The following is a 46,038-nucleotide window of genomic DNA, read 5'->3' on the forward strand; positions in this document are numbered from 1 at the left end:
GCCGTTTCCAAGCTGATGCGGAACCAGGATCTCATCCTGGTTGCCCGCAAATGCCGGGTCGTCACGCGCTTTCGCGACACGATCGGCCTGCCCGGCACGATGGCCGTGCGCCTCCAGCCGAACCATCCGACCGACGATGCCGCCGGCATCCTCGCCTCGACGATCGACGGGCTGCTCTATGGCTGTGGCGATGCCGTGATCGGCATCAACCCGGCGTCCGATTCCCTGCCGGTGCTCGGTGATCTCGTCCGCCTGCTCGACGAGTTGATCCACCGCTTCGACATTCCCACGCAAAGCTGCGTGCTGACCCATGTCACCAGTGCGATCGCGCTGATCGGGCAGGGCGCGCCGGTCGATCTCGTCTTCCAATCCGTCGCCGGCACGCAGAAGGCCAATGAATCCTTCGGTATTTCGCTGTCTGTGCTCCAGGAAGGCCTGGAGGCCGGGCGTTCGCTGAAGCGCGGCACAATCGGCGACAACGTGATGTATTTCGAGACCGGACAGGGCTCCGCGCTCTCGGCCGACGCCCATCACGGCGTCGACCAGCAGACGCTGGAAGCGCGGGCCTATGCCGTCTGCCGGCCCTTCGAGCCGCTGCTGGTGAACACGGTCGTCGGCTTCATCGGCCCGGAATATCTCTATGACGGCAAGCAGATCATCCGTGCCGGGCTGGAGGATCATTTCTGCGGCAAGCTGATGGGCGTGCCGCTCGGATGCGACGTCTGCTACACCAACCATGCCGAGGCCGATCAGGACGACATGGACACGCTTCTGACCCTGCTCGGCACGGCCGGGGTCAATTTCGTCATGGGCGTGCCCGGCGCCGACGACGTCATGCTGAATTACCAGTCCACCTCCTTCCACGACCAACTCTATGTCCGCGAGGTGCTCGGGCTGCGACGCGCACCCGAGTTCGAGGCCTGGCTGCGACGCATGGACATCACGGATGAGGCCGGGCGGTTGAGCAGCGGGCGGGGTGGGCAGGCCTTGCTGGCGGCCATGCAGGGGCAGGCGGCGTGAGCGGCGACGACATGCTCCCGGCCGACGAGCGCTGGGCGGCGCTGACGCGGCTGACGCCGGCCCGCATTGCGCTCGGCCGCGCGGGTGCTTCCTTGCCGACGCGCGAGGTCCTGCGCTTCGGCCTCGCCCATGCGCAGGCACGCGACGCGGTTCATATCCCGTTCCGCCCCGAAGAGGTCGCGGCCGAACTCGCAGCGCTATCGCTGGAGACGGTGCAGGTTGAGAGCGCCGCCCCCTCGCGCGATCTCTATCTGCGGCGACCCGATCTCGGGCGGCGTCTCTCTCCCGAGGCGCAGGCGATGCTGCAGGCCCGACGCGGTGCGTTCGATTTCGCCTTCGTCGTCGCCGATGGCCTGTCCTCGACGGCAGTCCAGCAGAATGCGGCGCCGCTCATCGCCGCGATGCTGCCGTTACTGCAGCGCCAGGGGCTGACACTCGCGCCGGTCGTGATTGCGAGCCAGGCACGCGTCGCGCTGGGCGACGAGGCGGCCGAGGCACTGGGCGCCCGCCTCGTCGCGGTGCTGATCGGCGAGCGACCCGGCCTGTCCTCACCGGACTCGCTTGGCGTCTATCTCACCTTCGCGCCGCGGCGCGGCCTGAGCGATGCCACGCGCAATTGCGTCTCGAACATCCGCCCGGGCGGGCTCTCCTTCGAACACGCGGCCGTCAAGCTCGCCTGGCTTACACGGGAAGCGCTCAGGCGTTCGCTGACAGGCGTCGAACTCAAGGACGAGAGCGAGCCTGCATTGGAGGCGGGTCAGGCAGCGACCAGGCCTTCAATCACGACGGGATGAATCCGTCTTGATGTCGACCTCATCGCGACTCTGCCGCAACCTCGAGCCGGCCCCCTGCATGCCCCAGCCAGGCTGACCGCAGGTTCCTGCGCCGCGGGGTCGTCAACGTCGTCGGGCATCGTCCCGGATCATCTGGGCACCCTTTTCAGCAATCATCATCGTCGGGGCGGCCGTATTGCCCGAGGTGATGCGCGGCATCGCGGAAGCGTCGATGACGCGCAGGCCCTCGACACCGCGCAGGCGCAGGCGTTCGTCGAGCACGGCGCCGGCATCGTCGTCTCGTCCCATCCTGGCGGTTCCGGCCGGGTGGAAGATCGTCGTGCCGAGCCGGCCTGCCGCCTCCAGAAGCTCCGCATCCGACGTCACCGAGGGACCAGGCACATGTTCCTGGGGCTTGAATCGTGCGAGCGGCTGCTGCGCGACGATCCGGCGCGCGAGCTTCAGCGCATCGACCGCGACCTGCCTGTCCTCATCCGTTGCGAGATAGTTCGGCGAGATAGCGGGAGCGTCGCTCGCGTCGGGGCTCTTCAGATGCACGCTGCCACGGCTCGAAGGTCTCAGGTTGCAGACACTGGCGGTGAAGGCGCCGAACGGGTGCAGCCCGTCGCCCCATTTGTCGAGCGAAAGCGGCTGGAAATGGAATTCGAGATTGGCCGTGGCGTAATCCGGCGAGGATTTGGCGAAGGCTCCGACCTGCGAGGGCGCCATGGTCAGCGGCCCGGTGCGCAGCGCCGCATATTCCAGCGCCATCAGCGGCCTGCGCCAGAGTTTCGCATAGTCGCTGTTGAGGGTGCGCACGCCCTCCACCTTGTAGACGGGCCTGATCTGCAAATGGTCCTGAAGGTTCTCGCCGACGCCCGGCAGATGGCGCCGCGTCTCGATGCCCAGAGCCTGGAGCCGTTCGCCGTCGCCGATGCCTGATCGCTCGAGAATGGCAGGTGAGCCGACTGCGCCGGCGCTCAGCACGACCTCGCCACTCACGTCCACCCGCAGATTCTCACCCTGATGGATGAATTCGACCGCGCGAGCGCGGCCCTCCTCGATGATGATGCGCTCGACCAGCACATGGGTTTCCAGCCGGATATTGGAGCGGCCAAGCGCCGGAACCAGGAAGGCGCGATAGGAACTCACCCGCCGGCCGCGCTTCTGGTTGACCTGAAAATAGGCCGACCCTTCATTGTCGCCGGTGTTGAAGTCGTCGATCTTGGCGATTCCCGCCGCTTGTGCCGCATCCCGGACGGCATCGAGAATCGCCCAGCGCACGCGCGGGTTCTCGACGCGCCATTCGCCGCCGGAGCGATGCAATCCGCCGGGCGGCGGCGCGATATGGTCTTCGTGCTTCAGGAAATAGGGCAGTACGTCGTCCCAGCTCCAGCCCTGCAGGCCGAGTTGCCGCCAGCCGTCATAATCGGCCGCCTGGCCGCGCATGTAGATCATCGCATTGATCGCCGAACAGCCGCCGACGACCTTGCCGCGCGGATAGGCGAGCGCCCGGCCGCCCAGCCCCGCCTGCGGCTCGGTCTGGAACCGCCAATCGGCACGCGGATTGCCGATCGCGTAGAGATAGCCGACCGGGACGTGGAACCAGATCCAGTCGTCCATGCCACCGGCTTCCAGCACGAGCACGCGCTTGGATGGATCGGCCGAGAGCCGGTTCGCGAGCAGGCAGCCCGCCGACCCCGCACCGATCACGACATAGTCGAAGGTGCCGATATTCCTGCGATCAGACATGGCATCCTGCTGGCAAAGGAGAGGCGTGGGCTTTGCCACCTTTCGGGAGCGGCGCCCGAACCATCAGGAAGACCGAAGGAAAAGCCAAGCCCCGGGGCAAGGGCGCGCATGCGTCTTTAGTTCTGATTGCGCCAGTCCTGTGCTGCCTGGCTCAGATGGGCCGAGAGCAGGGCGACGGCACGCGGCCGATCCCCCGCGGCCAAAGCGTCGAGGATGGCGAGATGGTCCTCGCAGGACTGTTTGATCTGGTCAGGCGTCAATTGCGGGAAGTCGACGAACTGATGCATGCGCCGCAGGGCATTCTGGCGCTTGACCGCCTGCAGGAAGAAGCGGTTGCGTGACCATGAGGCGAGCGTCTCATGGAATTCCGCATTCACCTGGAACCACATGTCCGGCGCGATCTCGGAGGCGGGCTTGCGCATCAGCGCCTCATGCGCGTTGCGCATCTTTTCCAGAGCGGCGCCATCGATGCGGTAGTCGGGTTGGCTGAGCGCCGCGGTCTCGACCGCCTCGCGGAAGGCATAGCTCTCGAGGATAGCCTGCGGGTTATCGAGGCTTTCCGAGAACTGCCAGCCATGGCCGCGCTGGCGCTGGACGATTCCTTCCGCGGAGAGGCGCAACAAAGCGCGCCGCATTTCGCCGCGCGACGCGCCGAAATGCACAAGCAACGCGTTCTCCGTCACCGATAGCGGGATCAGGCCCGAGGCGCGGTCGTTCAGGATCTTCCGGTAGAGCTCCGCGCCGCCGTCAGCGTCATTGCTGCATTCCGCGATGACCGCGGCATCGATCGGGCGGTTGAGCTTGAAGCCCGAGCCGAGCTCCCGCCGCAGAATGCCGCGTTCGCTGAGATCGATCAGGGCGCGGCGCACAGGCGTTCGTGAAACACCGAGGCGCGCGGCCAGTGGCTTTTCTCCGACCGCGGCATCGACCGCCCATCCTTCGTCCCGACCGAGCCGCAGGATGTCACCAATGATTTCGCGATGCAGTCCGCTCGACACGTGGGCGTCTCCGAAGCTTCCCTTTCTTGCCATTGACAATAAGGTTTGGCGATGGTCCAGTGTATATAACTGCAATAAAAAACACAGAGCCTGTGGATGATTGCACCATTTCCCTTCGTCTCGGTATCTGGGTCGCCTTACGAGCGAGGGCGGCAACATGGTGCGGCGGTGACAGATCGCGTGCATCGCAGCGCACGGTTCTACGCAGGCCAGCTCGACAGGCTCGGATCGAAGCCAGGTGAACGTGAAGCGTTGATCGCCGAGTTCAGCCGGGGAATTGCTGCCTTCGACGAGGCCTATCTCGAGGAAATGCGCGGCATTGCCGATGGGGCCGGCCTCGACCTCTCGGCGATCATCATGATCAATGCACGGACCGAGATCGTCGCCAAGGCGCGCCTCCTTGCCTCCCGCCCCATCGATGAGGACGATGAGGAGGAGGAGGAGGAGAAGATGGCCGATGGCTGCACCGGCGCCATCATCCTGCCGGAGCGAAGCTGGAGCGGGAGCATCATCCAGGGGCAGAACTGGGACTGGCAGCCGGAATGCGCGGAAACCGCGATCGTGTTGCGCGTGCACCGGCAGGATGGGCCCGATCTGCTCACTTTCGTCGAGGCGGGCGGCCTTGGCCGTCACGGCATGAACGAAGCCGGCATCTGCGTGACCGGCAATTATCTGCGCAGTGATCGCGACTACCGCCAGGAAGGCGTTCCGCTCGCCTTGGTGCGCCGCAAGGCACTGGAGCAGGAGCACCTGGCACTGGCGATGAAGGTGATGGCGACCACGCCGAAGGCCTGTTCGACCAATATGATGCTGAGCCAGGACCGGGGCTTTGCCATCGACCTCGAATGCGCCCCGGACGAGGCCTTTCCGGTCTACCCGGAAGATGGGCTCATCGTGCACGCGAATCACTGGATCAGTCCGGTCGCGCTTGCCAAGCTACGCGATACCGGCTTCGGCTCACCCGACAGTCACTACCGCGACTGGCGTGTCAGGCGATTGCTGACCGAGCCGCAGCGTTTCCTGACGCGGGAGGACCTGAAGGCCGCGCTCTTCGACGATTTCCTGTCGCCCTATGCCGTCTGTCGCCCGCCACGAGCCGGAGCGACCGGCGATTTGACGGCGAGCGTCGCGATGATCGTGATGGAGCCCGGGCTCGGCATCATGGAGGTGGCGCCGCTGCCCGCGCTCAACCGACACTTCACCCGCTACAGCCTTTCCGGCGATCCGGTCGCCGTCGCGGCTGCGGCCTGACACGGGGATTGGGAGGTCCTTGCTCATGAGACGTGCTTCACGAACGCGCATTGCGACGATGGCGCTGCTCGCGGCACTGTCGAGTGCTCCGGTGGCAGCGCAAACCCTGACCATCGCTCTCAGGGCCGATATTCGCGGCACGAATCCGGGCGTCAATCGCGACGACGACAGCGACGCGGTGACCCTCCACATGGTCGAAGGGCTGGTCGCCTATCGCGAAGGCGGCACCGTCGGGCCCATGCTGGCGGAGAAGGTCGAGACCTCACCGGATGGGTTGAGCTACACCTTCGAACTGCGCAAGGGACTGACCTTCCACAACGGTGCGCCGCTGACCGCCGCGGACGTCGTCTGGAGTTGGCAGCGATATATGGACCCGAAAACGGAATGGCGTTGCCTTGCCGATTTCGACGGCCGCAGCGGGCTCAAGGTCGAAGCGGTCGAAGCCGTGTCGCCAACCACCGTGCGAATGCGCATCAACGAGCCCAACGCGCTCTTTCTGTTCTCGCTGGCGCGCACCGATTGCGGCAGCGCCGCAGTAATCCATAAGGATTCGTTGAATCCTGACGGGTCGTGGAAAGCACCGGTCGGGACCGGCCCGTTCAAGTTCGGCGAGTGGCGGCGGGGCCAGCAGATCAGCCTGATGCGCTTCGCTGGCTACCAGTCGCTGCCCGGCGGCCTCGACGGCTTTGCCGGCAGCAAGCGGCCGCTCGTTCCGGAGGTCAGGTTCCTGGTCGTCCCGGATGCAGCCTCGGTGAAGGCCGGCCTGATCGCAGGCCAGATCGACATCGCCGAAGTGCTGGGCTCTGATGTCTCCGAGCTGAAGAAGGCTCCCGGTATAACGGTCCAGACCGCGACCACGGCAGCGCGCCATGCACTGCTCTTCCAGACCAATGACCCGATCTTCAGGACGCCGGCGATGCGCCAGGCGCTTGCGGCGGCCATCGATTTCAGCCAGCTCGTCGCGATCGTCTCCGATCTCGGCGTGCAGCCGAACAACTCCACGATCCACGCCAAGTCGGCCTATCACAGCGACGTGCAGAACCTCTCGTACGGCTACGATCCGGCGCGTGCGAAGAAGCTTCTCACCGAGGCCGGCTACAAGGGCGAGCGGCTGAAGATCACCACCAATAACCGTAAATCGGCGCCAAGCTTCAACATCGCAGTCGTGCTGCAGTCGATGTTCCAGGCCGTCGGCGTCAACTCGGACATCGATGTCGTGGAGTGGGCGACCCATATGGATCGCTTCCTCAAGGGCAATTACCAGCTGATGGTGCATTCCTACTCGGCGCGGCTCGACCCGGCGCTGAGCTTCGAGCATTTCACCGGGCCGAAGGCGGACCAGCCCCGCAAGGTCTGGGATGACCCCGCTGTGATTGCGCTGCTCGACAAGGCCTCGAAGATCGAGAGCCCGGCCGAGCGTCAGAAGATCTTCGACGAACTGCACAAGCGGATGATCGACGACGTGCCGCTGGTGATGCTGTTCAACTCGATCGAAGCCTGGGCCTCGACGGCGCGCGTCTCCGGCTTCGTGCCGTGGGAGTCGCGCGTGCGGGCCTGGGAGGTTGCTATCAAGTCCTGAAGAGCCGATGCATCAATCGATGCTGCGCAGGGCAGTTGCGATGGTCGCGAAAACCAGGTCGATCTCGCCTTCCGAGACGATGAGCGGCGGCGACAGCACGATCGTGTCGCCCGACCCGCGCACCAGCACACCTGCCTCATAGCAGGCCTTGGCGCAGGCCGCTCCGCGCGCGCCGGGCTGCCCTGGCCGCGGTGTCAGCTCCACGGCGCCGAGCAGGCCGATGCTGCGGATGTCGGCAACATGCGGGGAGCCTTTGAGCGCCAGCGCACGCTCCTGCCAATGCGTGCTTGCCGCCTTTGCGCGCGCCACGATGCCCTGTTCGGCAAAGACATCGAGCGTGGCGAGCCCAGCGGCACAAGCGAGCGGGTGAGCCGAATAGGTATAGCCGTGGAACAGCTCGATCACCTCGGGCGGGCCGGCCATGAAGGCATCATAGACCGTATTCGAGACGATGACGCCGCCCATCGGCACCGCCCCATTGGTCATGCCCTTGGCGCAGGTGATGAGATCGGGCGTCACGCCGAATGCCTGCGCCGCGAATGGGGTGCCGAGGCGTCCAAAGCCCGTGATGACCTCGTCGAAGATCAGGAGCACGCCATGCTTGTCGCAGATCGCGCGCAGGCGCTCGAGATAACCCTTCGGCGGCGCGTAGACGCCGCCCGAGCCGGTCACCGGCTCGACGATGACGGCCGCGACGCTGGCGGGGTCGTTCATCTCGAGCACGCGCTCGAGTTCCTCGGCATAGGCCGCGCCGGTGTCCGGCTGGCCGCGCGAGAACGCCATGCCGGCATCATAGGGTAGGGCGAGATGGGCGACTTCCGGCAGCAGCGGGCCAAAGCCGCGCTTGTGCCGGCCGAGGCCTGCCACGGAAAGCCCGCCAAAACCCATGCCGTGATAGCCCTTGGCCCGGCCGATCAGCTTGGTGCGGCGCGCGTCGCCGCGCGCATGGTGATAGGCGCGTGCGATCTTGAGCGCGGTATCGACCGCCTCGGAGCCGGAATTGACGAAGAAGACGTGATCGAGCCCCTCGGGCGCGAAATCGCACAGCCGTGCCGCATAGGTCTGCGCGGCAGGATGGCTCATCTTGAACGAAGAGACGAAATCGAGGCGCCCAGCCGCCTCACGGATCGCCTCGACGATGCGCTGCTGGCCGTGGCCGGCATTGACGCACCAGAGGCCTGCCATCGCGTCGAGGACCTGGCGCCCTTCGGGAGTGAAGTAGTGCATGCCCTCGGCGCGCTCGAACAGCATCGGCTCCTGCTTGAAGCCGCGCATCGGCGTGAACGGCATCCAGAAGGCGTCCGGAGCGTTGCTGCGGTCGGTTTCGCTGCGAAGGGCGGTGGCTGGCATGAAGCGATCCTCGGGCGGGGCGATCCCATCACGGGCGCGCCATTGGCGAGAGGCGATACTGTCTTTATTCCGTACGAAAGACAATATCACTTCACATGCCTTGCTAGCCGGGCGTGGGCGGCGGTTGCCGGACTCTCCGCTTGAGTTCGCTGGCGCGCTGCAAATGCCGGCGCATCAGGACCGAGGCGATTTCCCGGTCTCCGGCTTGCAGGCGTTCGAGGATCTCGATGTGCTCGGTGCAGCTGACCTGGACCCGTTCGGTGCCGGAGCCCCAATCATAGTTGGAGAGCCGTCGCATCTGGTTTTCCCGGCGGATGGCGGAGTGGATGAAGCGATTGCCCGATGCGGCCGCGAGACCTTCGTGAAAGGCCGCGTTCATCTCGTAGAAGGCGACGCTGGAGGACTCGCGCCAGGGCTGGGTCAGGGTGTGGCGGTGCCGCCTCAGCATCTCCGCCGCCCAGTGCTCGTCGAGGCGAAAGCCAGGTTCGAGAAAACCCATGGGTTCGAGCAGCATGCGGAAGCGATAGCGCTCCATTCGCAGCGACGAATCCGAGGATTCATGCAGGAAGCGCCAGCCATAGCCCGGCTTGCGCTCCACCATCTCCAGCTCGGCCAGGCGTTTCAGGGTGCGCTGGATTTCCGGTCGCGCCATCTCGTATCGGCGCATCAGCTCCAGCTCGGAAACGTCATCGCCAAGCGCGCCGCTCTCGCGGTCGCGTGCGATCCTGACCAGAGCGAGGTCGGTCTCGTCGGGCGAGCCGCCACTGTCTGCCGGAAGCGGAAGCGCGCTGACCAGCTCGACGCCCTTGTTGGGGTGACGAAGCACGATTCCCTGGCCTTCGAGGTGGCTGAGCGCCGCCCGCACCGGGGTCCGCGAGACATTCAGGCGCTTGGCCAGATTGTTCTCGTTGAGCCATGCGCCCGCCGCGAGGCCATCCTCGCGCGCCAGTTGGATGATGCGCTCGGCCAGATCCTGCTGGAGCCGCGTCGGTTCGGCCATGAATTTCCTCTTGATTGTCTTACTGCGTGATGAAATACATTAACTGTTAGCCGGGCGCCAGAGCCGGCGCGGAGATTTGGTCCATGGTTGAGCCCTTTCCATTCATCGATGTTTCGGGATCGCCCTATGAGCGCGGCCGGCAGCATGGCGCAGCGGTCCCCACGCGCGTCAAGCGCAGCATCGAGCTCTATGGCGGCCAGCTCACCGATCTCGGCTACGATGCCGTTGCCAAGTCGCGATTGATCGCCGAATTCGCCCGCGAGATCGAGGCTTTCGGCGCCCACTATGTCGAGGAGATGCGCGGCATAGCCGACGGTGCCGGCGTCACGCTCGAAGATATCGTGATGGTCAATGCCCGCACCGAAGTCATGGCCAAGGCACGGCTCGAGAAGGCCAAGCCGGTCGAGGCCGGCGAGGAGCTCGACGATGGTTGCACGGGCGCGGTCATTCTGCCCGAGCGCAGCGTGACGGGCGAACTCATCCACGGCCAGAACTGGGACTGGAAGGCGGAATGCGCCGAGACCGCCATCGTGCTGCGCGTGCGCCGCGATGACGGCCCGGACTTCCTGACCTTTGTCGAGGCGGGCGGTCTTGCTCGCTGTGGCATGAACGCCGCCGGCGTTTCGATCACCGCCAACTATCTGGAATCCGAGCGCGACTTCACCCAGGCTGGCGTGCCGCTGGCGCTGATCCGGCGCAAGGTGCTGGAGCAGGAGCATTTCGCCATGGCGATGAAGGCCGTGGCGACGACGCCGAAGGCCTGCTCGAACAACATGATGCTCTCGACGGTCGCAGGCTTCGCCATCGACTTCGAATGCGCCCCTGATGAGGCCTTCCCGATCTACCCGGCCGATGGCCTGATCGTTCATGCCAACCATTGGGTCGGCTCGATCGCGCTCACCAAGATCAAGGACACCGGCATTCCGCGGGTGCCGGAGAGTTTCTATCGCGACTGGCGCGTCCGCAAGCTGCTCGACGATGCCGGCCGCAAGCTCAGCGTCGCCGATCTCAAGAATGCGTTCTTCGACGACTTCCTGTCGCCCTATGCCGTCTGCCGCCCGCCGCGTCCCAACGAGACCGGCAATCTCTCGGCCACGGTGTCGATGGTGATCATGCAGCCGGCGAAGGGCATCATGGAAGTGGCCCCGCTGCCGGCCCTGAACCGGCAGTTCACGCGCTACAGCCTGACTGACGATCCGGTGACGCTGGCCGAAGCCGCCGAGTGAGTTCTTTGCATGCGTCGGAGCCGTAGAGGGCGGCCCGACGCCATTCGCTAACAAAAAATCAGGAGGGGATCGAACATGGCTTTCAAACCGATTGCGGCAGCAGCGCTTGCCAGTGCGGCAATGACCTCGCTGCTGGCAGGTCTCGGCCCGTCGCTCGCGGCGCCAACGAGCATTCGCGCGCATCTCAATGCCGATATCCGCAGCATCAATCCGGGCGTGAACCGGGACGACAATACCGACGCCGTCGTGCTGCATATGGTCGAGGGCCTCGTCGCCTATGGCGATGATGCCGAGGTCAAGCCGCTCCTTGCCGAGAAGGTCGCGCTGTCCGAGGACGGGCTGAGCTACACCTTCACACTGCGCAAGGGGGTGAAGTTCCACAATGGCGCGCCGCTGACGGCTGCCGACGTCGTCTGGAGCTGGAACCGCTACATGGACCCGAAGACCGAATGGCGCTGCCTTTCGGAATTCGACGGGCGAGGGCGGGTCAAGGTCGAATCCGTAACGGCGCCGGATGCTTCGACGGTGGTGTTCAAGCTCGACAAGCCGAGCTCTCTCTTCCTTGCCAGCATCGCCCGCACCGATTGCGCCATGACCGGGATCATGCACAAGGATTCGGTGAAGGCGGATGGCAGTTTCGACAAGCCGATCGGCACGGGGCCATTCAGCTTCGGCGAATGGCGCCGCGGCGAATATATCCGGCTCGTGCGCAATGCCGACTACGCCAGCCTTCCCGGCAAGATCGATGGCTATACCGGCAGCAAGCGTCCGCTGGTGGATGAAGTCCGCTTCCTGATCGTGCCTGACAGCTCCACCGCCAAGGCCGCATTGCTGCGTGGCGACATCGACGTCATCCCCGACGTCGCCAACGCTGAAGTCGGCGAGCTGCGCAAGAACCCCAAGGTCGAGGTCTCGCTCGTCTCGAACATGGGATTGGTCGGCCTCCTGCTGCAGACCCGCGATCCGTTGCTGCAGAACCAGAAGCTGCGCCAGGCGATTGCCGCGGCGCTCGACGTCAACGAGATCGTCTCCGCCGTCACGGACGGCCTGGGCAAGCCGAACAATTCGATCGTCCCTGCGATGTCGTCCTATTACGGGCCGGTGCAGAAGCAGGGCTACAAGCACGATGTCGCGGCTGCCAAGAAGCTGCTTCAGGAAGCCGGCTACAAGGGCGAGCCGATCGTGATGCTCGCCAACAAGCGCTATCCGCAGAGCTTCGATTCCGCGGTGATCGCGCAGCAGATGCTGCAGGGCGCCGGCATCAATGTCTCGATCGAAGTGCTGGAATGGGCGACGCAGCTCGACCGCTACAGCAAGGGCAACTACCAGATGCAGGCTTTCCCCTATTCGGCCCGCCTCGACCCCGCACTGAGCTTCGAGTCGATCGCCGGTCCGAAAGCGACCCAGCCGCGCAAGGTCTGGGACGATCCGGACTCGCTCGCGCTGCTCGACAAGTCGATGGTGGTTTCGGACAAGGCCGAGCGCCAGAAGCTGTTCGACGAACTGCACACGCGCTTCATCGCCCAGGTGCCAATGGTCATGCTCTATAATGGGCTCGATGCCGGCGTCTATGCGAAGCGCGTGAAGGGCTACCAGTCCTCGATCCTGTCCAAGCCCAGGCTCTGGGAAGTCAGCGTCACCGACTAAAGGTCCCCCGGCTCTCTCTCGGGTGCATCCTTGAGAATATGAGCTGCAATCAACTGCGAGAGGCGCGCAATGTCGCGCTTCTCGATGGCTTCGATCATGGCGTGATGGTCACGGTCGCTGCGCAGCAGCGAGTCGTGGGAGGCCCATACCGTGACGTTCGACCCGCGCCCGCGATCACGCAGGTTCCAGATCAGCTCCTCCAGCACGGGGTTGCCGCTGAGATGATACATCACTTCGTGAAATTCCGCGTTGACCCGGCTCTGGTCGGCGCGCGTGCCCTCGCGCACCGCCACGCCGAACTCCTCGGCGAGGCCACGAAGCGTCGAGAGGGTTGCCGGCGTCATCCGGCCAACGATCGCGGTCGCGACGGAGGTCTCGATCACGATCCTGACGGACCGGATATGGCGCAGGGTCTCTCGATCGATCTCGGCCACGCGGTAGCCCCGGTTGGGGACATGTTCGATCGCCTTGCGCACGACGAGTTCGTCGAGCGCGGTGCGAACATCAAAGCGCGTCGCGGCGAATTTCTGCTCGATGTCGATCTGGCGGAGCCATTCGCCGGACCGGAAGTGGCCGAGCTTGATCGCCTCGGCGATCTCTCCAGCCAGGGCGTGTTTCGATTTCGGCTTACGCTTCACGGTCGTCATCGTCATCCCCTAGCTCATCTCGCCGCGATTTCGCTACCGGGCGAAGCGACCGATCCAAGCTTGCCAGCCTGAATGCAACGTGCAACATAATTGGCGCCAATTTAAAAGCCAATAAAGGATATCCGATGGCTGCGATGACTGCGACGCGTGAAGCGCCCGAAGCCGGGAAGGCCGACAAGGCTGCCGCGCTCTACGACATGGACCGGACCACGGTCTTCGCCAGCCGACACGATCCCCGCTTTGCCTATTGCCTCTACGTGCCGCCGTCAGTGGGGCAGGGCGGCGAGCCGCCGGCGCTGGTCGTCGCCATGCATGGCACCGGCCGCAGTTTCATCACCTATCGCGATGCCTTCACCGAGTTCGCGCGCTGGAACAACTGCATCGTGCTCGCGCCGCTCTTCCCGGTCGGGGTGCGGGGCGACGGCTATCGTGACGGCTTCAAGTACATGCGCGAAGCCGACATCCGCTACGATCACGAACTGCTTGCCATCGTCGATGAGGTCGGCGAGCGCTACAATCTCGACTTCAAGCGCTTTGCCCTGTTCGGGTATTCCGGCGGCGGGCACTTCGCACATCGCTTCATGCTTCTGCATCCCGACCGCCTCTGGGCTGCCTGCATCGGAGCACCGGGTTCGGTCACGCTGCTCGATCCGACGCGCGACTGGTGGGTCGGCACGCGGAATTTCGCGGCGCTGTTCGGGCAGGAGATCGACTTGGCCGCCCTCGCCAAAGTGCCGGTCCAGATGATCGTCGGGGCTGCCGATCTGGAAACCTGGGAAATCACCCACAAGGAAGGCGGCCGCAACTGGATGCCGGATGCCAACCATGCCGGCAAGACCCGCCCTGAGCGGCTCGCCAGCCTGCAGCGCTCCTTCGAAGCCGAAGGCGTGAAGGTGCGCTTCGATCTGGTGCCGAACATGCCGCATGACGGCGTCAAGGCTGTGCCGCGCGTCGAGGAATTCCTGGCGGAAACGCTGACCCGCCTGCGTGCAGATGCTGCGCCTCTCACCGTGCTGAAGGGGAAATGAAGTGAACCTGACGTCGTCCCTGGCTATTGCTTTGACCCTTGTTGCTGCGCCGGTTCTGGCCCAGCAATCGACGATCAATGTCGCGCTCAATGCGGACATCCGTTCGACCAACCCGGGCGTCAACCGGGACGACAATACCGATGCCGTCGTGCTGCACATGGTCGAGGGCCTGGTCGGCTACCGCGAGAACGGCGCGGTCGCGCCGTTGCTGGCGGAGTCGATCGCGGTCTCGCCCGACGGGCTCACTTACACCTTCACGCTGCGCAAGGGCGTGAAGTTCCACAATGGCGCGGTCATGACCTCGGCCGACGTGCTGTGGAACTGGAACCGCTACATGGACGCGAAGACCGACTGGCGCTGCCGGGCGGAATTCGACGGCCGGACCGGCATGAAGGTCACCAGTGTCGACGCACCTGATCCGTCGACCTTCGTCATGAAGCTGGAAAAGCCCAGTGCGATGTTCCTCGACACCATGGCGCGCACCGATTGCGCCATGGTCGCGATCATCCACAAGGACTCGGTGAAGGCCGACGGCAGCTGGGACCGGCCGATCGGCACCGGCCCCTTCACGCTCGGCGAATGGCGCCGCGGCGAATTCGTCTCGCTGAAGCGCTTCGACGGTTACGTCTCGCCCCCGGGCGAGCAGCGCGACGGCTATGTCGGCCGCAAGCGTGCCCTGGTGCCGGAGGTGAAATTCCTCTCCATCGCCGATGGCGCCACGATCAAGGCCGGCTTGATGTCGGGCGCATTGCATGTGGCAGACGTCCCTGATTCCGACGTGCCGGAAATGAAGAAGATCCCCAATCTCGAGGTGATGAGCGCCCCGAGCGCGACGAAGCACGCCTTCCTGTTCCAGACGCGCGACGCCCTGCTCGGCGATGTCCGGATGCGCCAGGCGATCGCGGCCGCGCTCGATCTCGACCAGATCGTCGCGCACACCTCGAACGAGCTCGGCAAGACCAACAACTCGGCGATCTATGTCACGTCGCCCTATTACAGCGAGGTGCAGCGCCAGCGTTACACCCAGGACCTCGCCAAGGTGAAGAAGCTGCTCGCCGAGGCCGGCTACAAGGGCCAGCCGATCAAGCTGATCGCCAATAAGCGCTCGACGGTGCCGAGCTTCCCGGCCGCGGTCGTGGCCCAGGCCATGCTGCAGGCCGCCGGCATCAACAGCGAGATCGAGGTGCTGGAATGGGCGACCCAGCTCGACCGCTATTCCAAGGGCAACTTCCAGATGATGTCCTTCAGCTATTCCGCCCGCATCGATCCTGCCCAGAGCTACAACCAGTTCAGCGGACCCAAGGACGCATTCCCGTCCAAGGCCTGGGACAGCCGGCGTGCCGACGAGCTGATCGAGAAGGCGACTCTCGTCGGCGATCCGGCCGAGCGCCAGAAGCTGTTCGACGAGCTCCACAAGCTGATGCTCGCCGAAGCTCCGCTGATCTTCCTCTACAATCAGGTCGACACGGCCGGTGTCTCCAGGAAGCTGCGCGGCTTTGCCCCCTGGGTCGCTGGGAAGCCGCGGCTCTGGGAGGTCAGCTTCGCCAATTGAGGCGTTGCTCCTGGCCCGCGCCGGACCCGGGCCAGCTCATCTCAAAACCAAGAAGAACGACGACAACAGGAACATCGACATGAACCGCATCTATGCCTCGGCCTTCGCACTGGCGACCTCAGCGCTCGTCGCTGGTCCGGCCGCCGCCCAGTCCGTCACGGTCGCGGTCGCTGCCGATATCCGCAGCTCCAATCCCGGCGTGAACCGCGACGACAACACGGATGATTTCGTCCTGCAGCTCGTCGAGGGCCTGGTCGGTTATGCCGAGGATGGCACGGTCGGGCCGCTTCTCGCCGAGAAGGTCGAGATGTCGGCCGACGGCAAGGCCTACACTTTCACGCTGCGCAAGGGCGTGAAGTTCCACAATGGCGCGGAGCTGACCTCGGCCGACGTCGTCTGGAGCTGGAACCGCTACATGGATCCGAAGACGGAGTGGCGTTGCCTGTCCGAATTCGACGGTCGCAATGGCCTGAAGGTCGAGGCGATCGAGGCTCCCGACGCCAACACCGTCGTGATGCGCATCAACTCGCCCAGCGCGCTCTTCCTCGACGCGCTGGCACGCACCGACTGCGCCATGGCCGCCGTCATCCACAAGGACTCGCTGAAGGCGGACGGTTCCTGGGACAAGCCGGTCGGCACCGGGCCGTTCAAGATCGGCGATTGGAAGCGCGGCGAGTATTTCACCATGACCGCCTTCGACGGCTATGTGTCGCCGAAGAGCGACAAGCGCGACGGCTATATCGGCCTGAAGAAGCCGCTCATCAAGGACGTGAAGTTCCTTGTCGTGCGCGATCCCGCGACGGTGAAGGCCGGCCTGATCTCAGGCGCCATCGACATGGCCGAAATCCTGCCGAGCGATGTCGAGGAACTGCGCAAGAATCCCAAGCTCGACGTGAAGGTCGCCCCGAACGCCGTGCGCCACACCTTCCTGTTCCAGACGAACGACGCGCTGATCAAGAACGTCAAGCTGCGCCAGGCCATCGCCGCCTCGCTCGACATGACCGAGCTGGTCGCAGCCGCCTCCAGCAATCTCGGCACGCCGAACAATTCGGCGATCTATCCGAGCTCGGCCTATTTCGGACCGGTCGAGAAGCAGGGCTTCAGCTATGACCCGGCCAAGGTGAAGAAGCTGCTCCAGGAGGCCGGCTACAAGGGCGAGAAGATCTCGATCATCGCCAACAAGCGCCCGACCGTGCCGAGTTTCCCGGCCGCCGTCGTGGCTCAGGCGATGATGCAGGCCGCCGGCATCAATGCCGAGATCGAGGTCCTGGACTGGGCAACCCAGCTCGATCGCTACAACAAGGGCAATTACCAGATGCAGTCCTTCTCCTATTCGGCACGCTTCGACCCCGCACTCGGGTTCGAGCAGTTCGCCGGGCCGAAGGACAAGCAGCCGCGCAAGGTCTGGGACAATGCCGAGGCGCAGGCACTGATCGACAAGTCGATGGTCGTTTCGGACAAGGCCGAGCGCCAGAAGCTCTTCGACGACCTGCACAAGCGCATGATCGAAGAGGTGCCGCTGATCATCTACTTCAACGGCCTCGACGTGATCGCGCATTCCAAGCGCGTGCGCGATTTCCAGCCGTGGCAGTCGAAGATGCGGATGTGGGGCGTCAACCTCGCCAATTGAGGCGCAGGTCTGACGGGGAGGGGAAGCACCAATGCTGCGTTTCGCGCTCACGCGCATCCTGATGGCGTTGCCGACACTGTTCATCGTGGCAGTCTCGGTTTTCGTCCTGATCCGGTTGATCCCGGGTGATCCGGCCCAGCTCATGCTGGGCGACCTCGCCGATCCGGCGAGCCTGGCCGATCTCCGGGCACGCCTGGGCCTCGATCGCAGCCTGCCGATGCAGTTCGCGATCTGGTTCGGCAATCTGCTGCAAGGCGATCTCGGCCAGTCGATCAATTCGCAACAGGCGGTCCTGCCGCTCATCGCCCAGCGCTTCTTCATCAGCGCGCAGGTGGTGCTGGTTGCGGTGCTGTTCGCCTGCCTGGTCGCCGTACCGGCCGGCGTGATTGCCGCCTGGCGCCAGAACAGCTCGCTCGATCTCACCCTGGTGGGGCTGGCGACGCTGCTGCTCTCGATCCCGACCTTCTGGCTCGGCCTGCTCCTGCTGCTGTTCTTCGGGCTGAAGCTCGAATGGCTTCCGGTCGTCGGCTATGTCTCGATCGGCGAGGACACGACACGCGGCATCCTCTACCTCGTCATGCCGATCCTGACGCTGTTCCTGCACGAGATCGGCGTGATCCTGCGCATGGCGCGCGCCTCGACGCTGGAGGTGCTGCGGCTCGACTACATCACCCATGCCCGCGCCAAGGGCCTCTCGGAAGGCGCCGTGCTCTGGCGCCACGCCTTCAAGAACGCCTTCGGGCCGACCTGGACGCTGATCGGGCTCGTGCTCGGCAACCTGCTCGGCGGCATCGCCGTGGTCGAGACCGTCTTCACCATTCCCGGCCTTGGCCGTCTGCTGGTCGATTCGATCTTCGCGCGCGATTACCCGGTGATCCAGGGCTGCCTGCTCTTCGTCGCCTTCACCTATGTCCTCGTCAATCTGGTGATCGACCTGTGCTATCCCATCTTCGACCCGCGGGTGACAGCCGAATGAAGCTCCCCGCACCCAACGCCCTGCTGGGCGGTCTGCTCATCGGTGTCCTGCTCGTCGTCGCCCTGACCGGCGCGGTCTGGACCCCCTACGATCCCCTGCAGCTCTCGTTCCGCGCCAAGCTCGCGGCGCCGAGCGCCATGCACTGGCTCGGCACCGATGAGTTCGGCCGCGACGTGCTCTCCCGCCTGATGGCGGGCGCTGCGACCAGCGTCTGGATCAGCCTGCTGACCGTCACGCTCGCCGTGACGCTGGGCACCGTGATCGGCGTCTTCAGTGGCTATCTCCGCGGCTGGTTCGACCGCATCGTCATGGCCTTCAACGATGCGCTGCTCGCCTTTCCCGGAATCCTGCTGGCGCTCGGCCTGCTCGCGGTGGTGGGTGCCAACAAATACGGCATCATCGTCGCGCTCGGCATCGCCTATGCGCCCTCGGTCGCCCGCATCGTGCGCGGCACGGTGCTTTCGCTGCGCGAGCGCGAATACATCGCCGCCTCCCGCGTGATGGGCAATTCCGAGGGCTTCACCATGGCCCGCCACATCCTGCCGAACTGCATCGCGCCGCTGACCGTGCTGGCGACCTCGATGTTCGGCTATGTGCTGCTGGCGGAGAGCGCGCTCTCCTTCCTCGGCCTCGGCGTGCCGCCACCGGCCCCGACCTGGGGCAACATGCTCGCCGGTTCGCGGCCCTATATCGGCCAGGCCGTCTGGCTCGGCATCTTCCCCGGCCTGTGCATTTCGCTGACGCTGCTCGGGATCAATCTTCTCGGCGATGCGGTGCGCGACAAGCTCGACCCGCGCATGAGGGGAATGTGATGGCCTCGTCCGAAACACTTCTGCGCGTCGACGACCTCACGCTCGAGATCGGCAGCACCGGCAAGCGCGTCGTCAACGGCGTCAGCTTTTCCGTCTCGCCAGGCGAGATCGTCGGCATCGTCGGCGAGTCCGGCTCCGGCAAGACCCTGGCTGCGCGCGCCCTGATGGGCTTCATCCCGCCCGCAGTCAGGCGCGTCGCCGGGTCGATCAAGTTCGAGGGCCAGGAGGTCACGACCATGGAACCGAAGCAGCTGCGCGCCATGCGCGGTTCGCGTGTCGGCATGGTCTTCCAGGAGCCGATGACCTCGCTGAACCCGTCGATGCTGATCGGCCGGCAGCTCGACGAGGGCCTGGCGCTGCATCGCAAGCTCAGCACCAGCGAGCGCAAGGAGCTGATCCTCGACATGCTCCGGCGTGTCGGCATCCGCGATCCCGAGGGCGCGTTGACCTCCTATCCGCATCAGTTCTCCGGCGGCATGCGCCAGCGCATCATGCTGGCCTCGGTGATGTTGCTGAAGCCGGCGCTGCTGATCGCCGACGAGCCGACGACGGCACTCGACGCTGTCGTGCAGCGCGACGTGCTGGAGCTGATGGTCGACCTGACCAAGGCCAACAACACCGCCGTGCTGATGATCAGCCACGACCTCGGCATGATCGCGCGCTATTCCGACCGCGCCATCGTGATGTGCCAGGGCGATGTCGTCGAGCAGGGCCGGACCGAGGAGCTGCTGGCGCGGCCGAAGCACCCCTATACGCGCAAGCTGCTGGCCGCGATGCCGCATCGCGGTCCGGCGCGCGCGCTGCCGGAAGCCGGAACGCCGATCGTCTCGGTGCGTGATCTCGTGATCGACTATGGCGGACGCCAGGGCTTCTTCCGCAAGGAGGCGCCGAAGCGCGCACTGCATGGCATCAGCCTGGATGTCGCGCCGGGCCAAGTCGTCGCCGTCGTCGGCGGCTCGGGCTCGGGCAAGACCACGCTCGGCCATGCGATCGCCGGCCTGATCAAGCCGACCAGCGGCGAGATCCGCTTCGAGGGCAAGCCGATCGACAAGAGCGAGACGGCCTATTGGGATTACCGGCTGAACTGCCAGATGGTCTTCCAGGATCCCTATTCCTCGCTCGATCCGCGCATGACCATCGGCGATCTCGTGGCCGAGCCGCTCCGGCTGGTGCCCGGCATGACGGCGGCCCTGAAGGCGGCGCGGCTGCAGGAGGTGCTGGCGGAGGTCGGCCTCGCCGACGGCTTCGCGTCACGCTATCCGCACGAGCTCTCGGGCGGCCAGCGCCAGCGCATCGCGATCGCACGCGCCGTGGTGCGCCGTCCGAAATTCGTGATCGCCGACGAGCCGGTCTCGGCCCTCGACGTGACGGTGCGGGCGCAGGTGCTGGAGCTCTTCGCCGAGCTGCAGCGCAAGCACGGCTTCTCCTGCCTGTTCATCAGCCATGATCTCGGCGTGGTCGAGCAGGTCGCCGACCGTGTCGTGGTGATGAACGAGGGCCGGATCGTCGAGGACGGGACCCGCGACGAGATCTTCGACCGGCCGCAGCATGCCTATACCCGCAAGCTGCTCTCTGCCGTGCCCGGCCTCGAAACCGCGCCGGACGGAGGCGTGCGCCTGTTCTGGCGGCTGGTCGACGAAACCGAAGCCGCGCTCGCCTGATCCCCAGCTTCCGGCGGCGGGCGCTACGCGCCCGCTCGCTCTCCTGCTATGAGGCAGGCCCCTGGCAGGGAGCGACGGATCAAGGCGATGCAGGTGAGGGTGATGTCCGGCAGGCGTAGCGGCGACGGGAGTATTCGCCGGTGAGCATGGTTCTCGCCTGCGATCTCGGCGGCACCAGTTTTCGCGCAGCTCTCGTCGACGAGGCGGGGCAGCTTCGGGCCCGCCATAGCATCGTCATGCGGGTGCCGATCGAGCAGGGCGGCGCCGCCGAGATCGATCCCGACCACTGGTGGAGCGCGCTCCGCGAGAGCGCAGCCGTGCTCCTGGCTTCCCATCCCACGCTCTTCGGGCAGATCGAGGCATTGGCGATCTCGGCGCTGACGCGCACGCAGGTCTTCGTCGATCGCGACGGCCAGGTGCTCCGTCCCGCCATGCTATGGCGCGATACGCGCGCCGACACGACGCTGCCCTCGCTTCTGGCCACGTGCCCGAAGGAGCATCCGGAGACAGCGGGCCTCAATGCCTTCCACCCGCTCGCGCGGCTTTGGTGGCTGAAACAGTCCGAGCCGGGCATCCTCGCGGCCACGGCGCATGTTCTCGATCCCAAGGACTATCTGAATCTGCGCCTGACCGGGGTCGTGGCGAGCGATACCGTTTCGCTCGCGCGGCTGGAGGCGGCCGCAGCGGCCGCGCCCGCCGGCGGTTCGCTGTTCGACGCTGCCGCCCTGCCGGTGACGCTTCTTCCGCCGCTGCGCCAGCCGGTTTCGATCATGGGCCATGTCCAGCCGGGGCTGGAAGGCGCACTTGGCCATCTTGCCGGCCGGCCCGTGATCGCCATGGCGAACGACACCTGGGCGAGCGTGGTCGGATTGGGCGCCATGCGTCCGGGTTTTGGCTACAACCTGTCCGGGACGACGGAGGTGCTGGGTCTCGTCAATGCACGGGCTGCCTGGGCCGAAGGGCTGATGACGGTAGACTGGGGCGCCGGCCTCACCCAGCTCGGCGGCCCCAGCCAGACAGGGGCCGACACGCTGATCTGGCTGCTCGAGCTGCTCGGTCGCTTCCAGGGCGAACCGGCGCAAGCCGGTCGCGAGCTTGGCCGCGTCCTTGCGGAACCGCGCGATGCCGCCCCGGTGATCTTCCTGCCCTATCTCCAGGGCGAACGCGTGCCGTACTGGGACCCGTCACTGCGCGGGGCTCTCGTCGGGCTCAATCGCCGCCACCGCGCGGTTGACCTCGCCTGGGCGGTGATGGAGGGCGTCGGTTTCCTCAATCGTGTCGTGCTGGAGCGTGCCGAGGCAGCGTCAGGCCGGCCGATCGCGGAACTTCGCTTCGGCGGAGGCGGCGCTGCCAATCGCCATTGGTGTCAGATCAAGGCGGATATCCTCGGCCGTCCGGTCGGCGTCGTCGAAGGCGAGGAGCATGGTCTGCTCGGTGCTGCCATCGTCGCCTGGACCGCTCTCGGACGCTTTCCGGATCTCGCCGCAGCGCAGGAAGCGCTTGTCAGACTGGCGCGGGTCTACCAGCCGAACCCGGCCTCACGCGAACCCTATGATCGGCTGTTTGGCCTCTTCCGACAGGCAGAGCAGGCTCTGGCTCCAATCGGGCGTCAGCTCGCCGGTTGGCGCGAGTGAGGGGCCGCACGTGCAGCATGGGCCTGACGTTGCGCAATTGGACGTGGAGAATTCGCTCTCAACCCGTTGCGCCGGCTCGCATTCGCGTTGGCCCCGCACTAGGGTTGAGTTGTTCCATTCGGTACGGCTTCGGCCGGTTCGGATGGAATGCCCGCTCGCCCGCTGTCATGACATGATGCCCCGACACTCGATCCCGTCTCCCCATCAGCCCTTTGCGACGCCCGGAGGCCGCATGGCGCTTCCGTTGCGGGGAACGCACTGAATGCGCACGCTTGTCGAACGGCATGGCACTGCATTGGCGGGGCTCGCCCTGATCGGGTTCTTCGTCGCGTTTGCGCCGAATTTCGCAAGCCCGGGCAATCTCCTGAACATCGCCAAGGACACGAGCTTCCTCGCCATCCTTGCACTCGGCTTTGCGCTCGCCCTGACCATCGCCGAGCTCGATCTGTCGATCGCCGAGGTCGCGAGCCTGGCTGCAGTCGCCGCTGGCTGGTTCATCCAGGCGGGCTATGACCCCGCGATCGCGGTCCTGGCCGCTCTTGCGGTGGGCGCCGGGCTGGGGGCCTTCAACGGTTTCGGCGTCACGGTGCTGAAGGTTCCTTCGCTGATCGTGACGCTCGGCACGGCCGCCATCGCCAAGGGGCTCGCCTTCATGATCACGCAGGGCGTCGCCTTCGTCGGGCGCTGGCCGGCCGGATTCACCGGCCTGGCACGCGGCACGACGCTCGGCCTGCCCAATCTGATCTGGTTCCTGCTTGCGGCGACCGGCATCTCCTATGTGCTGCTGAAATGGACCCGGACCGGCGCCCATATGGCGGCAACCGGCGAGGCTGATGAGGCGGCGCGGCTCGCAGGCATCGCGACCATGCGGATGAAGCGGCTTGGCCTGCTGCTGGCCGGCGTTTTCGCCTCGATCACCGCCGTGCTGCTCGCCGCGAGCCTCTCCTCCGCCGCTCCGAACATGGCCGGCGACTATTTTCTCTACGCCATTGCCGCCGTGCTGCTCGGCATGACGATGTTCGAGCCCGGCAAGCCCAATGTGGCCGGGACGGTCTTTGCCGCGCTTGTGCTCAAGGTTCTTGGCAACGGGCTCGTGCTGATGGGCGCAGCCTATTACGTGCAGGATATCGTGCTTGGCATCATCATCATCGGCTCGGTCGCATTCTCGGCCAGCGTGGTGCGGAAGGCAGCCGTCAAGGTTTGAACGCAACAACGCCGCGCAGCCATCCGCGCGGTCCGGAGGGGGTAGTCATGAAGTTCGTGAAGATGGTTGCAGCCAGCTGTCTGGCGCTGGCCTGGGGCGTCGGCAGCGCCTCCGCATTCGAGCTCGGCGTCATCGGCTTCCAGTTCACCTCGGAGACGCATGCGCGCGTTGCAAATGCGGCTGCGGCTGCGGCCAAGGCCAAGGGCTGGAACGTCACCCTGCTGAATTCCGAAGGCGCGCTGCCGAAGCACGCCGAGCAGTTCGAGGCGCTGATCGCCAAGAAGGTCGACGCCATCATCGTCGCCATGGGCAAGCCGGTCGAGGCGGAAGCCCAGTTCAAGGCCGCGAAGGACAAGGGCATCCCGGTCATCACAGTCCAGTCCGGCGCCGGGCCGTACTCGCTGTTCGACATCCAGACCAATGAATACAAGGTCGGTGCGGACGCAGCCCTCTATCTGCTCGGGCAGATGGGCTACACCGGCAACCTGATGTCGGTGCGTTTCGACGGCAATATCGCCTCACGCATTCGCGGCAAGGTGCTCGACGTCGTCCTGTCCGAGAACACCGCGGTCAAGGAAGTCGGAAAGCACGGCATGGCGCGCACCCAAAGCTGGCGCGACGATGTTCGCAGCGGCGTGCAGGCGCTGCTCCTGCGCAATCAGGGCAAGATCAACGGTATCTGGGCCTCCTTTGACGGTCAGGCCTACATCATCGACGATCTGCTCAAGGCCCAGGGCGTCAAGAAGGGCGAAATTCCGCTCGTTTCCGTCGATGGCGGCGCCGAAACCTATCGTCGCATTGCCGACCCGGACAGCACCTTCCTCGCGACCGTCACCGTTCCCTTCGAGGAAATGGGCGTGAAGGCTGTCGAGGCTGTCGAGGCCATCGCCGTGAAGAAGCAGCCGGTGAGCGCCATCACGACCGGCCCCTATCTCTTCATGGACGCGGTCGTCGTCGACAAGAACAACGTCAAGGACTTCCTGAAATAGGGCGCCCCTCGTCCGGGCCGGCCTTTGCAGCCGGCCCGTTTGCGCGCCCTCCGGAGAGCATGCGGATGACAGAAAAGGCGGCCTCGGAGCCCATCTTCGCGATGCGCTCGGTCGGCAAGAATTACGGCGCCGTCCAGGCACTGAGCGGCATCGATCTCGACGTCCATGCCGGCGAGGTCCTGGCGATCTGCGGCGACAACGGCGCCGGCAAATCGACGCTGATCAAGATCATGTCGGGCGCCGAGGCGCCGACCGCCGGCACCATTCGCCTGCGTGGCCGCGAGGTGCATTTCCGCTCGCCGCATGACGCGCTCGAGCAGGGCGTGGCGACGATCTACCAGGAGCTTGCCCTCGCGCCGCGCCTGTCGATCGCCGCAAATGTCTTCATGGGGGCCGAGCTGACGCGCCCGCTCGTGCTGCCTTTCCTGCGCGTGCTCGACAAGGCGCGGATGGCGGACGAGGCGAGAGGCTACCTGCGCCGGCTGTCGGTGCAGATCGAGGACATGACGCGCCCGGTCGAGCGGCTCTCCGGCGGACAGCGTCAGGCCGTGGCGATCTCGCGGGCGCTTCGCTGGAACGCCGAGGTCATCATCATGGATGAGCCGACGGCTGCGCTCGGCGTCAAAGAAACCGCGCAAGTGCTTGATCTTGTACGCCATCTCAAGGCGGAGGGGCGCACTGTCCTGCTGATCAGCCACAACATGCGCGACGTGGTCGCGCTGGCGAGCCGGGTCGTGATCCTGCGCAGCGGCCGCAAGCTGCATGACCTGCCGATCGGCGATCTCACCCCCGACGATCTCAGCCATCTGATCATGTCCGCCCCGGCGCTGGCGGCCTGAGATGGCACGGCCGATCATCATCGACACCGATCCCGGGCAGGATGACGCTGTTGCCCTGCTGCTCGCCTTTGCGCAGCCTGACGAACTCGACATTCGGCTGGTCAGCACGGTCGCGGGCAATGTCGGGATCGACCTGACCACCGCCAACGCGCTGCGCGTCCGCGATCTGGCGGCGCGCCCCGATGTGCCCGTACAAGCGGGCATGGCGCGGCCGATGCTGGAGCCGCTCGAGACGGCGGAATTCGTCTCCGGACCCGACGGCCTGAGCGGCGCCGGGCTGCCGGCCGCCGCCTCGTCGGCGGCTCCCGGCCATGCCGTCCAGGGGATCGTCGAGGTCCTGCGCGCAGCCACAGACGGCAGCATCACGATCTGCGCGCTCGGGCCGCTGACCAATGTCGCGATGGCCTTGCGGCTTGCCCCGGAACTTGCGCCCAAACTGCGCGAGATCGTGGTGATGGGCGGGGCCATGGGCCTCGGCAACATGACGCCGGCAGCCGAGTTCAATTTCTATGTCGATCCGCATGCCGCGGCGGTCGTCCTCGGGGCGGGCGTTCCTGTCACGCTGTTTGGCCTGCATGCGACGCATCAGGCCATCGCCTCGTCGGCGGCCATGGCGCGGTTGGACGGGCTCGGCACCCGCACCGGGCGAGCGGTCCACGGCATGCTGACGCGTCCGCGCCCAGGGGGCCTGGGCACGGCGGCCCACCCCATGCACGACCCCTGCGTCATCGCCTGGCTGCTCTGGCCCGAGCTGTTCAAGGGCCGTGATTGCCATGTCGAGATCGAGCTCGCCGGCAATGTCCGGGGCCGCTCGACCATCGACTGGAACGGCCGGACGAAGCGCCCGGCAAACGCCTTCGTCGTCAACGAGGTCGATGCCGACCGCCTGTTCGAGCGCATGATCGATGCGCTCGCCCGCCTGCCTTGAGGATTGCTGGATCATGACCCATCCGGTCGACGAGTGTCTCGCCGAGGCCGAGGCCGCGATTGCGCGCATGAAGGAGGCCGCGATCGCCGCGCGTCACCAGCACGCGCGTGCCGAGCTGATGCGCCATATGCGGACCACGGCCCGCAAGGTCGTCTCGCGCCCGCTCGATGAGGCGGTCGCACTCGTCTCGCATGAATGGATGAAAGCCTGGAGCCTCGATGCAAGCGCCTATCCCGAACTGGCCCATGACATCACTGCCTTCACCGCTGCCTTCTGCGCCGATGCGCGCGAGAGCACGGAGCAGACGCAGGCTGCGATCCGGGATGCCGTTGCCGCGCTGGAAACAGGCTTCCGGGCCATCGGCACGAGCCTGAGCGACCAGATGGCGTTCCGCTCCGAATGCGCCCATGGCTGGTGGCAAAGCGTCGTGGCGCTGCCGGCCGAATTGCGGGCCACTGAGCGCCGCAGCATTCCGCGCGCCGGCGAGGATGCGCCCTTCTGGAGCGCCGGCGCCCAGCCGCATTGCGGCTGAGGCCTCACTCTCCCCGCGTCGGGGACGGCAGTCGCGCCCGGCTGCCTGCCTCGGCGAAAGGTTCTTCTCTTCATTTTGTGAAATAAGAAAAACCACACTACCTCAAGTGAATTGCCCCGGTGGGCGTTCGGGTATAGCTGAATTGTTCGATTTACAGAACAATACAGGCGGCCAAGACCATGGCCAGAGACCCCATCGATACGGGCCTTTCCGCCCAACAAGGCGCACCGGCTGAGGCAATTGACTTGCCCGAGCGCGCTGCTGACCTCGTTCGCGCGTTCGGCAAGTCGGATGCGCGCGACCGTCTCATCGGACTGCGTCAGGCGGTTTCGGGACGGATCGTCTTTACCACCAGCTTCGGCCTTGAGGATCAGGTCCTCATCCATCTGATCGCTCGTGCCGGGCTTCCCATCGAGATCGTCACCCTCGACACCGGCAGGCTCTTTCCGGAGGTCTACAGCCTCTGGCAGGAGACTGAGCGTCACTATGGCGTGGTGATCCGCCCCTTCTACCCGCGCCATGACGCGATCGAACTTTTTGTCCGCCAAAACGGCATCAACGGCTTTTATGCTTCCCGCGACGCCCGCAAATCCTGCTGCGACATCCGCAAGGTCGAGCCACTGGGCCGGGCCCTGGACGGGGCGGAGATCTGGATCACCGGCTTGCGCTCCGACCAGTCGGCCGCGCGCGGCGGCGTCGCGCTCGCGGAGGCCGAAACGGAGCGCGGCCTGATCAAGTTCAACCCCTTGCTCGACTGGTCGCGCGAGGTCGCGCTGAGTTTCTCCAAGGCTGAAGGAATCCCGCTCAATCCTTTGCATGACAAAGGCTTTATCTCGATCGGCTGCCAGCCCTGCACCCGTGCGATCGCACCGGGCGAGCCGGAGCGGGCCGGGCGCTGGTGGTGGGAAGACGACGCGGCCAAGGAATGCGGCCTGCATGTCGGGCCGGACGGGAATCTGGTCCGGGCCAAGGCTGCCACTGCGGCGGAGGCGCGACCATGATCCAGCTCAGCCATCTGCAGAAGCTCGAAGCCGAGGCGATCTTCATCATTCGCGAGGTTGTGGCGACCTGCGACAAGCCGGTGCTGCTCTATTCGATCGGCAAGGATTCCGCCGTTCTGCTGCATCTCGCCCTGAAGGCGTTCTATCCGGCGAAGCCGCCATTCCCGTTGCTCCATGTCGATACGACCTGGAAGTTCCGTGAGATGATCTCCTTCCGGAACGAGACGGCGGAGCGGCTCGGGCTCGATCTGATCGTCCATGTCAACCAGGACGGGGTCAGGGCCGGCATCGGGCCCTTCGCCTCAGGCTCGCGCGTCCATACCGACGTGATGAAGACGCAAGGGCTGAAGCAGGCACTCGACCTGCACAAGTTCGATGTCGCCTTCGGCGGCGCGCGGCGCGACGAGGAGAAGAGCCGCGCCAAGGAGAGGATCTTCTCGCTGCGCAGCGCCGAGCATCGCTGGGATCCGAAGAACCAGCGCCCGGAGCCCTGGCAGCTCTTCAACACCCGCAAGCACAAGGGCGAGAGCTTTCGCGTCTTCCCGCTCTCCAATTGGACCGAGCGCGATGTCTGGGACTACATCGCACTCGAGAACATACCGGTCGTACCGCTCTACTTCGCTGCCCCGCGTCCGGTCGTGCACCGCGACGGAGCCTGGATCATGCGCGACGACGACCGCATGGAACTCGCGCTCGGAGAGGTCGTCGAGACCCGCATGGTCCGCTTCCGGACGCTCGGCTGCTACCCGCTGACCGGCGCAGTCGAGAGCGAAGCCGCAAGCCTCACCGACATCATCGCCGAGATGCGCTCATCGCGCGCCTCCGAGCGCCAGGGCCGTGTCATCGACCATGACGGCGCCGGCTCGATGGAACAGAAGAAGCAGGAAGGGTACTTCTGATGGCTGTCGCCGCCGAGAAGAAGCGCCCGGGCGCCACGGCTCCACTCCCTGCGAACGATTCCTCCGGACTGAGCGAAACCGCCCAGCATTCGCTGCTGCGCTTCATCACCTGCGGCTCGGTCGATGACGGCAAGTCGACGCTGATCGGACGCGTGCTCTATGAGGCCGGCGCGGTCTTCGACGACCAGCTCAGCGCCCTCGACGCCGATTCCCGCAAATTCGGCACGCAAGGTGCGGAGCCCGACTTCGCGCTGCTGGTCGACGGGCTCTCGGCCGAGCGCGAGCAGGGCATCACCATCGATGTCGCATATCGCTATTTCGCGACGGAGAAGCGCAGCTTCATCGTCGCCGATACGCCGGGCCACGAGCAATATACCCGCAACATGGCGACCGGCGCCTCGACCGCCGATCTCGCCATCATCCTGATCGACGCCCGCAAAGGCCTGCTGCCGCAGACGCGGCGCCACTCCTTCATCGTCTCGCTGGTCGGCGTCTGCCACGTCGTGGTTGCGATCAACAAGATGGACCTCGTCGGTTACGACGAGGCAATCTTCGACCGGATCGCTGCGGATTATCGCGCGGCCGTGAAGAACCTCGGCTTCAGGTCGATCGACATCATCCCGGTTTCGGCGCGGGACGGCGAGAATGTGATGCGCCCCTCAACCACGATGCCCTGGCATAAGGGACCGGCGCTGCTGCCTCTGCTGGAGGCCATCGTCGTCGAACAGGAGACGCGCGACGAGGCCGGCTTCGTCCTGCCCGTGCAATGGGTGAACCGGCCCGATCTGGATTTCCGTGGCTATGCCGGCACAGCGGCCCGCGGCCGTGCCCGCGTCGGCGATGCCGTCACGGTGCTGCCGTCCGGGCGCAGCAGCACGATCGCGCGGCTGATCACCCCGTCAGGCGAAGCCAGCAACGCGGCGGCGGGGCAGGCCGTCACCCTGACCCTGGCTGACGAGGTCGACATTTCGCGCGGCGACGTCATCGCTTCCGCGGCGAGCCCGGTTCCCGTCCGGCGCGAGCTCCGGGCGCGGCTGCTCTGGACTGGCGAGCGCGCCATGCTGGAGGGCGGTCAGTTCGTGCTGAAGCTCGCGACCCAGGCCGTGAACGCCACGATCGGCGCGCTGGATCACAGCATCGACATCGAGGGCTTCAAGCCGGTGCCGGCGCAGGTCCTGCGCATGAACGGGATCGGCCTGGTGACGCTGCGGCTCGACCGGCCGCTGGCCACCTTGCCCTATCAGGAGAGCCGGGATCTCGGCGGCTTTATCCTGATCGATCGGATCAGCAACGAAACGGTCGCCTTTGGTTTCGTGGTCGCCGAGCCGGGCGCGGGACGAAGCCTGAACCCGGCGGAGGCGCTCTGTACGGCCGACCGCCTGCGACAGGCGCGCAACCGCCTGATCGGCGCTCCCGGCACGCCGGATCGGCGGCTCTGGTGGAGCGCCGTGAGTTGGCGCCTGCTCAGCACGGCAGGACTGTTCGGAGCAGCCCTTGCACTGACCGGCCGGCCCGGCGTCTCGGGTGTCCTCGCGCTCGGCGACTTCGCCCTGCGCCCGACCTTGCGCGGCCTTCACGCCCGGCTGTGGCAGAGGCACCCATCAGCCGCGCTTCAGGACGGCGCCGGCATCTGATCGATCGAGATCGTTTCGCCGGATGCACGATGGCGTGGGTCGCGGCGTCCTCAGCCCGCGACCACCGCCGTCGCCTCGATCTCGATCAGCGCCTGCGGCTCGACCAGCGCGACGACCTGAACGACCGCCATCGCCGGAAAATGCCGGCCCAGGGTCTCGCGATAGATCGGCCCCATATCCTTCAGGCTGGCGCGATAGGCCTCGATGTCCGTGACATACCAGGTCAGCCGCACGATATCCTCGATGCGACCGCCGCCGGCCTCGACCACAGCCTTGATATTGGCGAGGGTCTGACGGAGCTGCGGCAGAAACCCCTCGGCGAAGACGCCGTGCTCGTTCCAGCCGACGAGGCCACCGGTCACGATCACACGGCCTTCGGCGACCATGCCGTTGGCATAGCCGCGCGGCACCGGCCAGCCCTCGGGCAGGATTGCGCGTGATGCTGGAAGGTTCGACATGGCGGAGCCTCGGTCTTCGGCCGTTTCGGCCTGTTCTTGGGGGAATCAGGTCTCGGTGAGCGCCAACTGACGCAGTGCGAAACGCTGGAGCTTGCCGGTCGGCGTCTTCGGCAGAGCCGGAACGAACGCGATGGCGCGCGGGTATTTATAGGGCGCGATACCCGCCTTCACATGCTCCTGCAATGCCTTGGCCAGGGCCGTATCGCCGCGAATGCCCTCGCGCAGCACGACATAGGCCTTGACGATCTGGCCGCGGTCCGGACAGGGCGCGCCCACCACGCCGCACTCGGCGACATCGGGATGGGCGAGCAGGCAGGCTTCGACCTCCGGCCCGGCAATGTTGTAGCCGGCAGAGATGATCATGTCGTCCGAACGGGCCTGGTACCAGAAATAGCCGTCCGCATCGCGCAGATAGGTATCGCCGGTGATGTTCCAGCCGTCCTGCGCATATTTCGCCTGCCTGGGATCGGCGAGATAGCGGCAGCCGGTCGGTCCGCGCACGGCGAGGCGTCCGGGCGTGCCATCGGGCAGGGGATTGCCGGCCTCGTCGACGATCCGCGCCTCGTAGCCTGGCACGGGCAGGCCGGTGGCGCCCGGCCTTATCGCCTCGCGCGGCGCGGAAATGAAGATATGCAGCATCTCGGTGGCGCCGATGCCGTCCATCAGCGGCAGCCCCGTCCGCTTCAGCCAGGCTTCGAAGGTCGCCTTGGGCAGGGATTCCCCGGCCGAGACGCAGATGCGCAGGGAAGAGATATCGCGGCCGTCGAGCTTGTCGAGCATGGCGCGATAGGCCGTCGGCGCCGTGAAGCAGACGCTCGCCTTGTGGCGCTCGATTGCTGTGACGAGATCGGCGGGGGCGGCCTTGTCGGGCAGCACCATCGCGGCACCGATCCGCATCGGGAACAGCACGAGTCCGCCGAGCCCGAAGGTGAAGGCGAGCGGCGGCGAGCCGATGAAGCGGTCTTCCGGTGCCGCCTTCAGCACGCGCGCTCCATAGGTGTCGCAAATGGCGAGCAGATCCTGGTGGAAATGCATGGTGCCCTTCGGCTCGCCAGTGGTGCCCGACGTGAAGCCGATCAGGCAGACATCATCGCGGGCGGTATCGGCGGCGGTGGCGTTCTCATAGCCCGCGCGCGCCATTAGCGCTTCGAGATCGGTCGGCGTGCCTCCGCCCCAGGTCACGATGCGCGGGAGTTCGGGTGTCTGTGTCTGGGCGGTCCGGAGATCATCGATCAGGCGGTGATCGCACAGGGCCAATGTGATCTTCGCCTTGCGGATGGGGTAGGCGAGTTCGCCGGCGCGCAGCATCGGCATGGTCGCGACCGCGACGCCGCCCGCCTTCAGCACGGCGAGATAGGCCGCGACCATCATCGGCGTATTGGCGGCCCGCAGCAGCACACGGTTGCCCGGCCGCATCCCGAGATCGCGGGTCAGCACATTGGCGATGCGGTTCACGCGCTGGGCGAGTTCGGCGTAGGTCCAGACCTCGCGGTCCGAGATGATGGCGATGCGTTCGCCATGCCCCTCGCTGACATGACGATCGAGCAGTTCGGTCGCGACATTGAGCCGCTCGGGATAGGCGAGGCCGGCATCTGTGACCTTGAGGTCGGGCCAGCTGTCGCGCGGTGGCAGATTGTCCCGCGCGAAACTGTCCAGATGTCCTGACCGCACGAACTCCGCCTGCGCCATCTCAGCCTCCGCTCATGGCATGCGCCTTCAGGAGATCGCGCGCGATGACGACCTTCTGAACCTCGCTGGCGCCCTCATAGATTCTGAGCGCCCTGATCTCGCGATAGAGCTCCTCGACCTTGACGCCCCTGGTCACGCCGAGCCCGCCATGGATCTGGACGGCGCGGTCGATCACGCGCTGGGCGTTCTCGGTTGCGACGAGCTTGGCGAGCGCAGCTTCGCGCGTGACGCGCGGCGCACCCTTGTCCTTCGTCCAGGCCGCCCGATAGACCAGCAGGGCTGCGGCATCGACCTCGGCCGCGCTGTCCGCGATCGCGGCCTGCGAGAGCTGGAGATCGCCGAGCGTTCCGCCAAAGAGCTTCCTGCCATTGGCGTGCGACACGGTCTCGTGCAGCGCGCGCCGGGCGAAGCCGAGCGCCGCGGCACCAACCGTCGAGCGAAAGATGTCGAGCGTCGCCATCGCGACCTTGAATCCGTCGCCGGGCCCTCCGATCCGGTTGCCGACCGGGACACGGCAGGAATCGAAGCGGAGCGTGGCGAGCGGGTGCGGCGCAATCACATCGATGCGCTCTGCGATGCTCAGGCCGGGCGTATCGGCCTCGACCAGGAAGGCCGAGAGACCGCGCGCGCCGGGCGCCTCGCCCGTCCGTACGAAGACGACATAGTGGTCCGCGATGCCGCCATTCGAGATCCAGGTCTTCTCGCCGTCGATGCGGACATGGCCGTTGCCGTCGGGCGCGGCCGTCGTCGCCATGGCGGCGACATCCGAGCCTGCTTCCTTCTCGGAGAGGGCAAAGGCTGCAATGCGCCTGCCGTCGCGGATGCCTGGCAGGATGCGGGCTTTCATAACCTCCGAACCGGCAAGGGAGATCGAACCGGTGCCAAGCCCCTGCATGGCGAAGGCGAAATCCGCGAGTCCGTCACGTGCAGCAAGAATCTCGCGGGCGAGGCAAAGCGTGCGAACATCCAGCGCCTCGCCGAGCCCGCCATACGCTGCCGGCACGACCGCTCTCAGAAAGCCGGCCTCGCCAAGCGCCTTCACCCGCGCCCGGCAGGCGGCATCGACATCGTCATGGGGCAGGCCGGGCAGAGTGGCATCGGCCCACTCTGCGAGATCCCTGGCAAAGGCGCGATGACGATCCTCGAAGAACGGCCAGTCGAGCGTATCGCCGAGAATGCCGGTCCCGATCATCTCAGTTCCCCTCGAAGACCGGCTTCTGCTTGGCGGCGAAGGCGTGATAGGCGCGGGCGAAATCCTCGGTCTGCATGCAGAGCGCCTGCGCCACGGCTTCGGCCTCGATCGCCGCCTCGACCGACATCGCCCACTCCATCTCGAGCATGCGCTTGGTCATCGCGTTGGCGAAGGTCGGCCCGTCCGCCAATTCGCCGGCGAGCGCCTGCGCCTCGCCGAGCATCGCTTCCTTGCCGACGAGCCGGTTGAGGAAGCCCCAGCGCTCGGCTTCCTCGCCCTTGAGCACACGGCCGGTATAGAGCAGCTCAGCCGCGCGGCCCTGGCCGATGATGCGCGGCAGCATCGCGCAGGCGCCCATGTCGCAGCCGGCAAGGCCGACGCGGTTGAACAGGAAGGCGATCTTGGTCTCGGGCGTGCCGAAGCGGATATCCGAGGCCATCGCCATGATCGCACCCGCGCCGGCGCAGATGCCGTCGATTGCCGCGATCACCGGCTGCGGGCAGCCGCGTATCGCCTTGACCAGATCTCCGGTCATGCGGGTGAACTTGAGCAGATCCTTGGTGTCCATCGCGACCAGCGGTCCGATGATCTCGAAGACGTCGCCGCCGGAGGAGAAATTACCGCCGGCTCCGGTGATCACGATCGCCTTGACCTCTTCCTCCTTCTGCGCGGCGAGGAAGAAATCGGTGAGCTCGCGGTAGCTCTCGAAGGTAAGCGGGTTCTTCTTGTCCGGCCGGTTCAGCGTCACTGTCGCGACCTTGCCGGCAACGCCTAAACCGAAATGCGCCGGCTTGAAACCGGCGAGCGGCAAGATGGTGGCGTTGGCGATGCTCATGCGTTCTCTCCCCGGCCCGCCGCTTCATCGGCGCGGCGCTTGATGGCCTGGTGCAGAGAGGCCTTGGTCTGTCCGAGCAGGCGGAAGAGCTGGACGATCTCGGGCTGGTCGAGGCCGGCGAAGAGCTCGGCGATCCAGCCTTCATGCCGCTCCGCCATGGCGCGAAAACTCTTGCGGCCCTGCGCCGTCAGCGTCAGCACCTGGACGCGCCGATCCTGAGCGGCCGGGCGCTTGTCGACCAACCCGTCGGCCAGCAGGCCGGCGACGACGGCGGTGACATTGCCGTTCGACACCATCAGTCGCTGCGAGACCTCGCCGACCGTCATGCCCGTCGTCGATTTGTCGAGCTGCGCCATCAGGTCGAAGCGCGGCAGCGTCGTCTTGAATTCCTCGCGCAGGCGATTGCGGATCTCGGTCTCGATCAGGGTCGAGCAGGTCAGCATCCTGAGCCAGAGCCTGAGCTCGTCCTTGTGATCGCCGGGACGCTCGCTTGCCTTGGTCTCACGGTCGAGAATGAGGCCGGGGGAGGGTGTTTCCATCGCTCTAGAACTCCCCGCCATTGATCAGGATCGACTGGCCGGTAATCCCGGCACTGGAGGGACCGCAGAGGTAGAGCACGGCTGCCGCGACCTCTTCCGGAGCGATCAGCCGGCCCTGGGGGTTGCCCTTGACCAGCTCCGCCAGCGCCTGCTCGCCCGGCTTTCCGGTTTTGGCTGTGATCGCCTCGATGCTGTCTGCCACCATGCCGGTATCGGTATAGCCGGGGCAGATCGCATTCACCGTGACGCCGGATCGGGCGGCCTCCAGCGCCAGCGAGCGTGTCAGCCCGATGACCGCATGCTTGGCCGCGACATAGGCCGAGACATAGGGATAGCCCCGGTGCCCGGCGGTAGAGGCGATCGCGATCAGCCGCCCCTCGCGGCGCTCGGTCATGCCGGGCAGGGCCGCCCGGAAGGCATTGACCGTGCCGATCAGGTTCAACTCGAACATCCGCCGGAAACGCTCGGCGTCGCTTTTCAGGAACGGCCCGGTCTCGACGCCGCCTGCATTGGCAACGACGATATCCAGCGGCCGTTCTCTGGAGAGAGTCCCGATCGCCGCCGCGACGGCTGCCTCATTGGTGACATCGGCGAGCGCGAAGCTGTCGGCATCGCCCTCGGCAATGGCGCTCTGCAGGGTCGCCGCGCTGCGGCCGATGATCGAGACATGCGCACCGGCCGCCTTGAGAGCGCCGGCAACAGCCCGGCCGATGCCACGCCCGCCGCCCGTCACCAGAGCATGTCGTCCCGCCAGGTCCATGACGCCGAGCCTCCTCATGCCGAGCAATATATTTTAGGTCTGAAGCAATTTGCAAGCGAGGCTTGGAACGAGCGCATGATCGTGAATTGCGCGCCGCAATCGCCGAATACGCATAGGATTGGACATGCTCCCGCCTTCCGCGCGGAAGCCACGGCGGTCCCCCTTGAGGAAAAAATATTTCAGGCTTAAAATAATATCCGTCACAGCCGGGGAGGATGGGTGATGCGCATTGCGGTCGTCGGGGGCGGTCCTGCCGGACTCTATTTCGCGCTGCTGATGAAACGTGACTGGCCGGCGCTGGACGTCACGGTCTTCGAGCGCAACCAGCCTGACGACACGTTCGGATTCGGCGTCGTCTTTTCCGACCAGACGCTCGATACCTTCAAGGCGGCCGACCCCGAAAGCTACGGCGCGATCGTCGACAATTTCGCCTACTGGGACGATATCGAGATCCGCTTCAAGGACACGCTCCATCGTGTCTCCGGCAACGGCTTTTGCGGCTGCTCGCGCCGCTCGCTGCTGATGCTGGTGCAGGAGCGCTGCCGAGAACTCGGCGTCACGCTGAAATTCGGAACGGAAGCCGATGATATCGAAGCGCTGAAGCGCAATTTCGATCTCGTGGTCGCGGCCGACGGCATCAACAGCCGCATCCGCGAAGGCTGGCGGGAACGCTTCCGGCCACAGGTCGATCTCAGGCCGAACAAGTTCACCTGGATGGGCTCGACCCGGCCCTTCGACGCCTTCACCTTCTTCTTCAAGGAAACCGAGCACGGGCTCTTCATTGCCCATTGCTACCAGTACGAGGCCGGGCGCTCGACATGGGTGCTGGAGACGGACCCCGAGACCTTTGCGAAGGCTGGCCTGGAGGGCATGGACGAAGCCGCCTCGGCCGCCTTCCTCGAAGGCGTCTTCGCGGAGGAGCTGCAAGGTCACCGGCTGATCACCAATCGCTCGCTCTGGCGCAATTTCCCGATGATCCGCTGCGAGAACTGGGTCTCGGACAATGTCGTGCTGATCGGAGACGCCAAGGCGACGGCGCATTTCTCGATCGGCTCCGGCACCAAGCTGGCAATGGAGGACGCGATTGCGCTGCATCGTGCCTTCGGCAAGGCGAAGCTCGACGTCTCCACCGCCCTGTCGCTCTACGAACGGACCCGGCGCGAAGAGGTTGAGAAGACGCAGCACGCGGCGGATGTCTCGCTGGTCTGGTTCGAGCAACTGCGTCGCTTCTGGGATTTCGATCCGTTGCGCTTTGCCTTCGGTCTGATGACGCGCTCGAAGGCGATCACCTATGACAATCTCGCTCTGCGCGCGCCCGCCTTCGCCGCTGCCATCGACACGCTGGTGGCTGACGAAGTCGGCCCTGCAGCGCGGCGCAAGCGCGACGGCTCCCCCGTGGCACCCGCATTCCAGCCATTCCGGCTCCGCGAGATGCAGGTCGAGAATCGCATGGTGCTCTCGCCCATGTGCCAGTATTCTGCGCTAGAGGGCCTGCCGACGGACTGGCACCTGATGCATTACGGCTCGCGGGCCATCGGCGGTCCGGGCTTGATCGTTAGCGAGATGACCTGCGTCGCCCCCGACGCCCGCATCACGCCCGGTTGCACCGGTCTCTACAGCGACGAGCAGGAGGCGGCCTGGACACGCATCGTCGACTTCGTTCACGCGAACTCGGCCGCGAAGTTTTGCCTTCAGCTCGGGCATGCCGGCCGCAAGGGCGCGACCAGGCTGATGTGGGAAGGGATGGACCGGCCGCTTCCCGCAGGGGCCTGGCCGATCATCTCGGCCTCGCCTCTGCCCTATTATCCCGAGAGCCAGGTGCCGCGCGAGATGACGCGCGCCGACATGGATCGCGTGCGCTCCGAGTTCGTCGCCGCGGCCGAGCGCGGCGAGCGGGCAGGCTTCGACATGTTGGAGCTGCACTGCGCCCATGGCTATCTGCTGGCGAGCTTCCTCTCGCCGCTGACGAACCACAGGACGGACGCCTATGGCGGCTCGCTCGAGAACCGCCTGCGCTACCCGCTCGAGGTGTTTCGGGCGCTGCGCGAGGCCTGGCCGCGGGAGAAGCCGATGTCCGTTCGTATTTCGGCGACGGACTGGAAGGAAGGCGGCCTGTCGCCTGAGGATTCCGTCGCCATTGCGGCCGCCTTTGCCGGGGAAGGCTGTGACCTCGTCGATGTTTCCACCGGGCAGACCGTCAATGACAGCCGGCCGATTTATGGCCGCATGTTCCAGACGCCGTATTCCGACCGCATCCGCAACGAGGCGCGCATCGCCACCATGTGCGTCGGCAACATCACGACGGCCGATCAGGTGAACACGATCATTGCCTCCGGTCGCGCCGATCTCGTGGCGCTCGGGCGCCCGCATCTGGCGGACCCGTCCTTCGTGCTGCGCGCTGCGGCCTGGTATGGCGTCGATACCCCGCAACCCGTGCAGTACCAGCCCGGCAAGGACCAGCTCATGCGCAACACGCCGCGCGAGCGCGAGGATCTGACCGAGCTCAAGCTCAAGGCCAAGCCGGGGCGGCACGCGGACGCACATTAGCCATTCGCCCTTGCCGCGCGCGAAACGACGGGCGACAAGGCCCGGCGATCAGATACCGCCGGAGCCAAGCCCATGGATGCCGCCAACCCGCCGCTCGCCGGCCGCCAGCCGGCAATACCTGACGGCCTGCGCATCTATGCGGTGGGCGACGTCCATGGCCGCCTCGATCTGCTGCGCGAGATCGAGGCCCAGATCGAAGCGGATGCCCGTTCAGCCTCAGGCAAGCGCGTCATCCAGGTCATGCTTGGCGACTATATCGACCGCGGTCCCGACTCCTCTGGCGTGATCGCTCATCTCATCGACAAGCGGCGTGAACGTGAGCTCGTCACGCTGCGCGGCAATCATGAGGACTACACGCTCGGTATTCGCGATGCGCCCGATCTCGTGTTGCGCTGGTGCCGGTTTGGCGGCGTCGAGACGCTGGCATCCTACGGCATCGACGTGGCCGAGTTCGACGAGGTCGAGGAAGATCTGGCGTGCCGTCAGATCGTGCAGCGTTTCTTCGCAGCGCAACCGGCCGACCACGCCGCATTCATCGCGCAGGCGCCCCTGAACTGGCGCTGCGGTGACTATCTCTTCGTGCATGCCGGCATCCGCCCGGGCATTCCGCTCGGCGAGCAATCCGAGCAAGACATGCTCTGGATCCGGCACGAATTTCTCGACAGCGAAGAGGATTTCGGTTTCGTCGTGGTTCACGGGCATACGCCGACGACTGCGCCCGTCATCCGCCCGAACCGGATCGGTATCGACACACGCGCCTATGAAACGGGGCAGCTAACCTGCGTGGTGCTCGAAGGCACCGGCCGGCGAATCCTGACGACGGGCTGAGCCGGATCGCAACCCGGAACCTCGCCGGCCACCATTCGTTCGAGAACCAATGGCCCCGGCTCGTGCCGGACCTGTATCGTGGGAATGACGGGGCAACCCGCCTGACCCACTCACAGGGACAGGCAGAGTCCAGATCATTGCATTTTCGCAACGTCGTCGTGGCAACACGTGATCTGTTGTTGCATTCGAAAGCGGTTATCTCTGCTGCGAACACTGGCCAACGGGCCAAGGAAGCGATCAGGAGGTCACCAATGAAGCTCACGGGCATCCATCACGTCACCGCAATCTCGGCCAACGCGCCGCAGAACCGGCGCTTCTATGTCGAGACGCTCGGCATGCGCATGGTCAAGAAAACGGTCAATCAGGACGACACCTCGGCCTATCATCTGTTCTACGCCGACGGCGCCGGCTCGCCCGGCACCGATCTGACCTTTTTCGACTGGCCGGCTCCTCCGGCCAAGCGCGGCACCCATTCGATTACCCGCACCGCCCTGCGCGTCGGTGACGAGACGTCGCTGGACTGGTGGCGCGAGCGGCTGACGGCGGCTGGCGTCGCGGTTTCGGATATCCGCGCCATCAATGGCCGCGCCGCGATTGATTTCGAGGATCCGGAAGGCCAGCGCCTGACGCTGATCGCCGATGGCGGTGCGATTCCCTTCGTGGCCTGGGACAGGAGTTCCGTGCCGACAGAACATCAGATCCGTGGCCTCGGCCCGGTGACGATTTCCGTGCCGAAGCTGGAGCGGACCGAGCTCGTGCTGGGCAAGCTGCTCGGCCTCGAGCGCATTGCGGACTATCGCGACGCGGCTCATGCGACCGGCGACATCCACGTCTTCAAGGTCGGCGATGGCGGGCCGGCGGCGGAGCTGCATGTCGCGGTCGAGCCCGACCTGCCGCAGGCACGCGAAGGGGCGGGCGGTGTCCACCATCTCGCGCTGCGGACGCCGACCTTCGGCGAGTACGATGAGTGGGCGGAGCGCCTGCGCGCGACCGGCTATCCCAATAGCGGACCGGTCGATCGCTTCTATTTCCGTTCGCTCTATCTGCGTGAGCCAAATGGAATCCTGATCGAGATCGCCAGCGATGGTCCCGGCTTCGCAACCGATGAGCCGGCCGAAACGATGGGCGAAAAGCTCGCGCTGCCGCCGTTCCTGGAACCGAAGCGCCGGCAGATCGAGGCCAATCTGAAGCCGCTCTAAAGCATCGGCCCGAAAAGTGGATTGCGGTTTTCGGGGCAAAGCCGATGCAAAGACAACGGGTTAGATCATCGGACTGGATACGATATCCGGTCCGATGAACTGGAGGCATCGGCCCGAGACTGGATTGTGGTTCTCGGGCAAGCGGTGCCCACACGAAAGGCGAGATCATCGGATCGGTATCCGGTCCGATGATCCAACGCACCGAGCGGCTCAGCCGAGCCGCTCGGCTCTGATGCGGATCCCGGCGGCGTCACGGTCGAATGTATCGGCCGTGACGCCTTCGCTGCGCAGAACATGCTTCTGCAGCTTGCCACTCGCCGTCTTTGGAAGTTCGTCTACGATGCGGATGAAGCGCGGCACCATGTAATGCGCGATGCGCTCCGCCAGGAAGCTCACAAGCTCGGTCTGGTCGAGTGCGCCGCCTGCAATCGGGGTGACGACGGCCAGGACCTCATCCTCGCCATGCTCGCTCGGCACCGCGACGGCAACCGCCTCGCGAACCCCGGGATGGGCCAGGATCTCGCTCTCCAGTTCAAAGGAGGAAATGTTCTCGCCACGCCGGCGGATCACGTCCTTGAGCCGGTCGACGAAGAAGAAGCGCCCATCCGGCATCTGGCGAAAGGCGTCGCCAGTGTGGAACCAGCCATTGCGCATCGCCGCGACCGTCGCCTCGGCATTCCCATAGTAGCCTTTCATCAGCGCCCACGGCCGGTGCGAGCGAACCAGCAATTCGCCGACCTCGCCCCTTGGCATTTCGCAGTCATGAGCATCAGCGACCCGCAATTCGAACCAGGGTCGCGGCAAGCCTGCCAGGCCTTGCTCTGAAATGCCGGGGCCGGCACTGAGCGGACTGGCTATCTCCGTCATGTTGTAGACGGTGTGCAGATCGACGCCGAAGCGCTCGCGGAACGAGACGGCGTCCTCGCCGAAGGGCACGATGAAGGCCTTCTTCAGGGGGTGTTCCCGGTCGGACGCACTGGCCGGCTGCTTCAGCAGGAACGTCGCCATGACGCCGAGCAGCAAGACCAGAGTGCTGCCGGTACCGCGAACGGCATCCCAGAAATCAGCGGTGCGGAACTCGCGGACCATGCCGATCGATCCGCCGCAGGCGAGCATCGCATAGACATAGAGCGTCGAGCCGCAATGGAAGATCGGGCCGCAGACCAGGCAGCAATCCTCGGGGCCGATGCAGTCGAATGCGTCAGGCCCCATCGTGTAGAGCTGGACATAGGACGACACCACGCCCTTGGCATTGCCGGTCGTGCCGGAGGTGTACATGATCGCCTGGGTGTCCCAGGGCTCGATCGCACGCTCCAGCGCCAGGGTATCGTCCGCAACCACGGCGGGGAGCTCGAACGGGGCGACGGTGACGCCTGCGAGCTGCGGCTCCCGTTGCTCGCTCTCGCCGACCAGCAGAACCTGCCGCAGCTTGCCGGGATTGACCTCCGCCAACCTTGGCACCAGCGCCCGATGGCCGACCATCAACGCCGCGTCGGCATCGTCGAGCACATATTCGAGCGGGCGGCCGCGCGCGGCGGTGTTCAGCGGGACATAGACGGCGCCGAGATAGTTGATCGCGAACCAGGTCGCCAGCAGGTCGGGGCCATTGCCCATCCAGCACAGCACATGGTCGCCCTGCTTCACGCCGGCCGCGGCAAGGGCGGCAGCGTGCAAACGCACCTGTCGCAGCGTTTCGCCATAGCTCCAGGTCGCGCCGGGCCAGAACTGGACGAAGCGCCGATCCGGATTTGTCCTGGCCTGGCGCTCGAGCATGTGGCGCAGCACGCACGCGTCGCTCCCGGGCACGTTCGCGGCATCTGCCAAATCCTTGCCAACCGTCATCAGCCGCGCTCCTCCAAGGCATCGCTCTGATCCGGCCCAGGGGCAGGGCGGCGATTTCTGGCGAAAGCCTGCGGCAGATCCGGCGGTATCGTCAATTGCGAGCGGCGCTCTGCGGCGTTGCCGCTGCTTCACGCCAGAGCGGAGGCTTCAACCCGGCGCCTGTTCACGGATTGCCCTGGCGGTCTCCTTCTGTATGTCGAAGGCGGCCCGTCGCTGCCGGATCTCATCGGGCGAAAGACGTTCGATATTGCAATAGTGCAACTTCCAGTCCGGGGTGGAACTCCAGATCAAGGGGGACTGCACCGTGGTCCGTGGCGCCGGTGCCCGCTCCAGGGTGGCCAGAGCCAGATCGAGCGTGACGTCCTGGGAGCTGCGGTCGTTCGGTCGCCCCGCGGAATTGCCGAGCGGAAAATCCGAAAACAGGAAGCGCGGCACACCGACATATTCGACGATGTCCTTGGCGCAACCCATGACAACGGTCGCGATGCCATTCTCCTCCAGCGCCCTGGCGGCGAGACTGACGCTCTGATGGCAGACGGGGCAATTCGGCACCAGAATCGCTGCATCGACCGCATCCGCCCTGCAGCGGGCGACGATCTCCGGGCAATCGACCTCGAGCGTCACGCGGTGGCTGCGATTGGTCGGCAAGCCATGGAAGCGCGGTGCAATCGAGCCGAGCCGCCCTGAGATCGCCGCCTGGCGCAATGCGGCCAGCGGGAAATAGCTCCCGAGATCTTCGGCGGTCGTATGCGTGCGGTCGATCGCGACATGGGCGATGCGCAGGTCGTGCTCCTCGCCGCTATCGGCGGAATAGACGGAATAGAACTTGGCTGCAGCGTTGTAGGGCGCTCCCGGCCCCTGATCGCCCTTGTCCGGTTGGTAGGGGGCAGCCGTCGTGATGATCGTCACCCGGCACTCAGAAAGAGGCCTCGCCAAAGCCTGAAACGGCACCGCGGCGTAATGCGCCCATGCGTAGGGCTGACCATATCCCAGCGCCTGATAGTAGGTGCTAACGCGCTGAAGATAGGGAATCGGCGCATCATGGGCGGGCGCAAACCCAAATATGTCGCTGCGTTCGCCGACCATCGCGGGCGCTCCTGTTCCTGCCGCGGCGCGGCATGGGCCGCACGGTAGAGCAGCGTCGCGAGGCGCTGCAATGCGCGGATACCCGGAATTGGTCGGCCGCCAGTTCCGGCAGCGCTTGACCCTCCATCCGGTGGAGACCCTAGGACGACGCCATGAAGGAAGAACGGCACACGATTGGCGAGCTTGCAAAGCTCAGCGGCGTCTCGGTCAGGCGGATTCGGTTCTATTCGGACAGCGGATTGCTGCCGCCGGCGACGCGAACTTTCAGCAACTACCGTGTGTATTCCGCGGAGGATGTCGCGCGTCTCGATCTGATCCGGGCGCTGCGCGATATCGGGCTGGGCCTCGCAGTCATCCGAAAGTTCCTGTCGAGGCGGCTTTCGCTGACGGACGTTCTGACCATGCGCCTTCGCGCGCTGGAGGCGGAGATCGCCTCGCAGCGCCGTGTCGCCGCCGTCCTGCGCGCGACCTTGAAGTCGCCAGACCCCACCGAAACCGATCTCAGGAGATTATGGACCGTGACGACCCTTTCCAATGCCCAGTTCCGCCTGCTGGTCGAGCGCTTCTACGACGAGGTCGCCGGAGGCGCGCAGATGGACGATGCCTGGAAGCGCCAGATGATCGAGGCCAGCACACCCGAGCTCCCGGACGATCCGAGGCCCGCGCAGATCGATGCCTGGGCCGAGCTTACGGTGATCATCACCGATGAAAGCTACATGGCCGAGATGCGGGCGAATGCTGGGGCCATGTCGACCGCTGAGTTCGACCCCGCCGCCTATGCCGAAGCCGCGAACCGGACCCTCGCCAAGGTTCGCGCCGCGATGGACGACAGCGCAAAACCGGATTCCGCAAGCGGTGCCGCGATCGCGCGGGAATGGCTTGAAGACTCAGCCCGCGCAATGAACCGCGCTCCCGATCGGGCTTTCCTGGACTGGCATCTCGATCAGTATCGGAAACACCACGCCCGTTCGATCCGCTATCAGCAACTGCTCGCCATCTTGCGCGGCGACGATGCAGGAGGCCCGGCCGGCTCCGAATGGCACTGGATCAATGAAGCGATGAGGCCGCTTCTGGCTCAACCGGAGTGAGATCCGGGACGCGGGGGGCGCCATGCCAGGCATCGGCGGCGCCCGTTCGGAAGGAGAGGTCGCCACCGCTTGGGATCCCGCGCGATGGCATCTGCCTCAGGAGCTTTGCGATATCATTGCGATGTCGCCTTGCGGAACCGAATGGCCCCGAAGATGTGGTCGAGCTCTCTGGTGAAGCTCGTGCTGAAGATAACCGAGTCGGCTTCATTGCGCGGCACCGCCATCGACAGCAAGGTCTCCCTCACTTGCTCGCAATGGGCCCGGAGTTCCGCGAGGGTGACATGGGCCTCTTCTACGGAATCGGCTCCCAGCAGCGCCACCTGTCCGAGGATCACGATCACGGCTGCCTCCAGCGCGGTGATGCTCGCAAGCAGAGCGGTATTCCGTGCCGGGCCGTAAGGATCGACTGCATATCCCATGACGCGTTCCTCCCTCCACTCAAGTTCCGCCCAACGATAGGTTCGGCCACCTGACGAAGCTCCCCGGTTTCAATTGCTGGAGTGATGCCCGTCGCGTGTCCGTCTTCGGAAAGGTCTGCGCAGCGAAGTTCAGCGGGCTCCTGGCGGGAACCTCAGGCGCCGTTTTACCCGACAATTCGGCTCGCAAACCTGACATGACGTGTCAGCCTAATGTCAGCTTCAGCGTCGTAGGGTTGCGGGTTGCCGGGCCGAGATGCATGTCCGCTCGCCCCAGACGTGGAACGGCCGCTCAGACTGTCTTCCGCGCAAGGGATGGGAAAGACGAAGGTGCGCGCGGCCTTGCCGTGCGCGGGGACTTCGCTCCTGCCTAGTCATACATCCCGCTCTTGCAGCGATAGCCGACGAAGCAGCTCGCTGTGTCGCGGCTCGGAACCCAGGCGGGATCGGCATATTCATCGAGTTCGCAGAAACTGCGGTCGCGCACGAAGCGGTCATAGGTGTAGCCACCGGTACCGAGCACGATGGCGCCGTTGGCAATGACATCGTGCCGGCTGGCACTGCAGGGCCTGTTGACGGTGGAGGGCCGGGGCTGAGCCAACGCAAGATCCGCGGCCAACATCAGCATCAATGACAGAACGGCTCGGTTCATCGTCGCCTCCGGTGCGAGCGAAGCTACGGCCGCATAGTAACCGCATCGGTTGCGCAACATACCAGTCTTCGCTTGCCGCGCCGAACGGGCGAGGGGTCTGCGTTCCCAACCGGCAGCAGACGAGGTCGGTCACGCACGTCGCTGCCAGCGCGGCAGCGACGTCTCCGCCCGCTGGAGATGGAGATCAAGGCGACGCGCTGGCCTCGACGAGGATTTCTCGCTTGCCGGCGTGGTTGGCGGGGCCGACGATGCCCTCGTTCTCCATGCGCTCCATGATCGAGGCGGCGCGGTTGTAGCCGATCTGCAGGCGGCGCTGGATATAGGAGGTCGAGGCCTTCTTGTCGC

At 65.7% G+C, this 46,038-nt stretch carries 41 protein-coding genes (1 of these 41 cut by a window edge); 25 read left to right on the forward strand and 16 right to left on the reverse strand.

Annotated elements, in window-relative coordinates; all coding sequences use genetic code 11:
- Window positions 1–1,020: the 3' portion of an ethanolamine ammonia-lyase subunit EutB gene (locus tag AC1DGP_RS21530; protein WP_441507091.1), read on the forward strand. Its footprint begins 369 nt before the window's first position; 1,020 of the gene's 1,389 nt are visible here — the last part of the coding sequence; its start codon lies off the left edge, out of view; it ends in the stop codon at window positions 1,018–1,020.
- A gap of 11 nt (window positions 1,021–1,031) precedes the next feature.
- The gene (gene eutC / locus AC1DGP_RS21535; protein ID WP_441507125.1) at window positions 1,032–1,814 is read left to right on the forward strand and encodes an ethanolamine ammonia-lyase subunit EutC; all 783 of its coding nucleotides are present in this window, start codon (window positions 1,032–1,034) and stop codon (window positions 1,812–1,814) included.
- A gap of 102 nt (window positions 1,815–1,916) precedes the next feature.
- Here eutC and AC1DGP_RS21540 read toward each other — a convergent pair whose 3' ends face one another.
- Together AC1DGP_RS21540 and AC1DGP_RS21545 are read right to left on the reverse strand one after the other, a co-directional pair.
- Window positions 1,917–3,545, reverse strand: coding sequence for a GMC family oxidoreductase (locus tag AC1DGP_RS21540; protein WP_441507092.1), 1,629 nt, complete (start codon window positions 3,543–3,545; stop codon window positions 1,917–1,919).
- A gap of 116 nt (window positions 3,546–3,661) precedes the next feature.
- Entirely contained in the window at window positions 3,662–4,729 is a 1,068-nt protein-coding gene (locus tag AC1DGP_RS21545; protein WP_476832515.1) for an FCD domain-containing protein, read from the reverse strand.
- On the opposite strand from AC1DGP_RS21545, the gene AC1DGP_RS21550 reads away from it, so the two are divergent.
- Both AC1DGP_RS21550 and AC1DGP_RS21555 read left to right on the forward strand, forming a co-directional pair.
- Window positions 4,724–5,794, forward strand: a complete 1,071-nt coding sequence (locus AC1DGP_RS21550; RefSeq protein ID WP_441507094.1) for a C45 family autoproteolytic acyltransferase/hydolase — start codon at window positions 4,724–4,726, stop codon at window positions 5,792–5,794. The two genes, AC1DGP_RS21545 and AC1DGP_RS21550, sit on opposite strands and share 6 nt — an antisense overlap.
- Before the next feature lie 25 nt (window positions 5,795–5,819).
- Window positions 5,820–7,373 carry an ABC transporter substrate-binding protein gene (locus AC1DGP_RS21555; protein WP_441507095.1) on the forward strand — a complete coding sequence of 518 codons (1,554 nt, stop codon included), beginning with the start codon at window positions 5,820–5,822 and terminating at the stop codon, window positions 7,371–7,373.
- A gap of 12 nt (window positions 7,374–7,385) precedes the next feature.
- Here the strand turns inward: AC1DGP_RS21555 and aptA are convergent, their stop codons facing one another.
- Together aptA and AC1DGP_RS21565 are read right to left on the reverse strand one after the other, a co-directional pair.
- Window positions 7,386–8,723 carry an omega-aminotransferase AptA gene (gene aptA, locus AC1DGP_RS21560; RefSeq protein ID WP_441507096.1) on the reverse strand — a complete coding sequence of 446 codons (1,338 nt, stop codon included), beginning with the start codon at window positions 8,721–8,723 and terminating at the stop codon, window positions 7,386–7,388.
- 103 nt (window positions 8,724–8,826) lie between these two features.
- Window positions 8,827–9,723 carry a GntR family transcriptional regulator gene (locus tag AC1DGP_RS21565; RefSeq protein WP_441507097.1) on the reverse strand — a complete coding sequence of 299 codons (897 nt, stop codon included), beginning with the start codon at window positions 9,721–9,723 and terminating at the stop codon, window positions 8,827–8,829.
- 83 nt (window positions 9,724–9,806) lie between these two features.
- Between AC1DGP_RS21565 and AC1DGP_RS21570 the strand changes: the two genes are divergently transcribed.
- Window positions 9,807–10,949 carry a C45 family autoproteolytic acyltransferase/hydolase gene (locus AC1DGP_RS21570; protein WP_441507098.1) on the forward strand — a complete coding sequence of 381 codons (1,143 nt, stop codon included), beginning with the start codon at window positions 9,807–9,809 and terminating at the stop codon, window positions 10,947–10,949.
- 75 nt (window positions 10,950–11,024) lie between these two features.
- On the forward strand, window positions 11,025–12,596 hold the full coding sequence (locus tag AC1DGP_RS21575) for an ABC transporter substrate-binding protein (protein ID WP_441507099.1): 1,572 nt from the start codon (window positions 11,025–11,027) through the stop codon (window positions 12,594–12,596).
- Here AC1DGP_RS21575 and AC1DGP_RS21580 read toward each other — a convergent pair.
- Window positions 12,593–13,249, reverse strand: coding sequence for a GntR family transcriptional regulator (locus AC1DGP_RS21580; protein ID WP_441507100.1), 657 nt, complete (start codon window positions 13,247–13,249; stop codon window positions 12,593–12,595). The genes AC1DGP_RS21575 and AC1DGP_RS21580 overlap by 4 nt on opposite strands.
- 128 nt (window positions 13,250–13,377) lie before the next feature.
- Here AC1DGP_RS21580 and AC1DGP_RS21585 point away from each other — a divergent pair, with 128 nt between their 5' ends.
- The 15 genes from AC1DGP_RS21585 (at window position 13,378) to cysN (ending at window position 30,562) form a co-directional block, all read left to right on the forward strand.
- Window positions 13,378–14,271 (forward strand): alpha/beta hydrolase family protein, encoded by an 894-nt coding sequence (locus AC1DGP_RS21585; RefSeq protein WP_441507126.1) that lies wholly within the window; start codon window positions 13,378–13,380, stop codon window positions 14,269–14,271.
- A gap of 1 nt (window position 14,272) precedes the next feature.
- Complete coding sequence (locus AC1DGP_RS21590; RefSeq protein WP_441490843.1) at window positions 14,273–15,823, forward strand: ABC transporter substrate-binding protein; 1,551 nt, start codon at window positions 14,273–14,275, stop codon at window positions 15,821–15,823.
- Between the two features lie 79 nt (window positions 15,824–15,902).
- Window positions 15,903–17,453 (forward strand): ABC transporter substrate-binding protein, encoded by a 1,551-nt coding sequence (locus AC1DGP_RS21595; protein ID WP_441507101.1) that lies wholly within the window; start codon window positions 15,903–15,905, stop codon window positions 17,451–17,453.
- Between the two features lie 31 nt (window positions 17,454–17,484).
- Complete coding sequence (locus tag AC1DGP_RS21600) at window positions 17,485–18,429, forward strand: ABC transporter permease (protein WP_069880964.1); 945 nt, start codon at window positions 17,485–17,487, stop codon at window positions 18,427–18,429.
- Entirely contained in the window at window positions 18,426–19,241 is an 816-nt protein-coding gene (locus tag AC1DGP_RS21605; protein WP_069880963.1) for an ABC transporter permease, read from the forward strand. The genes AC1DGP_RS21600 and AC1DGP_RS21605 overlap by 4 nt, the downstream gene beginning before the upstream one ends.
- Window positions 19,241–20,902, forward strand: coding sequence for an ABC transporter ATP-binding protein (locus tag AC1DGP_RS21610; RefSeq protein WP_441507102.1), 1,662 nt, complete (start codon window positions 19,241–19,243; stop codon window positions 20,900–20,902). The genes AC1DGP_RS21605 and AC1DGP_RS21610 overlap by 1 nt, the downstream gene beginning before the upstream one ends.
- A 146-nt stretch (window positions 20,903–21,048) precedes the next feature.
- The gene (locus AC1DGP_RS21615; protein ID WP_476832518.1) at window positions 21,049–22,536 is read left to right on the forward strand and encodes a xylulokinase; all 1,488 of its coding nucleotides are present in this window, start codon (window positions 21,049–21,051) and stop codon (window positions 22,534–22,536) included.
- 262 nt (window positions 22,537–22,798) lie between these two features.
- On the forward strand, window positions 22,799–23,740 hold the full coding sequence (locus tag AC1DGP_RS21620) for an ABC transporter permease (RefSeq protein ID WP_441507103.1): 942 nt from the start codon (window positions 22,799–22,801) through the stop codon (window positions 23,738–23,740).
- 47 nt (window positions 23,741–23,787) lie between these two features.
- Window positions 23,788–24,729 carry a sugar ABC transporter substrate-binding protein gene (locus tag AC1DGP_RS21625; RefSeq protein WP_113519288.1) on the forward strand — a complete coding sequence of 314 codons (942 nt, stop codon included), beginning with the start codon at window positions 23,788–23,790 and terminating at the stop codon, window positions 24,727–24,729.
- A 65-nt stretch (window positions 24,730–24,794) separates the two neighbouring features.
- Entirely contained in the window at window positions 24,795–25,568 is a 774-nt protein-coding gene (locus tag AC1DGP_RS21630) for an ATP-binding cassette domain-containing protein (protein WP_441507104.1), read from the forward strand.
- A 1-nt stretch (window position 25,569) separates the two neighbouring features.
- Complete coding sequence (locus AC1DGP_RS21635) at window positions 25,570–26,496, forward strand: nucleoside hydrolase (protein WP_441507105.1); 927 nt, start codon at window positions 25,570–25,572, stop codon at window positions 26,494–26,496.
- A gap of 13 nt (window positions 26,497–26,509) precedes the next feature.
- Entirely contained in the window at window positions 26,510–27,028 is a 519-nt protein-coding gene (locus AC1DGP_RS21640; protein WP_441490838.1) for a hypothetical protein, read from the forward strand.
- A 179-nt stretch (window positions 27,029–27,207) separates the two neighbouring features.
- Window positions 27,208–28,029: a phosphoadenylyl-sulfate reductase gene (locus AC1DGP_RS21645; RefSeq protein ID WP_441507106.1), complete on the forward strand. Its 822-nt coding sequence runs from the start codon at window positions 27,208–27,210 to the stop codon at window positions 28,027–28,029.
- Entirely contained in the window at window positions 28,026–28,928 is a 903-nt protein-coding gene (cysD, locus tag AC1DGP_RS21650) for a sulfate adenylyltransferase subunit CysD (RefSeq protein WP_441507107.1), read from the forward strand. Before AC1DGP_RS21645 ends, cysD begins: the two co-directional genes overlap by 4 nt.
- Window positions 28,928–30,562, forward strand: a complete 1,635-nt coding sequence (gene cysN, locus AC1DGP_RS21655) for a sulfate adenylyltransferase subunit CysN (RefSeq protein ID WP_476832516.1) — start codon at window positions 28,928–28,930, stop codon at window positions 30,560–30,562. The genes cysD and cysN overlap by 1 nt, the downstream gene beginning before the upstream one ends.
- 50 nt (window positions 30,563–30,612) lie before the next feature.
- Here cysN and AC1DGP_RS21660 read toward each other — a convergent pair whose 3' ends face one another.
- The 6 genes from AC1DGP_RS21660 to AC1DGP_RS21685 are packed head-to-tail and all read right to left on the reverse strand — an operon-like array spanning window position 30,613 to window position 36,035.
- Entirely contained in the window at window positions 30,613–31,020 is a 408-nt protein-coding gene (locus AC1DGP_RS21660) for a RidA family protein (protein WP_441490834.1), read from the reverse strand.
- 45 nt (window positions 31,021–31,065) lie between these two features.
- Entirely contained in the window at window positions 31,066–32,709 is a 1,644-nt protein-coding gene (locus tag AC1DGP_RS21665) for a benzoate-CoA ligase family protein (protein ID WP_441507110.1), read from the reverse strand.
- A gap of 1 nt (window position 32,710) precedes the next feature.
- On the reverse strand, window positions 32,711–33,901 hold the full coding sequence (locus tag AC1DGP_RS21670) for an acyl-CoA dehydrogenase family protein (RefSeq protein WP_441507111.1): 1,191 nt from the start codon (window positions 33,899–33,901) through the stop codon (window positions 32,711–32,713).
- 1 nt (window position 33,902) lies between these two features.
- Entirely contained in the window at window positions 33,903–34,736 is an 834-nt protein-coding gene (locus tag AC1DGP_RS21675; RefSeq protein WP_441507112.1) for an enoyl-CoA hydratase family protein, read from the reverse strand.
- Window positions 34,733–35,275 (reverse strand): MarR family winged helix-turn-helix transcriptional regulator, encoded by a 543-nt coding sequence (locus AC1DGP_RS21680; RefSeq protein WP_441478049.1) that lies wholly within the window; start codon window positions 35,273–35,275, stop codon window positions 34,733–34,735. Before AC1DGP_RS21680 ends, AC1DGP_RS21675 begins: the two co-directional genes overlap by 4 nt.
- Window positions 35,276–35,279: 4 nt before the next feature.
- Window positions 35,280–36,035 carry an SDR family NAD(P)-dependent oxidoreductase gene (locus tag AC1DGP_RS21685; protein WP_441507113.1) on the reverse strand — a complete coding sequence of 252 codons (756 nt, stop codon included), beginning with the start codon at window positions 36,033–36,035 and terminating at the stop codon, window positions 35,280–35,282.
- Window positions 36,036–36,257: 222 nt separating this feature from the next.
- Here AC1DGP_RS21685 and AC1DGP_RS21690 point away from each other — a divergent pair, with 222 nt between their 5' ends.
- From AC1DGP_RS21690 to AC1DGP_RS21700, 3 genes are all read left to right on the forward strand, one after another.
- Window positions 36,258–38,582: a bifunctional salicylyl-CoA 5-hydroxylase/oxidoreductase gene (locus AC1DGP_RS21690; RefSeq protein WP_441507114.1), complete on the forward strand. Its 2,325-nt coding sequence runs from the start codon at window positions 36,258–36,260 to the stop codon at window positions 38,580–38,582.
- Between the two features lie 72 nt (window positions 38,583–38,654).
- Window positions 38,655–39,410, forward strand: a complete 756-nt coding sequence (locus AC1DGP_RS21695; protein WP_441507115.1) for a metallophosphoesterase family protein — start codon at window positions 38,655–38,657, stop codon at window positions 39,408–39,410.
- 251 nt (window positions 39,411–39,661) lie between these two features.
- Window positions 39,662–40,609: a ring-cleaving dioxygenase gene (locus AC1DGP_RS21700; protein ID WP_441507116.1), complete on the forward strand. Its 948-nt coding sequence runs from the start codon at window positions 39,662–39,664 to the stop codon at window positions 40,607–40,609.
- A 210-nt stretch (window positions 40,610–40,819) separates the two neighbouring features.
- Here AC1DGP_RS21700 and AC1DGP_RS21705 read toward each other — a convergent pair whose 3' ends face one another.
- The gene (locus tag AC1DGP_RS21705; RefSeq protein WP_441507117.1) at window positions 40,820–42,451 is read right to left on the reverse strand and encodes an AMP-binding protein; all 1,632 of its coding nucleotides are present in this window, start codon (window positions 42,449–42,451) and stop codon (window positions 40,820–40,822) included.
- A gap of 147 nt (window positions 42,452–42,598) precedes the next feature.
- Entirely contained in the window at window positions 42,599–43,537 is a 939-nt protein-coding gene (locus tag AC1DGP_RS21710; protein WP_441507118.1) for a glycine reductase, read from the reverse strand.
- Window positions 43,538–43,689: 152 nt separating this feature from the next.
- Between AC1DGP_RS21710 and AC1DGP_RS21715 the strand changes: the two genes are divergently transcribed.
- Window positions 43,690–44,625 carry a helix-turn-helix domain-containing protein gene (locus AC1DGP_RS21715; RefSeq protein WP_476832517.1) on the forward strand — a complete coding sequence of 312 codons (936 nt, stop codon included), beginning with the start codon at window positions 43,690–43,692 and terminating at the stop codon, window positions 44,623–44,625.
- Between the two features lie 113 nt (window positions 44,626–44,738).
- Here AC1DGP_RS21715 and AC1DGP_RS21720 read toward each other — a convergent pair whose 3' ends face one another.
- The 3 genes from AC1DGP_RS21720 to AC1DGP_RS21730 form a co-directional block, all read right to left on the reverse strand.
- A complete protein-coding gene (locus AC1DGP_RS21720) occupies window positions 44,739–45,044 on the reverse strand; it encodes a hypothetical protein (protein ID WP_441490823.1) in 306 nt (101 codons plus the stop codon).
- A gap of 367 nt (window positions 45,045–45,411) precedes the next feature.
- Complete coding sequence (locus AC1DGP_RS21725; protein WP_441507120.1) at window positions 45,412–45,693, reverse strand: hypothetical protein; 282 nt, start codon at window positions 45,691–45,693, stop codon at window positions 45,412–45,414.
- Between the two features lie 184 nt (window positions 45,694–45,877).
- Window positions 45,878–46,038 (reverse strand): DNA translocase FtsK (locus AC1DGP_RS21730; RefSeq protein ID WP_441478069.1); only part of this gene is annotated, 161 nt, incomplete at its 5' end.

It is taken from the genome of Allobosea sp. 05T433 (genome assembly GCF_056396065.1).

Coding starts and splice junctions, on each gene's coding strand:
- eutC (WP_441507125.1), top strand. CDS start 1,032: ATGCTCCCGGCCGACGAGCGCTGGGCGGCGCTGACGCGGCTGACGCCG.
- AC1DGP_RS21540 (WP_441507092.1), bottom strand. CDS start 3,545: ATGTCTGATCGCAGGAATATCGGCACCTTCGACTATGTCGTGATCGGT.
- AC1DGP_RS21545 (WP_476832515.1), bottom strand. CDS start 4,729: ATGCACGCGATCTGTCACCGCCGCACCATGTTGCCGCCCTCGCTCGTA.
- AC1DGP_RS21555 (WP_441507095.1), top strand. CDS start 5,820: ATGAGACGTGCTTCACGAACGCGCATTGCGACGATGGCGCTGCTCGCG.
- aptA (WP_441507096.1), bottom strand. CDS start 8,723: ATGCCAGCCACCGCCCTTCGCAGCGAAACCGACCGCAGCAACGCTCCG.
- AC1DGP_RS21565 (WP_441507097.1), bottom strand. CDS start 9,723: ATGGCCGAACCGACGCGGCTCCAGCAGGATCTGGCCGAGCGCATCATC.
- AC1DGP_RS21570 (WP_441507098.1), top strand. CDS start 9,807: ATGGTTGAGCCCTTTCCATTCATCGATGTTTCGGGATCGCCCTATGAG.
- AC1DGP_RS21575 (WP_441507099.1), top strand. CDS start 11,025: ATGGCTTTCAAACCGATTGCGGCAGCAGCGCTTGCCAGTGCGGCAATG.
- AC1DGP_RS21580 (WP_441507100.1), bottom strand. CDS start 13,249: ATGACGATGACGACCGTGAAGCGTAAGCCGAAATCGAAACACGCCCTG.
- AC1DGP_RS21585 (WP_441507126.1), top strand. CDS start 13,378: ATGACTGCGACGCGTGAAGCGCCCGAAGCCGGGAAGGCCGACAAGGCT.
- AC1DGP_RS21595 (WP_441507101.1), top strand. CDS start 15,903: ATGAACCGCATCTATGCCTCGGCCTTCGCACTGGCGACCTCAGCGCTC.
- AC1DGP_RS21600 (WP_069880964.1), top strand. CDS start 17,485: ATGCTGCGTTTCGCGCTCACGCGCATCCTGATGGCGTTGCCGACACTG.
- AC1DGP_RS21605 (WP_069880963.1), top strand. CDS start 18,426: ATGAAGCTCCCCGCACCCAACGCCCTGCTGGGCGGTCTGCTCATCGGT.
- AC1DGP_RS21610 (WP_441507102.1), top strand. CDS start 19,241: ATGGCCTCGTCCGAAACACTTCTGCGCGTCGACGACCTCACGCTCGAG.
- AC1DGP_RS21615 (WP_476832518.1), top strand. CDS start 21,049: ATGGTTCTCGCCTGCGATCTCGGCGGCACCAGTTTTCGCGCAGCTCTC.
- AC1DGP_RS21620 (WP_441507103.1), top strand. CDS start 22,799: ATGCGCACGCTTGTCGAACGGCATGGCACTGCATTGGCGGGGCTCGCC.
- AC1DGP_RS21625 (WP_113519288.1), top strand. CDS start 23,788: ATGAAGTTCGTGAAGATGGTTGCAGCCAGCTGTCTGGCGCTGGCCTGG.
- AC1DGP_RS21630 (WP_441507104.1), top strand. CDS start 24,795: ATGACAGAAAAGGCGGCCTCGGAGCCCATCTTCGCGATGCGCTCGGTC.
- AC1DGP_RS21635 (WP_441507105.1), top strand. CDS start 25,570: ATGGCACGGCCGATCATCATCGACACCGATCCCGGGCAGGATGACGCT.
- AC1DGP_RS21640 (WP_441490838.1), top strand. CDS start 26,510: ATGACCCATCCGGTCGACGAGTGTCTCGCCGAGGCCGAGGCCGCGATT.
- AC1DGP_RS21645 (WP_441507106.1), top strand. CDS start 27,208: ATGGCCAGAGACCCCATCGATACGGGCCTTTCCGCCCAACAAGGCGCA.
- cysD (WP_441507107.1), top strand. CDS start 28,026: ATGATCCAGCTCAGCCATCTGCAGAAGCTCGAAGCCGAGGCGATCTTC.
- cysN (WP_476832516.1), top strand. CDS start 28,928: ATGGCTGTCGCCGCCGAGAAGAAGCGCCCGGGCGCCACGGCTCCACTC.
- AC1DGP_RS21660 (WP_441490834.1), bottom strand. CDS start 31,020: ATGTCGAACCTTCCAGCATCACGCGCAATCCTGCCCGAGGGCTGGCCG.
- AC1DGP_RS21665 (WP_441507110.1), bottom strand. CDS start 32,709: ATGGCGCAGGCGGAGTTCGTGCGGTCAGGACATCTGGACAGTTTCGCG.
- AC1DGP_RS21670 (WP_441507111.1), bottom strand. CDS start 33,901: ATGATCGGGACCGGCATTCTCGGCGATACGCTCGACTGGCCGTTCTTC.
- AC1DGP_RS21675 (WP_441507112.1), bottom strand. CDS start 34,736: ATGAGCATCGCCAACGCCACCATCTTGCCGCTCGCCGGTTTCAAGCCG.
- AC1DGP_RS21680 (WP_441478049.1), bottom strand. CDS start 35,275: ATGGAAACACCCTCCCCCGGCCTCATTCTCGACCGTGAGACCAAGGCA.
- AC1DGP_RS21685 (WP_441507113.1), bottom strand. CDS start 36,035: ATGGACCTGGCGGGACGACATGCTCTGGTGACGGGCGGCGGGCGTGGC.
- AC1DGP_RS21690 (WP_441507114.1), top strand. CDS start 36,258: ATGCGCATTGCGGTCGTCGGGGGCGGTCCTGCCGGACTCTATTTCGCG.
- AC1DGP_RS21695 (WP_441507115.1), top strand. CDS start 38,655: ATGGATGCCGCCAACCCGCCGCTCGCCGGCCGCCAGCCGGCAATACCT.
- AC1DGP_RS21700 (WP_441507116.1), top strand. CDS start 39,662: ATGAAGCTCACGGGCATCCATCACGTCACCGCAATCTCGGCCAACGCG.
- AC1DGP_RS21705 (WP_441507117.1), bottom strand. CDS start 42,451: ATGACGGTTGGCAAGGATTTGGCAGATGCCGCGAACGTGCCCGGGAGC.
- AC1DGP_RS21710 (WP_441507118.1), bottom strand. CDS start 43,537: ATGGTCGGCGAACGCAGCGACATATTTGGGTTTGCGCCCGCCCATGAT.
- AC1DGP_RS21715 (WP_476832517.1), top strand. CDS start 43,690: ATGAAGGAAGAACGGCACACGATTGGCGAGCTTGCAAAGCTCAGCGGC.
- AC1DGP_RS21720 (WP_441490823.1), bottom strand. CDS start 45,044: ATGGGATATGCAGTCGATCCTTACGGCCCGGCACGGAATACCGCTCTG.
- AC1DGP_RS21725 (WP_441507120.1), bottom strand. CDS start 45,693: ATGAACCGAGCCGTTCTGTCATTGATGCTGATGTTGGCCGCGGATCTT.